The 41,240-nt window shown below is 36.1% G+C and carries 41 protein-coding genes, 1 tRNA gene, 1 other RNA gene, 2 pseudogenes and 1 other annotated feature; of the genes and pseudogenes, 30 read left to right on the top strand and 15 right to left on the bottom strand.

Going from position 1 to position 41,240, the window contains the following annotated elements:
• Positions 1-239 precede the first annotated feature (239 nt).
• From guaB to asnB, 3 genes are all read left to right on the top strand, one after another.
• Entirely contained in the window at positions 240-1,703 is a 1,464-nt protein-coding gene (gene guaB, locus ADM90_RS12140) for an IMP dehydrogenase (protein ID WP_053995270.1), read from the top strand.
• A gap of 141 nt (positions 1,704-1,844) precedes the next feature.
• Positions 1,845-3,176 (top strand): D-alanyl-D-alanine carboxypeptidase family protein, encoded by a 1,332-nt coding sequence (locus tag ADM90_RS12135; protein WP_083448540.1) that lies wholly within the window; start codon positions 1,845-1,847, stop codon positions 3,174-3,176.
• Between the two features lie 101 nt (positions 3,177-3,277).
• Entirely contained in the window at positions 3,278-5,113 is a 1,836-nt protein-coding gene (asnB, locus tag ADM90_RS12130) for an asparagine synthase (glutamine-hydrolyzing) (RefSeq protein ID WP_053995269.1), read from the top strand.
• Between the two features lie 23 nt (positions 5,114-5,136).
• Here the strand turns inward: asnB and pdxR are convergent, their stop codons facing one another.
• The gene (gene pdxR / locus ADM90_RS12125) at positions 5,137-6,561 is read right to left on the bottom strand and encodes a MocR-like pyridoxine biosynthesis transcription factor PdxR (protein WP_083448539.1); all 1,425 of its coding nucleotides are present in this window, start codon (positions 6,559-6,561) and stop codon (positions 5,137-5,139) included.
• A gap of 104 nt (positions 6,562-6,665) precedes the next feature.
• Here pdxR and pdxS point away from each other — a divergent pair, with 104 nt between their 5' ends.
• The 3 genes from pdxS (at position 6,666) to serS (ending at position 9,716) form a co-directional block, all read left to right on the top strand.
• The gene (gene pdxS / locus ADM90_RS12120) at positions 6,666-7,550 is read left to right on the top strand and encodes a pyridoxal 5'-phosphate synthase lyase subunit PdxS (protein ID WP_053995268.1); all 885 of its coding nucleotides are present in this window, start codon (positions 6,666-6,668) and stop codon (positions 7,548-7,550) included.
• A 1-nt stretch (position 7,551) separates the two neighbouring features.
• Complete coding sequence (gene pdxT / locus ADM90_RS12115; RefSeq protein WP_053995267.1) at positions 7,552-8,115, top strand: pyridoxal 5'-phosphate synthase glutaminase subunit PdxT; 564 nt, start codon at positions 7,552-7,554, stop codon at positions 8,113-8,115.
• A gap of 49 nt (positions 8,116-8,164) precedes the next feature.
• Positions 8,165-8,379, top strand: a binding site (T-box leader).
• Between the two features lie 56 nt (positions 8,380-8,435).
• Positions 8,436-9,716, top strand: coding sequence for a serine--tRNA ligase (serS, locus tag ADM90_RS12110; RefSeq protein WP_053995266.1), 1,281 nt, complete (start codon positions 8,436-8,438; stop codon positions 9,714-9,716).
• 148 nt (positions 9,717-9,864) lie between these two features.
• On the opposite strand, the gene tadA is transcribed toward serS, so the two are convergent.
• Positions 9,865-10,392, bottom strand: a complete 528-nt coding sequence (gene tadA, locus ADM90_RS12105; RefSeq protein ID WP_162838604.1) for a tRNA adenosine(34) deaminase TadA — start codon at positions 10,390-10,392, stop codon at positions 9,865-9,867.
• A gap of 125 nt (positions 10,393-10,517) precedes the next feature.
• On the opposite strand from tadA, the gene ADM90_RS12100 reads away from it, so the two are divergent.
• From ADM90_RS12100 to ADM90_RS12085, 4 genes are all read left to right on the top strand, one after another.
• Entirely contained in the window at positions 10,518-10,943 is a 426-nt protein-coding gene (locus ADM90_RS12100) for a MarR family winged helix-turn-helix transcriptional regulator (protein WP_235473516.1), read from the top strand.
• The gene (locus ADM90_RS12095) at positions 10,940-11,974 is read left to right on the top strand and encodes a hypothetical protein (protein WP_053995263.1); all 1,035 of its coding nucleotides are present in this window, start codon (positions 10,940-10,942) and stop codon (positions 11,972-11,974) included. The genes ADM90_RS12100 and ADM90_RS12095 overlap by 4 nt, the downstream gene beginning before the upstream one ends.
• A 180-nt stretch (positions 11,975-12,154) precedes the next feature.
• A complete protein-coding gene (locus ADM90_RS12090) occupies positions 12,155-12,460 on the top strand; it encodes an ArsR/SmtB family transcription factor (RefSeq protein WP_053995262.1) in 306 nt (101 codons plus the stop codon).
• A gap of 14 nt (positions 12,461-12,474) precedes the next feature.
• A complete protein-coding gene (locus ADM90_RS12085; protein WP_053995261.1) occupies positions 12,475-13,416 on the top strand; it encodes a cation diffusion facilitator family transporter in 942 nt (313 codons plus the stop codon).
• 260 nt (positions 13,417-13,676) lie between these two features.
• Here ADM90_RS12085 and ADM90_RS12080 read toward each other — a convergent pair whose 3' ends face one another.
• On the bottom strand, positions 13,677-14,357 hold the full coding sequence (locus tag ADM90_RS12080; RefSeq protein ID WP_053995260.1) for a hypothetical protein: 681 nt from the start codon (positions 14,355-14,357) through the stop codon (positions 13,677-13,679).
• 64 nt (positions 14,358-14,421) lie between these two features.
• Between ADM90_RS12080 and ADM90_RS12075 the strand changes: the two genes are divergently transcribed.
• The 8 genes from ADM90_RS12075 (at position 14,422) to ADM90_RS12040 (ending at position 20,765) form a co-directional block, all read left to right on the top strand.
• The gene (locus ADM90_RS12075; protein WP_053995259.1) at positions 14,422-14,715 is read left to right on the top strand and encodes a hypothetical protein; all 294 of its coding nucleotides are present in this window, start codon (positions 14,422-14,424) and stop codon (positions 14,713-14,715) included.
• A 78-nt stretch (positions 14,716-14,793) separates the two neighbouring features.
• On the top strand, positions 14,794-15,126 hold the full coding sequence (locus tag ADM90_RS12070) for a metal-sensitive transcriptional regulator (RefSeq protein ID WP_053995258.1): 333 nt from the start codon (positions 14,794-14,796) through the stop codon (positions 15,124-15,126).
• A 14-nt stretch (positions 15,127-15,140) separates the two neighbouring features.
• The gene (copZ, locus tag ADM90_RS12065; protein WP_053995257.1) at positions 15,141-15,347 is read left to right on the top strand and encodes a copper chaperone CopZ; all 207 of its coding nucleotides are present in this window, start codon (positions 15,141-15,143) and stop codon (positions 15,345-15,347) included.
• Between the two features lie 81 nt (positions 15,348-15,428).
• Positions 15,429-17,840 (top strand): heavy metal translocating P-type ATPase, encoded by a 2,412-nt coding sequence (locus ADM90_RS12060; RefSeq protein ID WP_053995256.1) that lies wholly within the window; start codon positions 15,429-15,431, stop codon positions 17,838-17,840.
• Positions 17,841-18,113: 273 nt separating this feature from the next.
• Complete coding sequence (locus ADM90_RS12055) at positions 18,114-18,752, top strand: deoxynucleoside kinase (protein WP_053995255.1); 639 nt, start codon at positions 18,114-18,116, stop codon at positions 18,750-18,752.
• On the top strand, positions 18,749-19,417 hold the full coding sequence (locus ADM90_RS12050; protein ID WP_053995254.1) for a deoxynucleoside kinase: 669 nt from the start codon (positions 18,749-18,751) through the stop codon (positions 19,415-19,417). Before ADM90_RS12055 ends, ADM90_RS12050 begins: the two co-directional genes overlap by 4 nt.
• A gap of 62 nt (positions 19,418-19,479) precedes the next feature.
• Positions 19,480-20,019: an LOG family protein gene (locus ADM90_RS12045; protein WP_053995253.1), complete on the top strand. Its 540-nt coding sequence runs from the start codon at positions 19,480-19,482 to the stop codon at positions 20,017-20,019.
• A gap of 125 nt (positions 20,020-20,144) precedes the next feature.
• Positions 20,145-20,765, top strand: a complete 621-nt coding sequence (locus ADM90_RS12040) for an RraA family protein (protein ID WP_053995252.1) — start codon at positions 20,145-20,147, stop codon at positions 20,763-20,765.
• A gap of 46 nt (positions 20,766-20,811) precedes the next feature.
• Here the strand turns inward: ADM90_RS12040 and ADM90_RS12035 are convergent, their stop codons facing one another.
• The 7 genes and pseudogenes from ADM90_RS12035 to ADM90_RS12005 all read right to left on the bottom strand — a co-directional run bounded on the left by ADM90_RS12035 (position 20,812) and on the right by ADM90_RS12005 (position 24,041).
• Positions 20,812-21,177: a phage major tail tube protein gene (locus ADM90_RS12035; RefSeq protein WP_235473514.1), complete on the bottom strand. Its 366-nt coding sequence runs from the start codon at positions 21,175-21,177 to the stop codon at positions 20,812-20,814.
• An 87-nt stretch (positions 21,178-21,264) separates the two neighbouring features.
• A complete protein-coding gene (locus tag ADM90_RS12030) occupies positions 21,265-21,975 on the bottom strand; it encodes a hypothetical protein (protein WP_235473511.1) in 711 nt (236 codons plus the stop codon).
• Positions 21,976-22,136: 161 nt separating this feature from the next.
• Positions 22,137-22,505, bottom strand: a pseudogene (locus tag ADM90_RS12025) (cation:dicarboxylate symporter family transporter); the annotation flags it as partial.
• A 147-nt stretch (positions 22,506-22,652) separates the two neighbouring features.
• Entirely contained in the window at positions 22,653-23,063 is a 411-nt protein-coding gene (locus ADM90_RS12020) for a hypothetical protein (protein WP_053995249.1), read from the bottom strand.
• 50 nt (positions 23,064-23,113) lie between these two features.
• Complete coding sequence (locus tag ADM90_RS12015; RefSeq protein ID WP_053995248.1) at positions 23,114-23,383, bottom strand: hypothetical protein; 270 nt, start codon at positions 23,381-23,383, stop codon at positions 23,114-23,116.
• Positions 23,380-23,715 carry a hypothetical protein gene (locus ADM90_RS12010; protein ID WP_053995247.1) on the bottom strand — a complete coding sequence of 112 codons (336 nt, stop codon included), beginning with the start codon at positions 23,713-23,715 and terminating at the stop codon, positions 23,380-23,382. The genes ADM90_RS12015 and ADM90_RS12010 overlap by 4 nt, the downstream gene beginning before the upstream one ends.
• A gap of 23 nt (positions 23,716-23,738) precedes the next feature.
• Positions 23,739-24,041 carry a hypothetical protein gene (locus tag ADM90_RS12005; RefSeq protein WP_053995246.1) on the bottom strand — a complete coding sequence of 101 codons (303 nt, stop codon included), beginning with the start codon at positions 24,039-24,041 and terminating at the stop codon, positions 23,739-23,741.
• 454 nt (positions 24,042-24,495) lie between these two features.
• Between ADM90_RS12005 and ADM90_RS12000 the strand changes: the two genes are divergently transcribed.
• Together ADM90_RS12000 and ADM90_RS11995 are read left to right on the top strand one after the other, a co-directional pair.
• A complete protein-coding gene (locus ADM90_RS12000) occupies positions 24,496-25,590 on the top strand; it encodes an MFS transporter (RefSeq protein WP_327037022.1) in 1,095 nt (364 codons plus the stop codon).
• Positions 25,583-26,551, top strand: a complete 969-nt coding sequence (locus tag ADM90_RS11995) for an alpha/beta fold hydrolase (protein ID WP_053995244.1) — start codon at positions 25,583-25,585, stop codon at positions 26,549-26,551. Before ADM90_RS12000 ends, ADM90_RS11995 begins: the two co-directional genes overlap by 8 nt.
• A gap of 375 nt (positions 26,552-26,926) precedes the next feature.
• Here the strand turns inward: ADM90_RS11995 and ADM90_RS11990 are convergent, their stop codons facing one another.
• Positions 26,927-28,051 (bottom strand): IS4 family transposase, encoded by a 1,125-nt coding sequence (locus tag ADM90_RS11990; protein WP_053994495.1) that lies wholly within the window; start codon positions 28,049-28,051, stop codon positions 26,927-26,929.
• Positions 28,052-28,412: 361 nt separating this feature from the next.
• On the opposite strand from ADM90_RS11990, the pseudogene ADM90_RS23845 reads away from it, so the two are divergent.
• A pseudogene (locus ADM90_RS23845) lies at positions 28,413-28,814 on the top strand (transposase); the annotation flags it as partial.
• A 71-nt stretch (positions 28,815-28,885) separates the two neighbouring features.
• Here ADM90_RS23845 and ADM90_RS11985 read toward each other — a convergent pair.
• From ADM90_RS11985 to ADM90_RS11975, 3 genes are all read right to left on the bottom strand, one after another.
• The gene (locus ADM90_RS11985; RefSeq protein ID WP_053995243.1) at positions 28,886-30,160 is read right to left on the bottom strand and encodes a cation:dicarboxylate symporter family transporter; all 1,275 of its coding nucleotides are present in this window, start codon (positions 30,158-30,160) and stop codon (positions 28,886-28,888) included.
• A gap of 90 nt (positions 30,161-30,250) precedes the next feature.
• On the bottom strand, positions 30,251-31,129 hold the full coding sequence (locus ADM90_RS11980; RefSeq protein ID WP_053995242.1) for a response regulator: 879 nt from the start codon (positions 31,127-31,129) through the stop codon (positions 30,251-30,253).
• Positions 31,130-31,427: 298 nt separating this feature from the next.
• Complete coding sequence (locus tag ADM90_RS11975) at positions 31,428-32,711, bottom strand: ATP-binding protein (protein WP_053995241.1); 1,284 nt, start codon at positions 32,709-32,711, stop codon at positions 31,428-31,430.
• Positions 32,712-32,896: 185 nt separating this feature from the next.
• Here ADM90_RS11975 and ADM90_RS11970 point away from each other — a divergent pair, with 185 nt between their 5' ends.
• The 3 genes from ADM90_RS11970 (at position 32,897) to ADM90_RS11960 (ending at position 36,849) form a co-directional block, all read left to right on the top strand.
• Entirely contained in the window at positions 32,897-33,877 is a 981-nt protein-coding gene (locus ADM90_RS11970) for an ABC transporter substrate-binding protein (RefSeq protein WP_053995240.1), read from the top strand.
• Positions 33,878-33,890: 13 nt separating this feature from the next.
• The gene (locus tag ADM90_RS11965; protein ID WP_053995239.1) at positions 33,891-35,219 is read left to right on the top strand and encodes an LLM class flavin-dependent oxidoreductase; all 1,329 of its coding nucleotides are present in this window, start codon (positions 33,891-33,893) and stop codon (positions 35,217-35,219) included.
• 157 nt (positions 35,220-35,376) lie between these two features.
• The gene (locus ADM90_RS11960; protein WP_161804070.1) at positions 35,377-36,849 is read left to right on the top strand and encodes an AraC family transcriptional regulator; all 1,473 of its coding nucleotides are present in this window, start codon (positions 35,377-35,379) and stop codon (positions 36,847-36,849) included.
• An 87-nt stretch (positions 36,850-36,936) separates the two neighbouring features.
• On the opposite strand, the gene ADM90_RS11955 is transcribed toward ADM90_RS11960, so the two are convergent.
• Positions 36,937-37,029 (bottom strand) — tRNA-Ser (locus ADM90_RS11955).
• A 180-nt stretch (positions 37,030-37,209) separates the two neighbouring features.
• On the opposite strand from ADM90_RS11955, the gene ffs reads away from it, so the two are divergent.
• The 6 genes from ffs to ADM90_RS11930 all read left to right on the top strand — a co-directional run bounded on the left by ffs (position 37,210) and on the right by ADM90_RS11930 (position 40,926).
• An RNA gene (gene ffs, locus ADM90_RS23840) (signal recognition particle sRNA large type) lies at positions 37,210-37,477 on the top strand.
• A gap of 143 nt (positions 37,478-37,620) precedes the next feature.
• Entirely contained in the window at positions 37,621-39,405 is a 1,785-nt protein-coding gene (gene dnaX, locus ADM90_RS11950) for a DNA polymerase III subunit gamma/tau (RefSeq protein ID WP_053995237.1), read from the top strand.
• A gap of 21 nt (positions 39,406-39,426) precedes the next feature.
• Positions 39,427-39,741: a YbaB/EbfC family nucleoid-associated protein gene (locus ADM90_RS11945; protein WP_053995236.1), complete on the top strand. Its 315-nt coding sequence runs from the start codon at positions 39,427-39,429 to the stop codon at positions 39,739-39,741.
• Between the two features lie 11 nt (positions 39,742-39,752).
• Complete coding sequence (gene recR, locus ADM90_RS11940; RefSeq protein ID WP_053995235.1) at positions 39,753-40,349, top strand: recombination mediator RecR; 597 nt, start codon at positions 39,753-39,755, stop codon at positions 40,347-40,349.
• Positions 40,350-40,362: 13 nt separating this feature from the next.
• Entirely contained in the window at positions 40,363-40,578 is a 216-nt protein-coding gene (locus ADM90_RS11935) for a YaaL family protein (RefSeq protein WP_053995234.1), read from the top strand.
• Between the two features lie 75 nt (positions 40,579-40,653).
• On the top strand, positions 40,654-40,926 hold the full coding sequence (locus ADM90_RS11930; RefSeq protein WP_053995233.1) for a pro-sigmaK processing inhibitor BofA family protein: 273 nt from the start codon (positions 40,654-40,656) through the stop codon (positions 40,924-40,926).
• The last annotated feature ends 314 nt before the right edge of the window (positions 40,927-41,240 follow it).

Below are 41,240 nucleotides of genomic sequence, written 5' to 3'. Positions count from 1 at the left end.
TAGGACATCGCTAGGCAAGCAAAAACAGTCAGCATAGAGCTGACTGTTTTTTTATTTCTAAAAGTAAAAGTATCTGTAAAACTTACTTATTTATATTGTTATTTAGTTGGAATTTCGACTTAGATTTGCTATATTTAAAAGTCTGAATTGTCTTTCTTTTAGAAGTTTCTTGACAGTAGCAGTCCACGTTGTTAATCTTACAATTAATATTCTTTTACCTATAGGAGGAAGTTACGAAAATGTGGGAGACAAAATTTGCCAAAGAAGGTTTAACTTTTGATGATGTATTATTAGTACCAGCTCATTCCGAAGTATTACCAAAAGATGTTGATTTATCTGTTCAATTAACACCAAAGATTAAATTAAACATTCCAATGGTCAGCGCAGGCATGGATACAGTGACAGAGTCTAAAATGGCAATTGCTATGGCACGTCAAGGTGGTATCGGTATTATCCATAAAAATATGGGGATTGATGAGCAAGCTGAACAAGTAGAAAAAGTAAAACGTTCTGAAAATGGTGTTATTACAAACCCATTCTTCTTAACTCCGACTCATCAAGTTTTTGATGCTGAGCATTTAATGGGAAAATACCGAATCTCCGGTGTACCTATTGTGGATAGCATGGAAAATCAAAAGCTAGTAGGGATTATTACAAATCGTGATTTACGTTTTATCTCAGATTACTCTTTAAAAATCGAAGATGTCATGACGAAAGAAGATTTAATTACAGCTCCTGTTGGAACCACTTTAGAGGATGCTGAAAAAATTCTTCAACAATATAAAATCGAAAAACTCCCAATTGTAGATGAAGAAGGTCGATTAACTGGACTTATCACAATTAAAGACATTGAAAAAGTGATTGAATTCCCGAATGCTGCTAAAGATACACATGGTCGTTTACTTGTAGGTGCAGCCGTTGGTGTATCAAAGGATACAATGGTACGCATCGAGAAGCTTGTAGAAGCACAAGTTGATATTGTCGTGATCGATACAGCTCATGGTCATTCCGAAGGTGTATTACAAACAATCCGTTCAATCCATGAGACTTACCCAGAGCTAGAAATTATCGCTGGGAATGTAGCAACTGCAGAAGGTGCGCGTGCATTATTTGAAGCTGGTGCAGATGTTGTGAAAGTTGGTATTGGTCCTGGTTCTATTTGTACTACACGTGTAGTCGCTGGTGTAGGTGTACCACAAATTACAGCTGTTTATGATTGTGCTACAGTAGCTCGTGAGCTTGGTAAAACGATTATTGCTGATGGTGGTATTAAATACTCTGGTGATATCGTAAAAGCGTTAGCAGCTGGTGGAAATATCGTGATGCTTGGTTCCCTGCTTGCAGGTACTTCTGAATCTCCAGGAGAAACAGAAATCTTCCAAGGTCGTCGCTTCAAAGTTTACCGTGGTATGGGTTCGATTGGAGCAATGGAAAAAGGTTCAAAGGATCGTTACTTCCAAGAAGATGCGAAGAAGTTAGTACCTGAAGGTATTGAAGGACGCCTTCCATACAAAGGGCCTTTAGCTGATACAGTTTACCAATTAATTGGCGGTATTCGTGCTGGTATGGGTTACTGTGGCGCACCAAACCTTGAATACCTAAGAGAAAATTCGCAATTTGTTAGAATGACGGGTGCTGGTCTACGTGAATCTCATCCACATGATGTTCAAATTACAAAAGAATCACCAAACTATTCCATGTAATATATTGCTTGCAACTTTTATGCTTTCGCTTCGTCTACAAAGATGGCGCGAAAGCATTTTTTTATGGCAGAGAGTCAACACGTTGGTGACTATCTATGATAAAATGTCGAGGACAAGATTATTTTTTGGAGGGCTTTAAAGGTGAAAAAGAAAATGGGCACCGTATTACGCTTACTCCTACTTCCTGTTTTAGTATTAAGCGTGTTTGCAGGTATTCCTGCACAGGCAAATGCAGAAACAGAGTTAGGATTAACAGTGGATGCTGCGATTTTAATTGACGCAGACTCAGGAAAAATTTTATATGAACAAAATGCAGATACTTCACTAGGTATTGCAAGTATGACAAAAATGATGACTGAATACCTGTTATTGGACGCGATTGATGCAGGGACAGTTAAATGGGATCAGGAATATCAGGTAACAGATTATACGTATCGTATGTCCCAAAATCGTGCATTAAGTAATGTACCTTTACGTAGAGATGGTTCGTATACGATTCGTGAATTATATGAGGCGATGGTCATCTATTCGGCAAATGCAGCAACCGTGGCTATTGCTGAAACCATTGCGGGTTCTGAGACTGAGTTTTTAAAGTTAATGAATAAAAAGGCAGAAGAGCTGGGCTTAGAAGGCTATAAATTTGTCAATGCGACAGGTCTTAATAATGCTGATTTATTTGGTATGCATCCATCAGGGACAGGGCCAGAGGATGAAAATGTCATGCCGGCGAAATATGTAGCAAAACTGGCATATCATTTATTAAAGGATCATCCAAAGGTGTTAGAAACGTCCAGTATTGCAAAAAAGACCTTCCGAGCAGGCACAGAGGACGCTATTGAAATGTCTAACTGGAACTTTATGCTACCTGGATTAATATATGAATATCAAGGCGTAGATGGCTTAAAAACAGGTACAACAAACTTTGCAGGTCATAGTTTTACAGGGACAGCACAGCGCAATGGTACACGTTTGATTGCAGTGGTTATGAAAGCTGTTGATGCCAATGGTGTGGGCTCATATGAAGCACGTTTTGATGCAACAGCAAAATTATTTAACTATGGCTTTTCACAATTCTCAAAAGAAGAAATTTTGCCAGCCAATTATACATTTAAAGATCAAAAAACAGTAAAAGTTACAAAAGGAAAAGAAGATAAAGTAGAGATTGCTGTAAAAGAGCCTATTTCGTTTATGATTAAATCTTCTGACAAGGATCTATATAAGCCTACACTCGTTTTAGAAAAAAAGAGTTTAGAAGCAGGTGTTAAAAAAGATACTGTCGTGGGGAAGGTTGTTATTGAGCGCACAGAAGGGGCAGATTACGGTTTTATTGATGGGAAGGATATTTCATCTGATGTTGTAACAACAGCGGCTGTAGAGCGTGCTGGTGGCATCTCATTATTCTTCCAAGGCGTAGGTAACTTCTTCGGTAATTTATGGGGAGGCATTTCAGACTTTGTTGGAGGCCTATTTTAATAATTAATAAGCAGAGCACGTGATTGTTTTTAAACATTCATGTGCTTTTTCACATTTTTAGGTAGTGGTGCATACGCTATTAGGCGAAAGGATGTGGCTAAATGTGTGGTATTACAGGGTGGGCTAGCTTTCAAAAGGATTTAAGAGCAAGCGGTACAATCTTACAATCAATGACACAAACTTTGAATAAGAGAGGGCCTGACGATGAAAATATTTGGTGTAGCGAGCATATTGCATTTGGCCATCGACGACTAGCTGTTATTGATTTGATTGGTGGTAAGCAACCAATGACAAAAGTATATGATGGCGTCAACTATGTCATTACATATAATGGCGAGCTTTATAATACAGAGGAATTACGAAAAGAGCTTGGAAAAAGAGGATATCATTTTTTAACACAATCAGATACAGAGGTGTTATTGACAGCTTATATTGAATGGAAAGAGCGGTGTGTAGATTTTTTAAATGGCATTTTTGCTTTTAGCGTTTGGGATGAACACAGGCAATCACTTTTTTTGTGCAGAGATCGACTTGGTGTAAAGCCCCTGTATTATACAGAGCAACAAGGTGAGCTTTTGTTTGCCTCTGAAATCAAAGCATTATTAATACATCCACAGGTGCAAGCAGCCGTCAATACAGAAGGGCTAGCAAGTATGATGACTGTAGGACCTTCTAAAGCACCTGGCACAACACTTTTTCAAAATATTGAAGAATTACGACCTGGCCACGCTATGCGTTTCTCTCGAGAAGGTGTAAGAAAATGGGCATATTGGCAGCTACAAAGTCATAAACATGAAGAATCTGTGGAGGAGACGATTGAACATGTTCGTTTTCTGTTAACAGATGCTATTGAGCGACAACTTGTTTCGGATGTACCCATCTGTACGTTTCTTTCAGGTGGGCTGGATTCTAGTATTATTACAGGAATTGCCGCAAAACAATTTCAACAGCACAATAATAAGCTGCATACGTACTCGATCGATTATGAGGATAATGAACGATTTTTTCATTCACATGCTTTTCAAACATCGACAGATACGTATTGGATTCAAAAAATGATCGAGACTTTTCAAACGACACACCATGCAGAGGAAATCTCTCAACAGCAACTAATCGACTTATTAGTGGAATCCGTAATTGTAAGAGATTCCCCTGGTATGGCAGATGTTGATTCATCATTATTATGGTTTTGCCGTAAAATCAAAAGAGATTTTACTGTAGCACTATCAGGTGAGTGTGCAGACGAAATTTTTGGAGGCTACCCATGGTTTCAAGAAAAAATGTCAGGCTTTCCTTGGATCCGATCATTGCCAGAGAGAAATGCCTTGCTGCAAGATAAATGGCAGAAGAAATTAAAAATTGAAAACTACGCCCAACAGCTATATGGTCAAACAATAGCAGAAGTACCATTAGTAGATGGGGAAAGTTCGGCAGCGTCAAGTCATCGTGAAATGCTTTATTTGAATATGCAATGGTTTATGCAAACATTGCTAACGCGTAAGGATCGAATGAGTATGGGTGCAAGCTTAGAGGTACGTGTTCCCTTTGCAGATCATCGTCTTGTAGAATATGCATGGAATATTCCGTGGGAAATAAAAAATTTAGATGGCATGGAAAAAGGACTGCTGCGAAAATCAATGGCCCATTTATTGCCACATGAAGTATTGTATCGAAAGAAAAATCCTTATCCTAAAACCTATCATCCAGCCTATACGGCAGGTGTACAAAAATGGTTAAAAGAGATTCTCAAAGAAAAAAATTCTATTTTGCATGAACTATTTGATCAAAAAAAGCTAATGGAATTGATTGAATCTGGTGGTAGCTCCTTTAAGGTTCCATGGTATGGTCAATTAATGGCAGGTCCTCAGCTCTTGGCGTATTTAGGGCAAATACACATATGGTTTGAACATTATCAGATTCAATTAATCGAAACGTAATGGAAGTCACCCATCTACTCACTTTATTTCGTAATAGATGGGTGATTTTTTTGTATGCTCCAGCAATCCATTAGGTGTTCAATAGACGGTTCAATTGCTTGAACAGGTATACCGCCAAATCCTAGTAAAAATTGAGCCTTTGAAGGTTCAGAAGGGTCTAATCGATAATCCAATAATGGGTAGATACCTATTCCTGCTTGAGAGGCAAGCTGCTGTAATTGTTTTTCTGTTAATGTGTGTTGAACATCTAATAAAATATGCATTCCTGCTTGTTCACCCGTAATTTTAACGGATGCTGAATATTTTTCTAAAATAGTAGTTAGCTTATCATGTTTTTTACGATAAATTTTGCGCATCCGATTAAGGTGCTTGGCAAAATGACCATCGCGCATAAAATTTGCTACAATATGCTGATCGAAACGAGGTACTGTTGATGAATAATAATTAAAGACATCATTATAAGTAGCAAGTAATTTAGGCGGCAGTACAAAATAAGCTACACGCAACGATGGCATTAATGATTTTGTAAAGGTGCTCATATAAATGACTTTATCATTTCTATCTAAAGCATGCAGTGCAGGGATTGGTTTTCCAGTATAACGAAATTCTGAATCGTAATCATCTTCAATAATATAGTGGGTAGAGCTTTGTGCTGCCCAATTTAAAGCCTGTGCCCGTCTGGTAGCAGATAATACTGCACCTGTTGGGAATTGATGTGATGGCGTAATATAAGCAACATGAGCATGGGTTTTTTCAAGCGTCTGAATCATAATTCCTTCTTCATCGACTGCAATGGGATAGACCTTGCGTTTATGTTGGGCAAATATGCGATGTACAGCAGGGTATCCTGGATTTTCTAATGCAAAGCAGGTGTCCTCGCTAAAAAGACGTAAAATCATTGGAAGAAGCTGCTCTGTCCCTGAACCAATCACAATTTGTTCAGGGCTACATACAACACCGCGTGATTGATATAAATAATTAGCAATTTCTGTGCGTAAAGATAACTCGCCCTGAGGTTCCCCTGTCAATAGTAGCTCCTTTGAGGCATTGTCAAAAAGGTCTTTTGCATATTTTCGCCATGTTTGAAAGGGAAAGGCGTCAATATCAATAGAACTAGGATTAAAATCAATTTTGTATGTTTTTTTCTTAGGATACTCTATAAAGGGAGTGATTGTGTCCTGCTGAATATATGGTAACTCATCGATTGCCTCGACAAAATAGCCAACACGTGTTTTGGACATAATATAGCCTTCAGCAAGCAATTGTGCATAAGCAATTTCGATTGTTGTTTGAGAAATATTTAAAAAATCTGCTAATTTCCTCTTGGATGGTAATTTTTCTCCTACAGCAATTTTTTTTGAAATGATAGCCTCTTTAATCCCGTTATAAAGCTGATCATAAAGCGGTTTCTCGTTGTCTTTTTCAAGTTGAAATAATAGCATATCCATAGGTTATATTCCTCCTGACCTTATAATTATTTAGAAAACTGGATATTTTTATATGGTCAATTTCTATTATACTAAATTCCATCACAAAGGTGGAGGTTAGAATGATGAAACAAACAGGTACAGAATTGGTAAAACGCGGGATGGCGGAAATGCAAAAGGGTGGCGTTATTATGGACGTTATTAATGCTGAACAAGCAAAAATTGCGGAAGCAGCAGGAGCAGTAGCTGTGATGGCATTAGAAAGAGTGCCTTCCGATATTCGTAAAGCGGGCGGTGTTGCACGTATGGCTGATCCACGGATTGTTGAAGAGGTAATGGGAGCTGTATCTATTCCTGTAATGGCAAAAGCTCGTATTGGGCATATTGTGGAAGCTCGTGTGTTAGAAGCAATGGGAGTTGACTATATTGATGAAAGTGAAGTTTTAACACCAGCAGATGAAGAGTATCATTTATTAAAAAGTGATTACACAGTACCCTTTGTTTGTGGCTGTCGTGATTTAGGAGAAGCAACTCGACGTATCGGGGAAGGTGCAGCGATGCTACGAACAAAGGGCGAACCAGGAACAGGGAATATTGTTGAGGCAGTTCGACATATTCGCAAAGTAAATGCTCAGATACGTAAGGTAGTAGGTATGACAGAGGATGAGTTAATGACAGAGGCAAAATCACTGGGAGCGCCTTTTGGGTTATTAAGAGAGATTAAACGTCTTGGTCGATTACCAGTAGTTAACTTTGCAGCAGGTGGTGTTGCTACGCCTGCCGATGCTGCATTAATGATGGAGCTTGGGGCTGATGGCGTATTCGTTGGCTCAGGTATTTTCAAATCCGACAATCCTGAAAAATTCGCGCGTGCGATTGTAGAGGCAACAACACATTACAAAAATTATAAGTTAATTGCTGACATATCAAAAGAGCTTGGTGTACCTATGAAGGGCATTGACATTGCACAGCTAGGGCAAAACGAACGTATGCAGGAGCGAGGCTGGTAGCATGAAACGAATTGGCGTTTTAGCGTTACAGGGAGCGGTGCGTGAGCATGTTCAAATGTTAGAAGCGCTTGGCTGTGAAGCTGTTTTAGTAAAGCATAGACAGGATTTAATGAAAATTGATGGTCTTATATTGCCCGGCGGAGAAAGTACAACGATGCGCAAATTGCTGGATCGCTTTGAGCTATTGGAGCCAATACAAAATCTCGCACAGCAAGGCTTACCAATGTTTGGAACATGTGCAGGATTAATTTTATTAGCGAATAATTTAGTAGGTGATAAACCACACTTAGCTGTTATGAATGTGACAGTAGCAAGAAACTCATATGGTCGTCAGGTGGATAGCTTTGAAATAAAGGTGGATATTCCTAAAATAGGTAATGCAATTCCAGCAGTATTTATACGTGCACCTCATATTGAAGCAGTGGGGCAAGATGTTGAGGTTCTTGCTCAGCATGAAGGAAGAATTATCTTAGCACAGGATGGACATTTATTAGGCTGTTCGTTCCACCCCGAATTAACAGCAGACACACGTATTCTCGAATATTTTGTAGTATCTATAGTATGACTTGCAAAATCTGTTTTCATATAGTACAGTATGGTTAAATTTTAAATAACTGAACACGATGATAGGAAGTAGTAACAAGCACGTTTTTTTTAGAGAGTCAGCGGCTGGTGGAAGCTGATAAAAGCACTTGTGAATCCGTCCTGGAGTTGCACAGTCGAAGTCAATAAGTAGGCTGTAGCCGGCTGAAATGCCGTTATGAAATAAGCGGATTAGGCATATGCCTAGTCAATTAGGGTGGCAACGCGGGTAGCTCTCGTCCCTTTTAGGGGATGGGGGCTTTTTTGTGTTCTAATTTCAATCATTTACTGGAGGTATGAATTATGTTAGATATTAAACGTGTGCGCGATAATTTCGCGGAAATTAAAGAAATGCTATTAACACGTAATGAGGATTTAGGAAACCTGGATGACTTTGAGGAGTTAGATGCAAAGCGTCGTGCGTTAATTGCTAAAACGGAAGAGCTTAAGGCGGAACGTAACAAAGTATCTGAGCAAATTTCTATAATGAAGCGCAATAAGGAAAATGCGGATGAAGTTATTGCTCGTATGCGTCAAGTTGGTGATGAAATTAAAGCACTAGATAGCCAATTAAATGAGGTAGAAGACCGCTTTAAAGATATGATGATGCGTTTACCAAATATACCACATGAATCTGTGCCAGTAGGCGCAACAGAGGATGACAATGTTGAGGAGTATACATGGGGTGAAGTGCCCACTTTTGATTTTGACATAAAAGCACACTGGGATCTTGCAACGGATTTAAATATTGTTGATTTTGAACGCGGTGCGAAAGTAACGGGTAGTCGTTTCTTATTCTATCGTGGTCTTGGCGCTCGTTTAGAACGTGCATTAATGACATTTATGATGGATTTACACGCAGAGGAGCATGGCTATGAGGAAATGCTACCACCTGTCATTGTCAATCGCGATAGCTTAACAGGTACTGGCCAGCTTCCAAAATTTGAGGAAGATGTCTTTAAGCTAGAGGAAATAGATTATTTTATGATTCCAACAGCAGAGGTACCAGTTACGAACTTCTATCGTGATGAAATTTTACCAAATGAAGCATTACCAAAAGGCTTTGTAGCATATAGTGCATGCTTCCGTTCAGAGGCAGGTTCTGCAGGGCGTGATACACGTGGCTTAATTCGTCAGCACCAATTCAACAAAGTAGAATTAGTTCGTTTTGTAAAGCCAGAGGAATCATACGAGCAGCTAGAGCTTTTAACAAACCATGCTGAAAAAGTATTACAATTACTTGGATTACCTTACCGTAAATTAAAAATGTGTACAGCAGATTTAGGTTTTACAGCAGCGAAGAAATACGACTTAGAGGTTTGGATTCCGGCTCAAAATATGTACCGTGAAATTTCTTCATGCTCTAACTTTGAGGACTTCCAAGCACGTCGAGCAAATATCCGCTTCCGTCGTGAGCCAAATGCAAAGCCAGAATATGTGCATACATTAAACGGCTCAGGTCTTGCCCTTGGCCGTACAGTAGCAGCCATCTTAGAAAACTACCAGCAAGCCGACGGAAGCGTAGTAATCCCAGAGGTACTAAGACCATATATGGGTGGCAAGGAAATAATTGCGCCAAACTAAACAAGGTCGGCTCTGCACTGAAAGAGAAGCGGCAGATGCAACCTAAGGAAGTATAGTAATTCGGTGGCAAAGAAATAATCACACCAAAATAAACAACAAAAGCTATTTTAGATACCTTGCTTAAGGAAAATCTAAAATAGCTTTTGTCTTACTTCCAATTTGTACAGTTGGATGCGGCTTCTGTAATTGTTAAAGCCGTTCTTGCCTTTTTCTCAGCTTTTTTACGCTCTCGTAAAGCCTTAAAAAAATCCGTTAAAATTTGCCCACATTCTGCTGCTAAAATTCCTTCTGTTACCTCACATTCATGATTGAAGCGAGCGTCATTTAATAAACGATATAAAGAATCTACACAGCCAGCTTTAGGATCTCTTGCTCCATAGACAACACGAGGAATACGAGATTGTAGAATAGCACCAGCACACATTGGACAAGGTTCAAGTGTCACATAAAGTGTTGTATTCTCTAAACGCCAGCTTCCTACTTTTTTACAGGCTTCTTGAATGGCTATTAATTCTGCGTGAGTTGTAGCATTTTGTGAAGTTTCCCGTAAATTATAGGCACGTGCAATAATTTCGCCATTATAAACAACAACAGCGCCAATCGGTACTTCTCCAAGAGCCTCTGCTTTTTTAGCCTCTATTAAGGCTTCTTGCATAAATTGCTGATCTATCATCATACTCATCGCTCCTTATTCTCAGTTTAGCTTGGTTTGTTAGCAATATCAAAATTTTAAGATAGTTATTTAATTAAGATACCTTTATTATAAAGGTATCTTAATTATAAAGGTGATTATCAATGATAATGGATATAATCGAAAAAATTAATCGTTTACAGGATCAATTAAATATTCAGATGGCCGTTCAATATGAGACGATGCTGGATAATCAATTAACAGCTAAGCAAGTATTACTATTAGAGCTAATTCGTGCAGGAGCAACAACTACAAAGGATATTGCCACTACATTACGTGTAACAACTAGCGCTGTCAGTCAGCTTTTAAATAAGCTGGAGGGCAAAGGATATATTCATCGAACGATTAACCCAGAAAATCGACGTGAAATTAAACTAGAACTAGCAGAAAAAGGGCAGCAATATTTTAATCAACTAAAGCAATTTGAGCAAGACACTGCCTCTGCTATTTATGGTCAATTACCATCAGAAGATTTACAGCATTTAGTACGTATTTTAGAAAATTTATTAACAATCGTTAGGAGGGATAAAGCATGAGCTGGATTGAAAAATCAAAACCTATATGGCTTATTCTAGTGATATTTGTGTTAAGCGGTAATTATATGCTGTACCAAACATCTCTAGGAATCAACTTATTACCTGATGAGGCACAGGCTGTTGTGTTAGGATCATTATTAGATTTAATGATTTGTTTCCCGCTGTTTATGATACTTTACCGCAATAAATTTTCACTGAAGGCATTGATTGCACTTGTGGCATTTGGCTGTATCTTGCTTCGATTAATAGTGCCAACGGAATTATTAGCACCGTATGCGATGATAACATGGAGTGGCATTGTCGTTGAGGGCTGTCTTGTATTGGTGGAATGTTTATTGATTGTAACATTGCTACGCTATATGCCGAAGATTATCCATGATGTGAAAGAGAATCAGCTACCAACATTATTTGCATTTTCACAGGCTGTAGGGAAATATGTGAAGCAGCATCCAATTATTCAAGTGATTTGTTCAGAAATGCTTGTCCTATATTATGCTTTTGGCAGCTGGCGACAAGCAGTTCCTAAAGGGCTTACATTATATAAAAAATCAAATTATATGGCATTTCAAATTATGATAATTCATGCCATTATTGTAGAAACCATTGGCATACATTATTGGCTACATACCAAAGCGCCAATTGTCTCCATTGTGTTATTAATTTTTAATATTTATTCGGTTATTTTTTTCTTAGCAGATTTACAGGCGATGCGTCTAAATCCAATTTTTATAGATAAAAAATCCATGTATCTATCATTAGGATTAATAAAGCGTGCCAAAATTGATCTTGATAATATTGCAGCAATTATAGATGATTCAGAGCTACTTGCTCAAAAACGCTCAAAGGAAACGATCGATTTTATTTTGCGTGATTTTGAAAGCGTCCAGCCTGATTTTATTGTGCAATTAAAGCAGCCCGTTACCGTAACCTTTATGATAGGGATTGAAAAGAAGTATCAGTATATAGCTATAAAATCTGACAATCCTACAGAGCTAAAGGAAGCTTTAGCTAAAAATAAGGTGAGATTTTAAAAAAATTCATAATGGGCTCGTTCGTTATTTTCTTAATAATTGTAGTGATTGCGTTTCATGCTATGCCTCCTGTTAGTAGGGGCATGGCATTTTATATTTTCCAAAGCGTTTGACAATAATAAGCAATCATTATATATTTATATATGAATATATGTTCATATATAAAAGGAGTGAGTTATTATGAGTAATGGCAATCAGCATTTAGATGAGGAAACATTGTTTGTAGTTTCGCAAACATTTAAAGCATTAAGTGATCCAACACGCATTCGTATTTTAAATTTATTATGTACAGATGAGCATTCCGTCAATGATATTGCAGAAATATTAGATTTAGGTCAATCAACCGTTTCACATCAATTGCGTTTTTTAAAAAATTTACGCTTGGTGAAGTTTCGACGAGAGGGCACGACCCTATACTATTCAAAGGATGACGACCATGTTATGAATTTATTGAAACAAGCAATTGACCATGCAGCACATCATTAAATGGAGGGATACTAATGGGACATCATCACGATCATGGACATGACCATACACATGGTGCAAATAAAAAAGTATTATTACTATCATTTATTATTATTACAAGCTACATGATTATTGAGGCAATCGGTGGCTTTGTTACAAATAGCTTGGCACTTCTGTCAGATGCAGGACATATGTTAAGTGACGCTATTTCTTTAGGTATTGCCCTGTTAGCTTTTATCATGGGGGAAAAGGCTGCTAGCTATAGTAAAACTTATGGTTATAAACGATTTGAAATTTTAGCAGCTGTGTTAAATGGTGTAACATTAATCGGTATCGCATTATTTATTTGTTATGAGGCAATTGAACGCTTTGCCAATCCACCAGCAGTAGCGACAACTGGGATGCTTATTATTAGTACAATCGGGCTTTTAGTAAATATTTTAGTGGCGTGGATTATGATGCGTGGTAGTGATACAAAGGATAACTTAAATATGCGTGGTGCCTTTTTACATGTGCTTAGTGATATGCTAGGGTCTGTAGGAGCTATTATTGCCGCATTATTAATCATGTTTTTAGGCTGGGGCTGGGCGGACCCACTGGCAAGTGTCATTGTAGCGTTACTGGTGCTAAGAAGCGGCTATTACGTCACAAAGGATGCTGTTCATATTTTAATGGAGGGCACACCGAAGAATGTAGATGTGACAGAAATCGTTGAAGTGATTGAACAAACAAATGGTATTAAAAGCATTCATGATTTACACATTTGGACAATTACAAGTGGTACAAATGCATTGTCCTGTCATGCGGTTGTTGATGGGCAATTAACAGTAGCTGATAGCGAGCATATATTGCGAAAGGTTGAACATAATCTTGAGCATAAAGGCATTAAGCATGTCACAATTCAGCTAGAAACAGCTTCCCATCAGCACGATAATTCAATTTTGTGTCAATTGAAAAATGAGCATCATCACCATTAATTACGTTCTAATTTTTTAAACTTGCTAGAAAAGCTTTCTTCAAAATCTGAAACATCGGCATTTCTAACCTATGATTTTACAATCTATTACTTGTGTAAAGCACTATTTGTTGACCAATGAAAAGATAAGGAAAGAATAAGAGTAAAATGAGGCTGCTTAATTCCCATTAAATATGGGGATTAAACAGCCTAGTAAGGTATTTTATTTATATATCAAATTTCACTTTTCAGCGTTTTTAACTACAGATAATATAATAATATTTACTTTTCAAATAGAGTTTTTGAGCCACCTAAAGCATAGCTAAATGTTATTTCATCCTTTACTTGTGCCCCTATAGGTTGCTCGCCAATTACTATACCTAACCGGTTATAACCTAATAGTTCTATAGTAACTCCTTTATTAAAATTATAGAAAAAACTACTATAACCAGTTTGTACCCAAGTTGTTGGGAATGCTAAGCTAAAAGATGAAACTCCCGTTATTGATGAGAATGTTTTGCTGGATCCACTTCCGTTATAACGATAGCTTAAATCAACAGTAACAGTTACTGGTTGAGTAGCGCTCTTAATAGGATTGAGTGATGGTTTTACCCATACTTCAAGTCGGTCAGTTGTTGAACTAGTAGCCATAGTAGTAATAAGAGGAGTTGATAAAGAACTGCTTTCTGTGTCTTCATATAAATTTAATTCTGTATCTTCATTTTCTAATTCTTTGATAGCTTGTTCGAAATCTTCCACTGTATCAAAGTTAATAACAGGTGCCCCTTCAGGTAATTCATTTATATCAATTAAATCAATATAATCCGAATTATTGGCAATAGACTCTATTTTTGGTAATATTTCTTTAGAAGCTTCATTAACCTCTGGTGATGCGAAAACAGTACTTCCTATAGCGCTTACTGCAAAAAGAGAAAGAAAAAGAGATAAAATTAATTTTTTCATTTTTTAAAAACCCCCAAAATTTGTTTTTTTTATACATTATTATCATAAACGAGGGAGGATAATTATGCAAGATAAATCCAGTGTATATAAAATATGGATAATCATTATTAGTATTGTTTTAGTAATTTGTATACCTTTTATTAGTGGAAGTAGAGATGGTAGAGAAGATTTTATTAAAGCTATCTATGGCTTTCCTGCTGATTGGTTATATTTATATACTAATGGAGGCTTTAGCTTCCTTGGAATAGGCTTTATCGTGAATATTATATTTTTTTACTACATGATTAAAATTTTAATATGGGCTTATAAAAAAATAATTGGTTGGATTAAAGGAATATGGGCTAATCTATACTATTAAAGCGGTCAGTAATAATCCTTAACGCTTGCATACCCTTCTTGGGTATAGTATGATAGATATGAAATCGGAGGTGTAGTGATGGAGGATATCGTAAAAGAGGATGTTTGTCATACAGAGGAAGCTACGTCTTGTCGCAAAAGTCATCATCCTGAGCGTGTGAAAAAGGATTTAACTACTCGATTAAATCGTATTGAGGGTCAGATTCGTGGCATTAAAGGGATGATTGAAAAGGATGTGTATTGTGATGATGTAATTACACAGCTGTCTGCTACACAGTCTGCTTTAAATAGTGTTGCAAAAATATTATTAGAAGGTCATTTAAAGGGCTGTGTCGTGGATCGTCTATCTGAGGGCGATGAAGCCGTATTAGATGAGCTAGTTGTTACTATTCAAAAATTAATGAAAAAATAAAGGAGCGATTTATGATGCAAAATGTAACATTAAATGTACAGGGAATGTCATGTGGTCATTGTGTCAATGCGGTGGAAAAAAGTGTAGGTGCTTTAGCTGGTGTAGAGCAAGTAACCGTTCATTTAGCGGAAGGTTCAGTTGATGTAGCTTTCGATGATGCAAAAGTATCACTTGAGCAAATTAAAGAAACAATTGATGACCAAGGCTATGATGTAAAATAATATTACAGGGTGCTTCTATAGGCACTCTCTTATTTTCAAAATTTTATACCCCCTATTGGTATAAGGAGAGGTGGAAGATAGATGAGTTCTGAAATAAAAGAAGCAAACTTGCAAATTACAGGGATGACCTGTGCAGCCTGTGCCACTCGTATAGAAAAAGGCTTAAATAAAATGGATGGTGTAGAACAAGCAACTGTTAATTTAGCGCTTGAAAAATCATCTATTAAGTATAATCCGGCAAAGCTAAGTGAAGCAGATTTTGAGCAGAAAATTGAAGCACTTGGCTATGCCATTGTGAAACAAAAGGCAGAGCTTGATATTACAGGGATGACTTGTGCAGCCTGTGCGACTCGTATAGAAAAAGGACTGAATAAACTTAGCGGTGTATCTACTGCTACTGTTAACTTAGCACTTGAAAAAGCAATGATTGAGTTTAATCCTTCAGAGGTAAGCATGGTGGATATTATTGCAAGAGTAGAAAAGCTAGGCTATGGGGCGCATCAAAAGGTAGATGAACAGGAAACAGTAGATCATCGAGAAAAGGCAATTAAACAGCAGCAGCAAAAATTTATTTTATCAGCTATTCTTTCGCTGCCGTTGCTGTGGACGATGGTTGGGCATTTTTCATTTACATCGTTTTTATATGTGCCAGAATTTTTGATGAATCCATGGGTACAAATGCTACTAGCAACCCCGGTGCAATTTATTATTGGTAAACAGTTTTATGTAGGTGCTTATAAAGCATTGCGCAATGGCAGTGCCAATATGGATGTCCTTGTTGTTATGGGCACATCGGCTGCTTATTTCTATAGTGTTTATCAAGCAATTGCCACAGCAGGCTCACATCATGGACCACATCTTTATTTTGAAACAAGTGCCGTTTTAATTACATTAATATTATTAGGTAAATTATTTGAGGCAAAGGCAAAAGGTCGCTCATCAGAGGCGATTAAAAAGCTAATGGGGCTACAAGCAAAAACAGCCATTGTTGTACGTGATGGCGTGGAAAAGGAAGTTCCTTTAGAAGAGGTTATTATTGGCGATACAATTCTCGTTAAACCGGGTGAAAAAATTCCAGTTGATGGCGAAGTAATAGAAGGTACAACAGCCGTTGACGAATCCATGCTAACAGGTGAGAGTTTACCAGTCGATAAAAAACAAGGTGACCCATTATTTGGTTCTACAATCAATAAAAACGGCTTTATTAAAATGACGGCTACAAAGGTTGGTCGTGATACAGCTTTAGCACAAATTATTAAAGTGGTAGAGGATGCACAAGGCTCAAAGGCGCCTATTCAACGTTTGGCAGACCAAATTTCAGGTATTTTTGTACCAATTGTTGTTGGTATTGCGCTTGTCACATTTTTAGTGTGGCTGATTTGGGTGCAGCCAGGAGAGTTTACACCTGCGTTAGAAGTATTAATTGCAGTGCTTGTGATTGCTTGTCCATGTGCGCTTGGGCTAGCTACACCAACATCTATTATGGCAGGGTCAGGACGTGCTGCTGAATTTGGTATTTTATTTAAAGGTGGCGAGCACTTAGAGCAAACGCAAAGTATTGATACAGTGGTTGTCGATAAAACAGGTACAGTAACCCATGGTAAGCCTGTTTTAACAGATGTGTTAGTAGCTTCGGGACAGGAGGAAGCACGCTTTTTATCATTAATTGGGGCAGCAGAGAAACAGTCAGAGCACCCATTAGCAGAGGCAATTGTCCAAGGGATTGAGGAGCGTGGTATTGAGCTAGGAGATGTTCAATTTTTTGAGGCAATTCCAGGCTATGGTGTACAGGCAACTGTTTCTGGTCAAGGTGTTATCATTGGTACACGGAAATTAATGCAGCAATACAATATTTCGATTGAAGATGTTTTACCAGCAATGGAGCAGCTTGAACGAAGTGGTAAAACAGCTATGCTAGCAGCAATTAACGGTCAATATGCAGGCTTAGTAGCAGTTGCTGATACAGTAAAAGATACATCAAAAGAAGCGATTCATCGACTACAGGAAATGGGCATTACAGTCATTATGATGACAGGAGATAATGAACGTACAGCTCAGGCAATTGGGAGAGAGGTTGGCGTTGATCGTGTTATTGCTGAGGTTCTACCAGAGGGCAAAGCAGAGGAAGTAAAAAAATTGCAGGCTACTGGTAAAAAAGTAGCGATGGTGGGTGATGGCATTAATGATGCACCAGCACTTGCTACGGCGAATATTGGAATGGCGATTGGTACAGGTACAGATGTTGCAATGGAAGCGGCAGATATTACATTAATTCGTGGTGACTTAAATAGTATTGCAGATGCTATTTTAATGAGCCGTAAAACAATGCGTAATATTAAGCAAAATCTATTTTGGGCATTTGCCTATAACTCATTAGGTATTCCGATTGCTGCAATTGGTTTACTAGCTCCATGGGTGGCAGGCGCAGCGATGGCGTTTAGCTCCGTATCTGTTGTCTTAAATGCATTGCGTTTACAACGAGTGAAATTATAAATAATGATGAACTGTAGACCTATTGATAGGGATGCAGTTCATTTTGCTTTTAGGAATTACTCTAATAAATAGTGTATGTTGGATATTTTCATTATTATGATTTTTCCTATTAGGGTCTTTATTTTTAGTGAATTATTATTTAGGTATTTTTCACTTGACGCAAGTAACAAACTTAAACTAAACCAACCATTCGGGTAATTCTATTTTTCATGTTCACGATATGGTACAATGAAAAGCACTGATTTATTTTTAAACATAAAGGAGGGGCCTCTTGTGACGGTTCCATTTGTTACGGTAGAAGGTCCGATTGGTGTTGGGAAAACCTCTTTATCGAAAGAGATAGCAACGACATTTAAGTACCATCTATTGAAAGAAATAGTAGACGAAAACCCTTTTTTAAATAAGTTTTATGAAAACATTGAAGAGTGGAGCTTCCAAACGGAAATGTTCTTCCTTTGTAATCGCTATAAGCAATTATCCGATATTCAAAAGTTTCGATTAGCACATGCCAAGCCTGTTGTAGCAGACTATCATATTTTTAAAAATTTAATTTTCGCGAAGCGTACATTAGCATCAACAGAGTATGAAAAATATGAAGAAATTTATAAAATTTTAACGAAGGATATGCCAGTGCCGAATGTAGTCGTTTATTTATATGCAAGCGTTGATACGTTGATGGAACGTATTGCCATGCGCGGTCGGGGGTTTGAAAAAATGATTTCACGCGATTATATGGAGCAGCTTGTAGTAGATTATCATTCATTTATTGAGCATTTTGAAAAGATGCATCCTGAAATTCCCGTTATTCGCTTTAAAGGGGATCAGCTTGATTTTGTAAAAAATTCAGATGATTTAAGTTATGTTTTACAAACAATTAAGGACACGTTACAACAAAGGAGTTTGCAGTCATGAATTTAAGAGAGCAATATGATATTCCTCCACAAACAGTTATTACGATTGCGGGTACTGTAGGGGTCGGGAAATCAACGATGACAAAGGCATTAGCGGAGGCATTGCAGTTTCGTACATCATTCGAAAAGGTCGATACAAATCCATATTTAGATAAATTTTATGAGGACTTTGAAAAATGGAGCTTCCATTTACAAGTGTACTTTTTAGCGGAGCGATTTAAAGAACAAAAGCGCATTTTTGAATATGGTGGAGGCTTTATTCAAGACCGTTCCATCTATGAAGATACAGGGATATTTGCGAAAATGCATTATGATAAAGGCACAATGAGTCCAACAGATTATGAAACATATACAAATTTATTTGATGCAATGGTGATGACGCCGTATTTTCCACATCCTGATTTACTAGTCTATCTGGAAGGCCCAATTGATGCGGTGATTGGACGTATTCAAGAGCGTGGACGTGCAATGGAGCAGCAAACGCCAAATAATTATTGGATAGAAATGCATGAGCGCTACGAACATTGGATTAATAATTTTAATGCCTGTCCAGTGTTACGTTTAGATATTAATGATTATGATTTATTAAAAAATCCAGATGCCATTGAATCAATTGTAAGCCGCATCAGTCATATGTTAAAACAAACAAGCCATTTACAAAAATAACTACAAGACGTGGAACAATATATAGCTGATTGTTTCACGTTTTTTGAATAGGAGGAATTACTATAAAAATCGCTGTTTATTGTGGTTCTAGTTTAGGAAAAAATACAATCTATGCGGAGAAAGCGGCTGAGCTAGGCACATTGCTTGCTCAAAATGGTCATGGTGTTGTTTATGGTGGCTCAAAAACAGGATTAATGGGGAAGGTAGCTGATGCTGTGCTGGCTGCAGGAGGAGAAGTAATCGGTGTGATGCCAACCCATTTACAGAAGCGAGAATTGGCACATGCCTCATTAACAGAGATTCATTTTGTCGATTCCATGCATATTCGTAAGGCAAAAATGGTAGAGCTTGCTGATGCATTTATCGCTCTTCCAGGTGGTGCAGGTACATTAGATGAATATTTTGAGGTATTTACATGGGCACAGATTGGGCTGCATGAAAAGCCGATTATTTTATATAATGTACAAGGATTTTATGATGCAATTTTACAGCATTTTAAGCGAATGCTGGAGGAAGGCTTTATACGTGCTGAGCAACAAGCACTTATTCATGTAGCCACTACAGCAGACGAGCTATTACATTTATTAAAAGCATATAAGTAATAAATGATCGCACCAGCTATTTTTGATTGGTGCGATTTAGTTTTTGAGATGTATTGAAATAGTGACTGTGTTTTATTTACAATTATAGTGTAAGACTTATATTAATCATAATAGGGGTGTAATGTATGACAAAGGTGGAAGTAAGTTTTCAGCATTTACCAACAACAGCAATCTCAGATGCAACAGGTGGGCATACCAATTTACGCAGTGATATTAAGCCATTAGCAGATCATTTTAAAATTGCTGGACGAGCAGTAACAGTACGTTTGCCAGATGGCGAAAATGGAGCAGTGCTAGAAGCAATTCGAGCTGCCAATGAAGGAGATATTTTAGTTATTGATGCAAAGGGTAATACAAATCGAGCTGTGGCTGGAGATTTTGTAATATCCTTAGCGAAGGGGATTGGCGTACAGGGCTTTGTTGTGGATGGGGTAATTCGTGATATTGCGGCCATTCGTGAACTGGATTTCCCTGTATTTGCGCTAGGTACAACTGTAGCGGCTGGCAATAAAAATGGCGGTGGTAAAGTAAATGTGCCGATTGCTATAGGTGGCGTAACCGTTCAGCCTGGTGATTATATTATTGGGGATATAGACGGCGTTATTGTTGTACCACAAGAGGATGCAAAAAAAGTGTTTGCAGCTGCTGAGGCAAAGGTGGAAAAGGATGACAAGCGCGCACAGGAAGCACATGCAAATGGCAAGGAATCCATCATTGCTTATTTAGATAAAGTATTAGCGAAGTAAAATAAAATGCCAAAGTGTTGACCACACAACGCTTTGGCATTTTTGATTATTGCAATGCTAAACTTGTCGTGAATTCAAAGCGATTTTCCTCTTTTAAACGATCCACATAGCCAACAATATAAATATTCGCTATTCTTACTTCAGATTCTGTAAATTCTTTATAGAAAGTAGGTGAAAAGGAAACTGACAGCTCCACACTTTCACCAGGTTTAATATTTAAGCGATTGCCTGTCGCAAGCACCCTAAACGGATTAGTTGTTTCCCCATGCTCTTCAGGGTCATTGATAAAGCCAAATAATACATTATTTTGGATAATTGTATAATCACTGTTATTAGTTAGTTTAATGTTATATTCTACCCTAGTGTTTAAATTAATGTTTTTTGAGATTAATTCAAATGTTATATCATCCATAATACCAGATTCAGTCTGATCAAATTTAGGACTGCATCCTGATAATATCAAACAAAATAGGATTATGATAAACTTTTTTTTCATAAATTAATAAACCGAATATTCTCGTTGAATCGTCATAGGCTGTGAAACATAAGTAACACTGGAACTAGTTGAAACACTTACATTAAAGCCAGGGAGTCCACCACTAATACCAGCTGAGTTATTATAAACCTCATAAAAATTACCAGTTACTCCAACTGTGGCTGTTGTAACAGGATAAGCTGTAGTTTTCCAAGAATTACTTTGTTGCCATGTCGGCGAGTATTGTCCAGCAGCAAGAGAAGAACCAACAGTAGCACTATTAATTTGTCTGAAGGAGCCGCTAGTGTAAATTTCAAAAGAAGCCACTAAAGTAGCTTTATAATTAGGGTTTTTAGAATATGCTTGTGTCCATGAAGCTTGTCTCCAAATAATGTTACTTGCTTGTACCTCAGTACCTCTGTCATTATTTATAGACTGCAAACTTTGGGCAGTTCTTGTCGAAACTAACTGATTTGCCTCTTCGTAAGTGATATTTTCATTTTCTGCAACATTTTGTACATACTCTTCTCTAGTGATATCTTTAATAATAACACCTGGTATAGGATTATCTTCTAAAAGATTAATAGGTGCATTTAACTGATCTTGACTTAATGCAAACATTTCTTTTGAGTTACTTACTTGAGCAGAAACTGGTGAAAATAAAGGGATCGATAACATTGTTGTACATAAAACAGTTGCTGTAGTTAAACGTATTTTTCTCTTCAATTTTACCACTCCTATAGTATATATTTATTTACTACATTTATATATTAACACTAAAAAAATCCATTTCCAATCCTTGAATACAAAATATTACTTTTTTACCAAATGAGCTACCATCAAAAAGTAATAAAAATGACTTTTTGATGGTAGCTCTATAAAAATATATTTATCTTTTACGCTAAATTTTCATTATCATTAAAGTAAATTTTCATTTTTTCCTGATCGAAACGGTTTTCCCATTTTGCCATCACTAATGATGCTAATGAGTTACCAATTACGTTAACGACTGTACGTCCCATATCGAGAATACGGTCAATACCTGCGATAAATGCTAAACCTTCAAGTGGAATGCCAACAGTACCTAATGTTGCTAAAAGAACGACGAATGACACTCCTGGTACACCTGCAATACCTTTAGATGTAACCATTAATACAAGCATTAACGTAATTTGTTCACCAATGCTTAGGTGAATACCGTACATTTGCGCAATAAATAATGCAGCGATTGCTTGATAGAGCGTTGAGCCATCTAGGTTGATTGACCTCTTTTGCAAATGCATTTTGTTTGTTGGCATAAGAAAAACCTCCCTAGAATTTATACCTTAATAGTATTGGGAGGCGTATCGAAAAAATATGTGTGGTTTGATATCGGGCTTACCGTATACTTATTCAGGTTTTAGTTCAATAAGTTATACTTGTTTTTTTTTCTTAAAGGAATCTTCAAAATCAAAAGGAATTGTATGAATCTTATCATCTAAGATATTTAAATATTTCTTTATTAACGTCTTTGTGATTTTTATACTAGAAACATTAGGTTTAAAATGGCCAGATTTATTGTTGATTAGAATGTGCATATCATCACTTACCTTATCATTTGTTACTAACATTTCTCCAGCAGATTTAACTATAAGATTTTCGTAATCGCATAATAAAAGAGGATGTTCAGGTTGTACGTCCCCCCACAAATTGTTTTTTCTACCAGTAATTAATTCTGTGGTAGTTTGAGGACTATCTAGAATCAAAATTTTATCATCTAGAGTGGTTACGTATATATACCAATTATTAATTTTTATGTTATTAAATTGTTCAGGCATGTCCATATTAATGATGCGGGTCTTAATTTCATTTTTATGTCTATCATATTGATCATTTATATCAGGAATAAAAATAAAAGCGTCCTCCCATCATTATCAATCATCACAGGAGGACGTGTAGATAATAACGGAGCATCGTTATATTGCTTGATTATATCGTTAAGTAATTCTATTCTATATTGAAAAGGCTTTAAATTACTATTTTCAATTAAAAAGATATAAATAGATAATTTAACGATAAGAGTGGAATTACTAAATTCACCATATTTTGTTTTGCATTCTTCTAATAAATTTATAAAAGATTTATACTCATCTAGAATAGTCATTTTGCTTCCTCCAGAGTGCTCAAAAATGCCAATCCATGTTCATATTTTGACTTATTTGATGATATACCTCTGTATTTAGTTTTTATAATATTTATAAGCTCTTTAATTTTTTCTTCAACGAATACAGATACAGAAATCTCAGCTGTTTCTATTTCACAAATATATATAGTTCCGATGATATTATTTAAATCCTCAGGCCTAAAATAAGAAATGGAATCTATGCTTATAAAAATTTTTGTATTATCTTCAATGAAATATCTTTTATACCTTTTCTGTTTCATAACAAGTTGAGAAATTAAATTTTTAGTTAAATTTTCTTCTCCAGCAAGCAAAAAAATTTCATTTAAATAGTCGTCTATGTCTTACCTCTTTTAAAGAAAACATTAAATTCTTTCCTGAAATTGTCTTCGTATTTACCGATTTTAAACATAACTTTATTCATATTAGGCTCTTTTAAGCTAGCGTTTGTAACTAAAGATAAAACTTTGTTATTTCTATATAATTTGAAATTTTTTGTGTCTAAAAATACCGAAGATCTTTGAACAACAAAAGGTGAAATCCAGCCTCCGAATTCCTCTCCCTTCCAATCACAAATTTCAGAAAAAAAATTAGCATCTGGAAGAATAAAACCGATTTCATTCTCTATATTAGATGTCATATATTATTCCTTTCTACAATAAGAAACCGATTCAAAGTGAAGACATCCTTGAATCGGTACTTTTTTGTTTTAGATTAGTTGACTAACTTTAATAGTTAGACTGAACAAAGCGAAGCAGTTTGTTCTAATGTAGTTTCTGAAGCTTTGTTTAAATCTTCTAATAAATTATCGAAAGACATAGCGACAACCCCCTTTTTAAATATACAGAAAATTACTTTAATAATTCTCTTAATTAAAATTTAACCAATAATTTACGAAAAAAGTAAATACTTTTTTTAGTATTTATATTTTTTTTTGGAATTTTTTTAAATAAATAAAAATTCTTACGTTTTTTATGGTAAAATTCTATAAATCAATATTAAAGGAGCTTTTTATGAATAGAAAATATTTTATTTTGGCCTTTTCTATTACAATGATAGGAACTCAAATGTTTGATTTCGTTGTGAAATAGTGGATTGTAAAAGAAACTGGCGATGCTCAAATTCTGGGTGCGATTATAGGTATACCTGCTATGGTTATAGCAATATTATCCTTTATTCCAGGCGTTTTAGCTGATATCTTCAATAAAAAGAAAATAATGATTATTACAGATTTAATTAGTTCTGCAGCATGTTTTGCAGCATTTCTAATATTAATTGAATATGGCTTTTCTTTAATAGTTATTGCTATTACTAGCTTAGTTTTGGGATTAATTAAATCATTATATGCTATAGCTAGTAAAGGAATTTTCAAGAATATTTTCGAAAATTCAGAAATAAAATCTATTAATAGAGTTCAAGCGATACTAAAACAAATAATTAAGTTAATATCTCCAGTTTTAGCAAATATATTAATTTTATATATTAAACCGGAATTATTTTTCTTATTTAATGGTATTTCTTTCTTAGTTTCTGCAATTCTCGAAATGAATTTTAAGTATTCTACTAGTAATAAGATTAAAAGTAAGTTAAGTTTTTCAACTTTTATAGAGCAATTACAGCAAGGTTTCTTAGTAATTAAAAATAGCCCTTTGATTATCAACACATTAATATTAGTTAGCATCGCCAATATTTTTATTGGAGGGTATGACATTTTTATGCCTATGTTTGTTATTGAGTATATGGGTTCTGATTTTGGGTATAGTATGATTCTTACAACTACTGCTATTGGTGCTTTAATAGCTCCTTTATTACTTCAATTTTTTGATAAGAAAAAAATATCTATTCCGTTATGGACTCCAGTATTATTGATAATGACCGGTATTATTATTAGTTCTTTTTCTATGATTGGTTGTATAACAGGAGGATTTATTATAGGGTTAAGTACAACAATTTTTGATGTTGAATTTTTCACAAAATTACAATTGAGTGTTGAAGAGGATAATATTAGCAAAGTGTTTGGGGTTGTTTTTTTAATTGCTGGTGTTTTAACACCACTCGGACAGCTTTTATTTCCTTTGATACTAGCATCACTAGTTAAATATGCCTTATTTGTAATAGGAGCCTTCGGATTAGTTACAGTTATAATTATAAAAATATGGGATACAAAGAGAGGGAATTTAATTGGATAATACTATTAATGAAAATAAATACATACGATTAAATGGAATAGAACAATTTATTTCAATCAATGGTAAAAATAGTGAACAACCGTTAATTATATTTTTACATGGGGGGCCAGGAGCTGCATATGGTACACGCTCATATATATTTAAAGAGTGGTTTAAGCATTTTAACGTAGTGTTTTGGGACCAACCAGGTGCTGGAAGGACGGCTATAAAAAATCCAGATTTTATTCCAACTTTTGAATACATTATTGATAGTTTGAAATCACTTATTGAATATTTAAAGCGAAAGTTTAATAAGGGAAAGATAGGAATTATAGCAAGATCTTGGGGGACTGTTCCGGGGTTATATTATGTAAATCATTTTCCTAAAGATATTTTATTTTATTGTGGAACTGGACAACTCATAGATACTCAGAAAGACGAACACGTTGTTTATCAAGAATTGCATAAAAGATTACTTAAAGAAAAAAATGCAGAGGGATTAAAAAAATTATCTGAATTAGGAAAGGATTATCCAGGTAAAAATTTATCGAATATTAGAGAGAAATTAGATAAATTTCATCAGTATATAGAAGACTACGGAATGTTTTTTGAAAATTCCAATTCCGGAATGAGCAAGAAGGAAGAATTACTTAACAGTCCAATATATATTCCTGAAGATTTGACAATTCAAAAAAGAGTTAGTTCTAATCAAGATGAAATTTTTAAATTTTTAGGAATGTTCAGTGCTTATAATTATTCTTTAAATTATAGGATTCCATTCTGTTTAATATTGGGGCAAAAAGATTGGGTTGTTCCTGTTCAACATCAAATTAACTTCTTTAACGATATTAGCGCACCTAAAAAGGAGCTAGTTCTTTTAGAAAATGCAGGACACAAAGCAATGACGGATCAACCAAAAGAATTTTTAAAGGCATTGATTAATTTTATTCAATCAACACATGAGGCTGATAGCTTCAATTAAAGAGTGTATTTTATAAAAGAAATATTGCCACTATCTTTTTTGTTCAATTTGAATTAGAAAAAATTTAAACAACATTGAGATAAATCAAATGTATTTATCAACAATTAGAAGTGATGAAGGACCAAAAGACTTTTTAGTAAGTCTGGTTTTATAGTTGAAGAAAAACTTATTAGAATGACAAAACATATATGTGAGAGAACTTAATATAAATATTATTTTAGGAGATATATCACTAGCGTCGCGTGAATTTTAATTGAATTTTCTGTTTTATTTATTTTCCATTTTAGAAGAAAAACAAAGACACTTGGACAGAGGTAGTAATCATCCATTTTTTTACTATAACCTTTAATCTGAGTAACAGAAGCGGAAAAACCTTTAGGGGACCACTTTCCCACCGATTTTTCGTATCCATAAGTGAGCCGATTTCCACGGGGATGCTTTGAGTAAACGACTGATTTTCAAGTACGTTTTCGAGCTGTTTGTGTTCAGTTGTGCCAGGACATGTAAACAATACACAATCATCGCGATGTACACTTGATTATGAACGCCTTGTTCGCTTTGTGCGTAGAACTTTTTGATGTTCAAGTGCTGCTTTAGCCATTTGAAAAACAGCTCAATTGCCCAGCGTGATTTGTACAGTTCAGCGATTTCATCCGCACTTAGGTCGAAACGATTTGTGATAAGCTGCAGTTCGTTTCCTTTTGAATCCAATACTTTGATAAGACGAAAGACATTTTCTGCTCGATTTTGTGTTGTGCCAATGATCACCATTTCATCGGATGAAACAAGTGAATCTTCTGGCAGCTCAAACGGCTCGATTACACGGATAACCGCGTTTTTTCGTAAGCGCGAAACGAAAAAATAACCATCGTCCGTCATGCGGTCAAATCGCTCATAATCTAAGTAACCACGGTCAAAAACGTAAAGGCAATCCTTGTCATCAACGAGTACCTCTAGTTGACCACGATCATGTTCAATCGCGTTTGTTAAAACCGCTTTGTCTGGATAGGAACAGCCTTTTTCTAAGTATACAAGGCGCAAATGAAGCTTGATTCCTGATTTTGTTTTGCGAAACTCCGCCCATTTATGGTTGTTTAAATTCAATGGTAACGTACTCGAATCAATGATTTTCAGCGGTGTCGTGTTTTTACGACGTTGTTCATACTGAGACTTTTCATGAATTTGGATAACTAAATCTAAAAATATCTGTTGGAATACCTCTGTCGGCACTTGATTTAATCGGCGTCCTAATTGCGAAAAGCTGATGGAATCTAATTCTGTTGCTTTTTGAAGGTCATCTGAAAACAATGTCTCACTGACTGCACGCAGACTTTCTGTTTCATTCAACTGCGCAAACAGGAGTAATTTCAAAAATGAAGCGATGTGTAGCTTCTTTGTATAGTAATTTAATTGATGGGCTTCAACCAGTTCTTCTAATTGTGTAGTGGAAATCGGCGAAAGCCATTGTTCAAATGATGTTTTTCGTGTAAACTTATCCATGCGTATGTCCTTTATTTTGGATTTGGATGGTTTACTACCGCCCAACCATTATAAAGGATTTTTTTGTGCATAAATAAAATTACAGAAAATTTAATTTATTCAATAAAGGTGAATCATTTTAATGCGACACTAGTGGAGATATATTTATGATTAATACTATTCCCGTAGAAATTTTAGAAGAAAATGATGAACATGTTATAGGACCGAAAAATGAGGATATAGGTTTTTAACTCTTTCGTACCATCTAAAATACATTCTAATATGATTTTTCAATGAAAATTAACGGATCACTTGAATTAAATTGATTTTACAATGCAAAGTTTATTCATATTTTCGCCTTTAACATATGATATTTACAAACAGCGGAGAGATTATTACTTACACAATTGGTTATCGACCAACGTATTCACTTGTTTCAGAAATGTTGGAGAAAGCATTAGAGAAGTTACCAGAAGAACGCCAATTACTGATGCATTCCGATCAAGGCGGGCATTATCAAATGAAGCAATACCGTCATGCACTTGCATGAAAAGGCATTGTGCAAAGTATGTCACGTAAAGGCAACTGTTATGACAAATCAGTGATGGAGAATTTCTTTAGGATTTTGAAATCGGAATTCCTTTATTTGAAGGAGTTCGAAAGTGTTGAGCATTTTAAATTGGAACTCGAAAACTATATAACGTATTACAACACGAAACGAATTAAGGCAAAATTAAAACTGAGTCCGGTACAATACCGAACTCAGCTTACCCAAGCAGCCTAAATGAAATAACCGTGTCTAACTTTTAGGGATCACTTCACGATGCCATCCAACATCTTGAGGATTTTTTTAAATTACGCTAAATTTTCATTCTCTTTAAAGTAATTTTTCATTTTTTCCTGATCGAAACGGCCTTCCCATTTAGCCATCACTAATGATGCTAATGAGTTACCAATTACGTTAACGACTGTACGTCCCATATCGAGAATACGGTCAATACCTGCGATAAATGCTAAACCTTCAAGTGGAATGCCAACAGTACCTAATGTTGCTAAAAGAACGACGAATGACACTCCTGGTACACCTGCAATACCTTTAGATGTAACCATTAATACAAGCATTAACGTAATTTGTTCACCAATGCTTAGGTGAATACCGTACATTTGCGCAATAAATAATGCGGCAATGGCTTGGTATAACGTTGAACCATCTAAGTTAAAGGAGTACCCTGTTGGTATAACAAAGGAAACGATATCCTTTGGTGCACCTAATTTCTCCATTTTCATCATAATACGTGGTAATACAGCTTCAGAACTTGCTGTTGAGAAGGCTAGAATTAACTCATCCTTCAAGACTTTAATTAAGTAGAAGATGCTAATGCCAGCAAATTTTGCTACAAGTCCAAGCACAACAAAGATAAAGAATAGCATTGTTGCATAAACAAGAATCGCTAGTTTACCAAGTGGTATTAATGAAGCAAACCCATATTTGGAAACGGTTACACCAATTAACCCAAATACACCAAATGGAGCAAATTTCATCACAAGGTTTGTTACCCAAAACATTGCATCTGCTACCCCTTGGAAGAAATCTAAGACTGGCTTTCCTCGTTCACCAATTGCAGCAACCCCTAAACCAAAAATAACAGAGAAGAAGATAATCGCAAGCATATTGCCTTCAGCCATAGATTGAATAATATTTGTTGGCACAATGCCTACAATAATATCAAAGGGTCCCTCATGCTGAACTTCCTCTGTTGTTGTGACATATTTTGAAATATCCCCTTGAGATAGTTCGTTCATGTTTAGCCCTGCACCAGGTTGGAATAAGTTGGCGGAAAGTAGTCCAACGACAATCGCTACTGTTGTAATAATTTCAAAATAAATAATTGATTTTCCGCCCAGTCGTCCAAGCTGTTTCATATCCCCAGTACCAGCTACACCAACGATTAGTGTTGAAATAATAATCGGTACAACAATCATTTTAATTAGATGTAAAAAGATATCCCCTAATGGCTGTAAATATGTTTCAATCTTGGGGTTTCCATAAAAGATACCACCAACGATGATCCCTAAAACTAAACCAAGTAAAATTTGAGTGGCTAAACTAATTTTAAATTTCTTTTTCAAGTCCCTCGTACCCCCTATTATTAAATTTTTAGGACATGCCTTATTTTAATAATACGGAGGACTTATGGAATCCGACAAAATCCGATAAAATTAATTTACTTTTGTTAAAATGTCTGAATATAATACTTGAATAAACTTCTTAATATTTACCTTTGCTTTACGATTTTTATGATCTTCAATCTGAGTCATGAGCTGACGAATTTCTTTAAAATCAAAATAACGAGGGGCATAATATTCAAATTCTGAGTTTGTATAATCAACAACGCCTAAGTTAGCAAGATTAATCATAGCAGCTAATATTGTGCGACGAATACGCTGCTCGATAGCCTTACTTTCCTTTAATATTTCATCGGGTGTTGTTTTTGTAATAGCAGCAATTTCCTCATAAAGCTCCTTTAAAGGAGGGAGTGGTGCAATTTTGTGTTGGTGCGCTAGTAATGTTTCAATAATGGCAACAATATCCTCACTACCAATTTCACCGACAATCCCCATATCATTTAAAATAGATTGAATATGGTCTCGCGCTGTTGCTTTATGAGCCTTTTGTTCACTTAGCTCAATATTGGTAAGTGATTGACGTATGACTAATAAGGAATTTTTAAGCCGAAATTGCTCAGTTGTTTTTTTTAACACATTTTCAACCTCAATACGATTAATTGGCTTATGAATGAAAAATTCTATTCCTTTCTCATATGCCTCACCAACCATTTCCTTGTTGACAACCTGGGAAATCATAATAAATAACCCTTCAAAGCGATTTTGCATCAATTGCTCAACTGTTGCAATTCCATCAAGCTTTGGCATCAGTAAATCAATTAACACAAACTCAGGCTGTGTCATTAAAATTTGTGGTATGGCATCTTCGCCATTACAAGCCTCACCAATCACTGTGCCTAATCCGCTATCTTCAATAATTTGCTTTAGCATAACACGACTTGCACGATCATCATCTACAATAAAATACCTCATTTAAGTCTCTCCCTTTATAAATGCTGATACATTTTTTGAGTATCAGAAAATTTTTTTCAACATGTACATCCATTATAATTTTACATGGATTGATTTAATAATCTTTCGCAACGCATAGCGGTTAAATATAAGGAAGTGATTTTGAAGCATAGGTTTTCAATCATCGATAGTGCAAGCGCTATATTTATGCTTGGCAATATGGCTGATGTGGCCTACTAGAGCCCGTAACATAAACACTTTCTGGAAATGTATGAGTCAATTGTCTGTTACACTCAAGCATCATACTAGAGGGTTTCTTTTATTTCAAGTCCTCTAATGCTGATACTCCTAAATGAATGGCCTTTGTAGGAATATGAACAGTAAATATTGTTGTTCCAAAAGTAGATTGGACAGAAATAGTACCATTTAGTTTTGCAACTAATGTCGCAACATGTGAAAGGCCGATACCTGTTGCGGCAACACCCTCAGCACTATATTTTGTGGTATAACCTGGCTCAAAAATAATAGACTGCTCTTCTTGTGGAATCCCTTGTCCATTATCTAAAACTATAAAGGTGGTGTTATTGTCTCTATGTTGAACCTCAATAGAGATCGTACCATGTTCAGTACTAGCCTCAATGGCATTAGCGGTTAAATTATTTAAAAGGGCAAGTAAGGAAATATGTTCATTCGTTTGAAAGTCATCATCATATTTAATATCAAATTCAATATCCTTACCAAGTGAAGCACTATATTTTTGATTGCCGTCCTCTATATAATGTAATAATTCAGACAAATAAAAGGTGCCAAAGTTTTTTTCTCCAACAATTTTAGAAATCCCAGCATAAATACGCTGAGAATCCTTCTTTACTTCATGAATTTCCTGGGCAATATGAAGTGCTTGTAATCCTTCATGGCGTAACCCTTGAGTTGTTAATTGACGGTATAGATCGAAACCATTCGCTGTAATTGCTTCAATATGGTTCATGGATTTTTTCAAATAAAGTGTTTCTACATATAAATCTGATCCTATATTTAACATTTCACGTACACGCTTTTTCTGTTCTGCGATTAGAATAGAGCTATAAATCCCTACAACAAAAAAACTTCTTAAAAAGGCAACGACAAAAAAAATAAGCAAGTCAAATATTGTTAGGAACGTATGAGTTTGAATAAAAAAACGTACCAATTGTTCAGTGATATTACTACTAACTTCACTTAGTGCAACAAGAATTCCTAACTTCAAAGGTTTTTCCCGATTCTTTTCAATTTTTAAGAAATGTAAACAAATAGAAAATAGGATATAAAAAGCAGCTGAAGGTAAGTGAGACAAGAAACTAGCCCACACAGAGCTAGCGTGTGTAAAGTAATCAAGCCCCATACGAAATAGAATTGTACTCACACCTGTAACAAAACCAGCAACCAATATGGGTGTTGGTTTAATTAAAATACATAAAAAAAACATAATGCTGCCGAGACCGAATCGAAGGGTCGTAGTGCTGAATGGATAAAATTTCAATTCTCCAGCAATAGCACATAATACAGCAATTATTACTATCCACAGTAGGGAAGCTTTTGATAGAAATATTCTAGGTAGATGCATCTAATCCCCCCTTTGTTAGTATAAATCAATTGTTGCTAAATTAAGACATCCTATTCAGTAGTATTTTAAATAGTACATGTCGTTTTTTTACACTAATAGAATGACGTTATCTTCTATTGTACTTCATTCATATTTTCAATAATATTGATAATGATAATCGTTATCAATATATAGGAGGTTTGAACATGAGTAAATTATTAAAAGTATCTACTTTTTACGCAGTAATCATTATGATGTTACTCTCTTTATCAGCATGCGGTACTAACGATACAACATCTAGCCAGAAGTTAGAAGAGGGAGAGCCTGAAAAAATGGCAGAAAATAAGGAGGCAGAGTCTATAAAAACACGTCAATATACGGATGTATTAGGAAGAGAGGTTACCATCCCTAATAAACCACAAAGAGTCGTAGCCCTATGGTCAGTGGGTGAATTACTAGCGTTAAATACAAAGCCAGTTGGTTCAACAAAAAATTTACTACGTTTCTATTCTGAAGAGGAGCAAAAGGATATTGAAATTGTTGGTGAAGGTGTTATGGGAGATTATGAAAAAGTGCTATCTTTGCAGCCAGATTTAATTTTAGTATATGCTAAGGCAACAGCAGAAGAGCTTGAGCAGTATAGTAAAATTGCACCGACAGTAGCAACAGCCTTTTTTGGTGACCCCTTCCAAACTTTGAGAGACGTAGGAGAAATTATGAATAAACAGGAGCAAGCTAAGCAATGGATTACTGCTTATCAAGAACGTGTTAAAAAAATACGCGTTAAAGCAGCTAATCTTAAGGAACAAGGAGAAAAGGCACTTGTGATCCAATTTGCATTAAAAGATATCTATTTATACCATAGCGATACATTCCCAACTATCTTTGATGCCTATGAGTTTGAATTGACAGATAAACAAAAAGAGCTTCAGAAGGATGAAGCATTTGCTCCCCAAGTAGTTTCTTTAGAGCTATTACCAGAATTTAATGCTGATCGAATTTTCCTTATTGTTAATGATGATGAATCAAGAGCTATTCTGGAAAATATTCAAAATAGCAGAATATGGAAATACCTACCTGCTGTGAAAAACAATAAGGTTTATGAAATACAGAATCGCATATCCATTAAGGATGTAACAACATTCGATTGGGCATTAGATGAAGTATTTCAGTTACTGGAACAATAGGGGGTAGATAGATATGAACGTCGATAAAAAAACGTTAAAATTAGCGACAACTCTTATTGCACCCAGAGCTGCTAGCGGAGGCTGGAGACATCCCTCTGCAAACTTGTATTTAGAGGAGCCAGGGCAATTGTATAAGCAGTTAATAAAAAAGGCCGAGCAAGGAAAGCTAGATTATGTATTTCAGCCAGATCAATACCGCGTTTCTGCAACCTCTCCTGAAGAATTTGCACATACTGTTAATGTATGGCTTGAGCCAATCACTTTACTCTCAGCTATGTCAGCAGTCAGTGAGCATATTGGATTAGCAGCTACTCTATCTACAACCTATAATGAACCGTATCATGTTGCACGAATGCTAGCCTCCCTAGATCACCTCAGTAAAGGACGTGCATCTTGGAATGTTGTGACATCTAGGGGGGATTCTGAGGCTAGTAATTTCAAAATGGATCATCGGCCTACAAGTGATGAAAGGGACAAACATTCTGCTCTGTTTGTAGATATTGTGAAATCCTTATGGGACAGTTGGGGAAATGACGCGATTGTAGCAAATAAAACCACGGGTATATTTGCACATCCGGAAAAAATACATGCTGTAAACCATGAAAGTGAATGGTTTTCTGTAAAAGGACCATTAAATGTTGCCAGACCACCGCAGGGTCATCCCGTCATTATACAGGCAGGGCAATCAGATGCTTTTAAGGAGCGAGCGGCACGTTCTGCCGATATTATTTTTACCATGTTAAATACACTATCTGAAGCACAAGCATTTTATCAGAATGTCAAAAGTAGATTAGGTAGATATGGGCGAGGCAAAAATGATCTTTTAATAATGCCAGGTTTACAAATAATTGTTGGAAAAACAGCAAAAGAGGCATATGAAAAGCAGCGATATATACAGGAATTAGAACGATTAGAAGATATTCGACGTGATCGCTTAGCTTATTTATTAGGAATAGATATTGGCGATCTTTCACTAGATGATACACTACCTGAAGTATCCAGTAGCGATATAAATGGGAAATATAGAAAACTAAAAGAACTAGCAGAGCAAAAGGGTTGGAAAACAATTCGTGAACTTTATACTTATTTAGAGGCCAATACTGGTCATCTTCTGCTCGTTGGAACGCCTATGCAAATAGCTGATCAAATGGAGAAGTGGTTAAGAAAAGAAGGTGCAGATGGTTTTATATTTATTCCACATATTTTACCATCAGGCCTAGACGATTTTGTAGATCATGTTATTCCAGCTTTACAAGAACGGGGCATTTTCCGAAAGGACTATGAAGGAAGCACATTACGAGAAAATTTAGGTCTTGCTTGTCCTGAAAATACTTATCAGTAGGTGATGTATCATGAAAAATGAAAGGAAGATAACACCATATCTCTTTTACATGTCTACAATGACCCAGTTTAGCTTAAAAGCTCAGGAAGTTTCTTTTTATGGGGAGGCAGCCTATTATTGTCTCCTCGTTATTACCAAGGGTAGGATAAAATGTTCATTGTTAGATGATTTGTTATTGCTCAAAGGAGATAGTATCCTCCTCTCATGTGAGCATTCATTTCAAATGATAGGTGAGGACAAGGAATCACAAGGATATATTATTCAATTTCAGCAAGTAAGCTCTAATCAGGTGTCAGAGGATATATCAGAATGGGGAGGTAAGTCAATTCGTATCAAACCATTTGCTAGCTTAGTGAATGATTTAGATGAATTGTATAATAGCCTAGCGGAAACAGATACGTTGAAACGCTTTAAAGCTCAACTTTTATTTCAACAAATGCTGTTACGTGTGATAGAGGCTTGTCAATTTAATCAGGAATTAGGCGATTCCGTTTTAGAGGTCAAGCGCACAATTTCTTATATTCATCAACATTACATGGAGAAACTTACAACCATTCAACTAGCCCAACAAGCGAATATAAGTATTCGTCAGTATACAAGAGTTTTTAAAAAATTAACTGGTAAAACTCCTATAAATTATATAAATCATTATCGTATTAATCGCTCTAAAGAGTTACTGCTTGAAACAGATGATCCTGTCCATAAAATATCCTATAAAATTGGTATTAACGATGTACATTATTTTACTAGATGTTTTAAACAAAATGTAGGCTGCTCTCCAAAAGAATACGTTCGCCTCAGACATTTGAATTCTAAAATTGTCACAATGTATTATGCTGGAGAAATGCTTGCTTTGGGAGTGACACCTATTGGTGCATTGCAGACAACAATACGACAATTACAAACACCTATTTCTGGTATTGTAAGCATAGGAGATGTGAATTGTGATGTAAAGATACTTAAGGAGCTGCAACCAGATATTATTATTGCTTCTGATTTTATGAGTAAAGAAGAGCTACTAAAAATTGAACAGCTTGCACCGGTTATTGTGATACCTTGGGATATACATCCTAATGAACGTCTATTAAGAATAGCTAGGGTATTGGGAAAGGTGAAGGAAGCCAGTGCTTATTTAGCACAGTATGAACAAACTAGGCAGCTAGTGAAAAAATGGTGTACCACTCAATTTCCATTCACGCAGACAGCTACCATTATTCGTCTCGATGAACAAAAGGTTTGGGTACACGCCTCAAGGTTTTTTCCAATATTTTATGACGTTATGCCATTTGCACCTTCTAAACTTATGTTAGAGACAACAGAGATACATACCAATCTTCGAAGAATCGATATTAGCTTTAATCGAATATTAGAGATTGATGCTGATCGAATTTATATTGTAATAGGCGGGGAAAGGGAATTTAATAGATGGCTAGAGGAGCTCACTTTAATAAAAGATTGGTATAAATTGAAGGCAGTGCAGCGCAATCAAGTATTCATTCTTAGACATCAAGGCATTTCAAATAGTGTCTATACATTGAATTGGCAATTAGGGGAAGTACCAACATTACTTGCTCCTTCAACAACAGCAGCTTCTAAAGAGGGATTATTAGTCAATATTTTAGAAAAATGAATGAATCAAGCTGACTTATCTAAATAGAGCATTTTTATAAATTTAAGCAAAAAAAAAACGGCTACATATGTAGTCGGATTTAAAAGCTGGAGGAGGTAGAGGGATTCGAACCCCCGCGCGGTGTTACCCGCCTGTCGGTTTTCAAGACCGATCCCTTCAGCCAGACTTGGGTATACCTCCATAGTATATAACATAGTATATAACTCAGTTGTCTTATCGACAAAAGTAAATTTAACATAATTAAAAGTATACGTCAATATATTTAATTAAAGAATTTCAAATTGATCCAAAGTAAATTGGAAATAAATAATTTGCGTATTAAGTTGCAATTTATACAAACAGTCAGTATACTAGTTATTGCCGTGCTAGGTGGGAAGGTAGCGGTGTCCTGTAACTCGCAATCCGCTCTAGCGAGACTGAATTCCTTTTTCGAGGCTGTCCGTATTGTTTGGTCTGCCTTTTGCACGTAGTGTTGACGATTGGGTCCTGCGCAATGGATACCCATGAACCATGTCAGGTCCGGAAGGAAGCAGCATTAAGTGGCCTTATTCATGTGCCGCGGGGTTGCCTAATCTGAGCTAACGACAAGAGTAACGCTTATGTGCGGCTGTCAAGGAAAGGTGCACGGCATAAAATTGCCAATTCAACGCATCCGCCTACTTATTAGGTGGATGCGTTTTTATTTTTAATGTCATCACTTCATTTTATATATAAGGAAGCAAATGCTATAATAAAACTATTCTATTTAATGGAGAAGGGGAGAGGGAAACCGTGACGTATCAAGCATTTTACCGTGTGTATCGACCACAATCTTTTCGTGAAATGTCTGGCCAAGCACATGTCAAAAGAACGCTACAAAATGCTCTCCTAGCGAATAAAACAACCCATGCCTACCTATTTTCTGGGCCACGTGGTACAGGAAAGACTAGTACAGCTAAAATCTTTGCTAAAGCTTTAAATTGTGAACATGCACCATCTAAGGAACCTTGTAATGAATGCGCTACTTGTCTAAGTATTACAGAGGGCTCTCACCCAGATGTTATTGAATTTGATGCAGCTTCGAATTCACGTGTTGAAGAGATTAGGGATGTTATAGAAAAAGTGCGCTTTGCACCTGCAAGTAGTAGGTACAAGGTGTATATCATCGATGAAGTGCATATGCTTTCTACAAGTGCCTTTAACGCCCTGTTAAAAACATTAGAAGAACCACCCCCTCATGCTGTATTTATTTTAGCAACGACAGAGCCTCATAAGTTGCCAGCAACCATTATTTCACGTTGTCAGCGCTTCGATTTTAAGCGACTTTCAACTAATGATATTATTGAACGGATGAAAGTGGTCTTAGAAGATATTGCGTTACCCTACGAAGAACAAGGCTTAAAGGTGATAGCGCAAGCAGCTGCAGGAGGAATGCGTGATGCATTAAGCTTATTAGACCAAGTAGTTTCGTTCAGCGGGGAAAAATTAAAGCTTGAGGATACCTTACTTGTTACAGGCTCTATCAGTCAGGATATTTTTTATGATTTAGCTGAAGCACTCAAAGCGAAAGATGTTGCACAAATGCTGGCACTTTTAGAGCAGTTAATTGCAGATGGCAAGGACCCACTCCGCCTCTCGGAAGATTTAATTACATTTTTCCGTGATTTATTATTACTACAGACAAGTGATGATTTAGCTGAGTTATTAGAGCTTGTGTCACCGGAAGAGCGTGTATTTACACTAGCGCATGAATTTGCACCAGATATGCTCTATGGTTATATAGATATACTTGCAAAAACCCAACAAGAAATGCGATTCTCTCACCATACGAAGATCTACTTAGAAACAGCATTACTGAAAATGGTGCAGTTTTCGGGAGTGGGCGCAAACCAGAGTGCTGCAACAAACGAAATGGCGTTAAGTCCAGAACTCGCTCATAAAATTGTAGCACTTGAGCAGATGGTTCAACAACTATCTTTACAATTACAAACAGGGGCAACTCCACCAGCAACACAAGCTCCAAAAGAGCAACGACCACGTGCGAAAAGTCCAAACGGTTATAAAGCACCAACTGGCCGTATCCAAGAGGTACTAAAAGATGCTACCAAGCAAGATGTACAACGCATTAAGTCAGTATGGGCACAAGCGTTAAGCCAAATGCAAAAATCGCAATCCGCTCTTTTAGCAGAAGCTGAACCTGTTGCGGCATCTTCAAGTGCTTTTGTGTTAAAATTCAAGTATGATATTCATTGCCAAATGGTTGCTGATAATCAGTCTTTAAAGGCCCACTTTACACAACTGATTGCTGGGCAAAGTGGTACAATGTACGAGATGCTGTGTATACCAGAGGAATCTTGGTTAAAGATGCGTGAAGAGTTTATTCGTGATCATGGTTTGCAGCAAAAGAAAGTAACAACTGCTTCAGAGCATGGGGAGGAGCTATTAGAGCCACCACTAGCTGAAATGCCAGAAGAACCATTTATTGATGATGCTCAGCCTCTCGCCTCGCAGGATCCTCTTGTGACAGAGGCAGAAAAGTTATTTGGTAAAAACTTTGTTGAAGTGATTGAAGATTAAATTTTTAGGAGGAAACTATTTATGCGTGGAATGGGAAATATGCAAGGTATGATGAAGAAGATGCAAAAAATGCAAAAGGAAATGATGGAAGCACAAGAAGCGTTAAATGCAGAGCAATTTGAAGGCACTGCTGGCGGCGGCATGGTAAAAGTGATTGTGTCTGGTCAACGTGAAGTAGTAGAAGTAAATCTCGATGAATCTGTAGTAGATCCGGAAGATATTGAAATGCTACAAGATCTGATTGTTATTGCGACAAATGAAGCATTGAAAAAGGTAGAAGAAAAAACAAACTCAACAATGGGTAAATTCACACAAGGCTTAAACCTTCCATTCTAGGAGGTCATTAAATGTACTACCCAGAACCAATATCCAAATTAATCGATAGTTTTATGAAATTGCCAGGTATCGGGCCGAAAACCGCGGCTCGTCTGGCGTTTTTTGTATTATCAATGAAAGAAGACGATGTATTATCTTTCTCGAAGGCATTAATTGATGCTAAACGTAATTTAATCTATTGTTCTGTCTGTGGCAATATAACGGATATCGATCCATGCCATATTTGCGCAGATAAGCAACGTGATCATTCTATTATCTGTGTTGTGCAAGATACAAAGGATGTTATTGCAATGGAAAAAATGCGCGATTATAACGGTATGTATCATGTATTACAAGGTGCTATTTCACCTATGGATGGTATTGGGCCAGAGGACATTAACGTTGCCTCCTTGCTAGTCCGTTTACAAGATGAAAGTGTTCAGGAATTGATTTTAGCTACGAACTCAACAATTGAGGGCGAGGCAACGGCTATGTATATATCTCGACTTGTAAAACCATCGGGTATTCGCACAACACGTATTGCACACGGCTTACCGGTAGGCGGAGATTTAGAATACGCTGATGAGGTAACATTATCGAAGGCCATGGAAGGTCGACGGGAGTTTTAAGTGAGGGATTAATATGTTCTTCCGTAGTAAAGGAAAGTTAAAGAAAGAATTTGATGATAGGCTTGTAAATCTTATCAAATCTACAAAAGAGGATTTGCAACAGGCAAAGGTCATAGAAGAATTGATGGATGACTATGATCTTAGGGTTATTGCTCATCGAAAAGCAGCAGAAAGCATTCATTTTTATTTATTTAAGGAAGCTAGAATTCGTAAAGTATTATTAAAATAGCCTTTTTTAAGCATTCATAGAAGCAAAACAGGAAACATAAACTTTCATAGTTATTCTATTTAAGGAGGTAACCATATGTCATGGTTAGTAATTATGAGTATTTGTGTTCCTGTGGGGCTTCTTTTTCTTTATGTAATAATAAGACATGCCAAGCTAGGTAAAATATTAGAAGGATTATCTGTATTTTGGTTTCGCTTTGCCTTTGCTTTTCTATTATTGTTTATGATTCATTTAGGTATTGGTTATATAGGCTATAATGTACCAATCAATCTATTTTCCGTCCTAACAATTGCAGTTTTAGGCATCCCGGGTGTTTTAGGAATAACAGCTTTAATGTTTTTTTTATAAAAGACTTGCAATATAAATATATTATGGTATAGTTATAAAAGTCGCTAATATAACAACGTGAAACAAAAAATAAATAATTTTTATGTTGACGGTTTGTTTGAGACATGATATTATATAAAAGTTGCTATTGAGGAATGAATAATAGCAAATGAATGAACCTTGAAAACTGAACAAGCAAAACGTAATCAATAACGTTTTAAGTAGCTAGCTTTGGCTAGTGAACAAAACAAAAATTTTGGACATCAAAATGGATGCCAGCAAAACAATTTGAGCACATCAAATTTCTTTTTATGGAGAGTTTGATCCTGGCTCAG

Source organism: Lysinibacillus macroides, assembly GCF_001281525.1.
GTDB lineage: Bacteria > Bacillota > Bacilli > Bacillales_A > Planococcaceae > Lysinibacillus > Lysinibacillus macroides.
The sequence above is the reverse complement of the archived record's forward strand: the minus strand, read 5'-3'. Positions and strand labels throughout refer to the sequence as shown.

Excerpts from the sequence above, each read along its gene's own strand:
- serS (WP_053995266.1), top strand. The coding sequence starts at position 8,436 with ATGTTAGATATTAAACGTGTGCGCGATAATTTCGCGGAAATTAAAGAA.
- ADM90_RS11930 (WP_053995233.1), top strand. The coding sequence starts at position 40,654 with ATGTCATGGTTAGTAATTATGAGTATTTGTGTTCCTGTGGGGCTTCTT.
- ADM90_RS12070 (WP_053995258.1), top strand. The coding sequence starts at position 14,794 with ATGGAGGATATCGTAAAAGAGGATGTTTGTCATACAGAGGAAGCTACG.
- ADM90_RS11980 (WP_053995242.1), bottom strand. The coding sequence starts at position 31,129 with ATGAGGTATTTTATTGTAGATGATGATCGTGCAAGTCGTGTTATGCTA.
- ADM90_RS12100 (WP_235473516.1), top strand. The coding sequence starts at position 10,518 with ATGGATATAATCGAAAAAATTAATCGTTTACAGGATCAATTAAATATT.
- ADM90_RS11965 (WP_053995239.1), top strand. The coding sequence starts at position 33,891 with ATGAACGTCGATAAAAAAACGTTAAAATTAGCGACAACTCTTATTGCA.
- tadA (WP_162838604.1), bottom strand. The coding sequence starts at position 10,392 with ATGATGATAGATCAGCAATTTATGCAAGAAGCCTTAATAGAGGCTAAA.
- ADM90_RS12020 (WP_053995249.1), bottom strand. The coding sequence starts at position 23,063 with ATGGACATGCCTGAACAATTTAATAACATAAAAATTAATAATTGGTAT.
- ADM90_RS11935 (WP_053995234.1), top strand. The coding sequence starts at position 40,363 with ATGTTCTTCCGTAGTAAAGGAAAGTTAAAGAAAGAATTTGATGATAGG.
- ADM90_RS12050 (WP_053995254.1), top strand. The coding sequence starts at position 18,749 with ATGAATTTAAGAGAGCAATATGATATTCCTCCACAAACAGTTATTACG.
- ADM90_RS12075 (WP_053995259.1), top strand. The coding sequence starts at position 14,422 with ATGCAAGATAAATCCAGTGTATATAAAATATGGATAATCATTATTAGT.
- ADM90_RS12085 (WP_053995261.1), top strand. The coding sequence starts at position 12,475 with ATGGGACATCATCACGATCATGGACATGACCATACACATGGTGCAAAT.
- copZ (WP_053995257.1), top strand. The coding sequence starts at position 15,141 with ATGCAAAATGTAACATTAAATGTACAGGGAATGTCATGTGGTCATTGT.
- guaB (WP_053995270.1), top strand. The coding sequence starts at position 240 with ATGTGGGAGACAAAATTTGCCAAAGAAGGTTTAACTTTTGATGATGTA.
- ADM90_RS12090 (WP_053995262.1), top strand. The coding sequence starts at position 12,155 with ATGAGTAATGGCAATCAGCATTTAGATGAGGAAACATTGTTTGTAGTT.
- ADM90_RS12035 (WP_235473514.1), bottom strand. The coding sequence starts at position 21,177 with ATGGATGATATAACATTTGAATTAATCTCAAAAAACATTAATTTAAAC.
- recR (WP_053995235.1), top strand. The coding sequence starts at position 39,753 with ATGTACTACCCAGAACCAATATCCAAATTAATCGATAGTTTTATGAAA.
- pdxR (WP_083448539.1), bottom strand. The coding sequence starts at position 6,561 with ATGGATATGCTATTATTTCAACTTGAAAAAGACAACGAGAAACCGCTT.
- ADM90_RS11970 (WP_053995240.1), top strand. The coding sequence starts at position 32,897 with ATGAGTAAATTATTAAAAGTATCTACTTTTTACGCAGTAATCATTATG.
- ADM90_RS11945 (WP_053995236.1), top strand. The coding sequence starts at position 39,427 with ATGCGTGGAATGGGAAATATGCAAGGTATGATGAAGAAGATGCAAAAA.
- ADM90_RS12080 (WP_053995260.1), bottom strand. The coding sequence starts at position 14,357 with ATGAAAAAATTAATTTTATCTCTTTTTCTTTCTCTTTTTGCAGTAAGC.
- ADM90_RS12060 (WP_053995256.1), top strand. The coding sequence starts at position 15,429 with ATGAGTTCTGAAATAAAAGAAGCAAACTTGCAAATTACAGGGATGACC.
- ADM90_RS11990 (WP_053994495.1), bottom strand. The coding sequence starts at position 28,051 with ATGGATAAGTTTACACGAAAAACATCATTTGAACAATGGCTTTCGCCG.
- ADM90_RS12040 (WP_053995252.1), top strand. The coding sequence starts at position 20,145 with ATGACAAAGGTGGAAGTAAGTTTTCAGCATTTACCAACAACAGCAATC.
- ADM90_RS12095 (WP_053995263.1), top strand. The coding sequence starts at position 10,940 with ATGAGCTGGATTGAAAAATCAAAACCTATATGGCTTATTCTAGTGATA.
- asnB (WP_053995269.1), top strand. The coding sequence starts at position 3,278 with ATGTGTGGTATTACAGGGTGGGCTAGCTTTCAAAAGGATTTAAGAGCA.
- ADM90_RS12015 (WP_053995248.1), bottom strand. The coding sequence starts at position 23,383 with ATGACTATTCTAGATGAGTATAAATCTTTTATAAATTTATTAGAAGAA.
- pdxT (WP_053995267.1), top strand. The coding sequence starts at position 7,552 with ATGAAACGAATTGGCGTTTTAGCGTTACAGGGAGCGGTGCGTGAGCAT.
- ADM90_RS12005 (WP_053995246.1), bottom strand. The coding sequence starts at position 24,041 with ATGACATCTAATATAGAGAATGAAATCGGTTTTATTCTTCCAGATGCT.
- pdxS (WP_053995268.1), top strand. The coding sequence starts at position 6,666 with ATGAAACAAACAGGTACAGAATTGGTAAAACGCGGGATGGCGGAAATG.
- ADM90_RS11975 (WP_053995241.1), bottom strand. The coding sequence starts at position 32,711 with ATGCATCTACCTAGAATATTTCTATCAAAAGCTTCCCTACTGTGGATA.